The organism is Kribbella sp. NPDC050470 (assembly GCF_044458365.1).
Lineage (GTDB): Bacteria > Actinomycetota > Actinomycetes > Propionibacteriales > Kribbellaceae > Kribbella.
Genome location: NZ_JBITHV010000009.1, coordinates 281803 through 335231 on the forward strand (window position 1 = coordinate 281803; position 53429 = coordinate 335231).

The window sequence follows — 53429 nt, forward strand, 5'->3', positions numbered from 1 at the left end:
ACGACCGGAACGGAGAGCTGACCGATGCTCATCCCCCGCAAGGTCAAGCACCGCAAGCAGCACCACCCGAAGCGCTCCGGCGCTGCCAAGGGTGGCACCACGCTGGCCTTCGGTGACTTCGGCATCCAGGCGCTGGAGAGCCACTACGTCACCAACCGGCAGATCGAGTCCGCGCGTATCGCGATGACCCGGCACATCAAGCGTGGCGGAAAGGTGTGGATCAACATCTACCCCGACCGCCCGCTGACCAAGAAGCCGGCCGAGACCCGGATGGGTTCCGGCAAGGGTTCGCCGGAGTGGTGGATCGCCAACGTGAAGGCCGGTCGCGTGATGTTCGAGCTGTCCGGTGTTCCGGAGGATATCGCTCGCGAGGCCATGCGCCGCGCGATTCACAAGTTGCCGATGAAGTGCCGCTTCATCACCCGAGAGGCAGGTGAGAACTGATGGCTACCCTGACCGCCGCCGAGCTGCGGAACCTGGGCCGGGACGAGCTGCTGACGAAGCTCGGTGAAGCCAAGGAGGAGCTGTTCAACCTCCGGTTCCAGGCTGCCACGGGTCAGCTGGAGTCCCACGGCCGGCTGCGCGCCGTCCGCAAGGACATCGCCCGCATCTACACGGTGCTGACCGAGCGCGCGCTCGGCATCACCGAGGACGTCGACGCCGCCCCGGCGGCCGAGGTCGAGGCTGACGCCGACGAGGCCGTCGCCGACGAGGCGGACGACAGCGAGAAGGCCGGGAGCAAGGCATGACCGAGAACGCGAAGGACGAGACCGTGAGCACGACCACCACCGAGGCGCGAGGCCGCCGGAAGACCCGCGAGGGCCTGGTGCTGAGCGACAAGATGGACAAGACCGTCGTGGTCCAGGTCGAGGACCGGGTCAAGCACCACCTCTACGGCAAGGTCATCCGCCGCACCAGCAAGCTGAAGGCGCATGACGAGCAGAACTCCGCCGGCATCGGCGACCGTGTCCTGCTGATGGAGACCCGGCCGCTGTCGGCGACCAAGCGCTGGCGCGTCGTCGAGGTCCTCGAGAAGGCCAAGTAGTTCCCGGCACGGCGCTTCGGCGCCGACCGGCAACCAATCGAAATCATTCGTTCCGCAAGGCTCACGGACGTGAGAACCAGCGAGACAACCAGGAGATCAACAGATGATCCAGCAGGAGTCGCGACTGAAGGTCGCCGACAACACGGGTGCCAAGGAGATCCTTTGCATCCGCGTGCTCGGTGGCTCCGGTCGGCGCTACGCCGGTGTCGGTGACACGATCGTCGCCACCGTCAAGGACGCGATCCCGGGCGGTGGTGTGAAGAAGGGTGACGTCGTCAAGGCGGTCGTCGTGCGGACCGTGAAGGAGCGCCGGCGTCCGGACGGCTCCTACATCCGCTTCGACGAGAACGCCGCCGTCATCCTGAAGGCCGACGGCGAGCCCCGCGGTACCCGCATCTTCGGGCCGGTCGGCCGGGAGCTGCGCGAGAAGCGCTTCATGAAGATCATCTCGCTCGCTCCGGAGGTGCTCTGAGATGGCGCAGAAGAAGCTGCACGTGAAGAAGGGTGATCTCGTCCGCGTGATCGCCGGCAAGTCCAAGGGCCTCGAGGGCAAGATCATCCAGGTCTTCCCCGACGACGAGAGCATCATCGTCGAGGGCGTCAACCGCGTGAAGAAGCACACCAAGGTGCAGCAGGCCCAGCGCGGCGGCACCACCGGTGGCATCGTCACCCAGGAGGCCCCGATCCACGTGTCCAACGTGGCGCTGCTGGTCGAGGTCGAGAAGGACGGCAAGAAGCAGAAGGTGACCACCCGCGTCGGCTACAACCGCGTCGAGGTGCAGAAGCGCCGTCCCGACGGTTCGACGTACACCGGTTTCCGGAGCGTCCGGATCGCGCGGCGTACCGGCGAGGAGATCTGATGACCACCGCAGTTACCGAGACCAAGGTCCAGCCGCGGCTGAAGACGAAGTACCGCGAGGAGATCGTCGGCAAGCTGCAGGACCAGTTCCAGTTCGAGAACGTCATGCAGGTGCCCGGCCTCACCAAGATCGTGGTGAACATGGGCGTCGGCGAGGCGGCTCGCGACTCGAAGCTGATCGACGGCGCGGTGAAGGACCTGGCCGCGATCACCGGTCAGAAGCCGCAGGTCACCAAGGCCCGCAAGTCGATCGCGCAGTTCAAGCTGCGCGAGGGGATGCCGATCGGCGCCCACGTGACGCTGCGTGGCGACCGGATGTGGGAGTTCCTGGACCGGCTGCTGGCGCTCGCGCTGCCGCGGATCCGTGACTTCCGCGGCCTGTCCGCGAAGCAGTTCGACGGCACCGGGAACTACACCTTCGGCCTGACCGAGCAGGTGATGTTCCACGAGATCAACCAGGACCGCATCGACCGGGTCCGCGGTATGGACATCACCGTGGTGACCACCGCGAAGAACGACGACGAGGGCCGGGCGCTGCTGCGCGCGCTGGGCTTCCCGTTCAAGGAGAACTGACGTGGCGAAGACAGCACTCAAGGTCAAGCAGGCCCGGAAGCCGAAGTTCGCGGTGCGCGGTTACACCCGCTGCCAGCGCTGCGGCCGGCCGAAGGCGGTCTTCCGCAAGTTCGGCCTGTGCCGGATCTGCCTGCGGGAGATGGCGCACCGGGGCGAGCTGCCCGGTGTGACCAAGTCCAGCTGGTGACCGTCTCCACCTCCGATCTTCTCCCTACTCACCATCTAGTCACCGTAGGTCGCCGAGTGGCGAAACCACGGCGGGAAAGAGGCCCCAGGCCATGACGATGACCGACCCGATCGCAGACATGCTGACGCGTCTGCGCAACGCCAACCAGGCGTACCACGAGTCGACCTCGATGCCGTACAGCAAGATCAAGCAGGGCATCGCCGACATCCTCCAGCAGGAGGGCTACATCTCCTCCTACAAGGTGGAGGAGCCCCAGGAGGGCGCCGTCGGCAAGACCCTGATCGTCGACCTCAAGTTCGGTCCCAGCCGGGAGCGCTCCATCGCAGGCGTCCGGCGGATCAGCAAGCCGGGCCTGCGGGTCTACGCGAAGTCGACCAACCTGCCCAAGGTTCTCGGTGGCCTGGGCGTCGCGATCATCTCGACGTCCCAGGGGCTGCTGACGGACCGCCAGGCCAAGAACAAGGGCGTCGGCGGGGAAGTCCTCGCCTACGTCTGGTGACGAAGAACCGGAAGGAGGACCACTCTCATGTCTCGCATCGGTAAGCTCCCGATCTCGGTCCCGTCCGGCGTCGACGTCACGATCGACGGCCAGACGGTCACCGTGAAGGGTCCCAAGGGTCAGCTCTCGCACGTCGTCGCTGAGCCCATCGCGGTCAACCGGGACGAGGACGGCACGATCGCCGTCAGCCGCCCGGACGACCAGCGCAAGAGCAAGGAACTGCACGGCCTGTCCCGCACCCTGATCGCCAACCTGGTGACCGGTGTGACGGAGGGCTACGAGAAGAAGCTCGAGATCGTCGGCGTCGGGTACCGCGTCCTGTCCAAGGGACCGACCCAGCTGGAGTTCTCGCTCGGGTACAGCCACACCATCACGGTGGACGCGCCGGAAGGCATCACGTTCAACGTCGAGGCCCCGACCCGCTTCTCGGTGCAGGGAATCGACAAGCAGTCCGTCGGCGAGGTTGCCGCCAACATCCGCAAGCTGCGCAAGCCCGAGCCGTACAAGGGCAAGGGTGTGCGGTACGCCGGCGAGCAGGTGCGCCGCAAGGTCGGAAAGGCTGGTAAGTAACCATGGCGATCGGACTGCGTCCGCACAAGCACTCCGCGAAGAAGACGGCATCCCGGCTTCGTCGCCAGATCCGGGTCCGGAAGAAGATCAACGGCACGGCCGACCGGCCGCGGCTGGTGGTCACCAAGTCCTCGAAGCACCTGTTCGTCCAGGTCATCGACGACGTGGCCGGCAAGACGCTGGTGTCCGCCTCCACCATGGAGGCCGACCTGCGCGGCGCGGAGGCGAACAAGACCGACAAGGCCAAGACCGTCGGCGGCCTGATCGCCGACCGGGCCAAGGCCGCCGGCATCGACTCGGTCGTCTTCGACCGGGCCGGGAACAAGTACCACGGCCGCATCGCGGCTCTGGCCGACGCCGCCCGTGAGGGCGGCCTCGGGTTCTGACATGGCGACATACAAGGAAGAAGGTAGTTCGAAATGAGCGGAGGCCAGCAGCGTCGCGGAGGCGGCGCCGGTGGTGAGCGCCGTGGTCGCGACGGTGGTCGCGGTCAGGCAGCTGACAAGACCGCCTACATCGAGCGCGTGGTAGCCATCAACCGTGTCGCCAAGGTCGTGAAGGGTGGTCGTCGCTTCAGCTTCACCGCCCTCGTGGTCGTCGGCGACGGTGAAGGCACCGTCGGTGTGGGTTACGGCAAGGCCAAGGAGGTGCCCGCGGCGATCGCCAAGGGTGTCGAGGAGGCCAAGAAGGCGTTCTTCAAGGTGCCGAGGATCCAGGGCACCATCCCGCACCCGGTCCAGGGTGAGAAGGCCGCCGGCGTGGTGCTGCTGCGCCCGGCCGCTCCCGGTACCGGTGTCATCGCGGGTGGCTCGGCGCGCGCCGTGCTGGAGTGCGCCGGGATCCACGACGTGCTGAGCAAGTCGCTGGGTTCGGCGAACGCCATCAACGTGGTGCACGCCACGGTCGAGGCGTTGCGGAGCCTGGAGACCCCGGAGGCCGTGGCCGCGCGTCGTGGCCTGCCGGTCGAGGACGTCGCTCCGGCGGCGCTGCTGAAGGCCCGGGCGGAGGTGTCGTCCTGATGGCACGCCTGAAGGTGACCCAGACCCGTTCCGGCATCGGTGGCAAGCAGAACCAGCGCGACACGCTGCGCACCCTGGGCGTCAAGCGGATCGGCGACACCGCCGTCCACGAAGACCGCCCCGAGGTCCGCGGCATGGTCCGCACGGTTCGCCACCTCATCACCGTCGAGGAGGTCGACTGACATGGCGCTGAAGGTTCACCACCTGCGTCCGGCGCCCGGTGCCAAGACCGCCAAGACCCGCGTGGGTCGTGGTGAGGGCAGCAAGGGCAAGACCGCCGGCCGCGGTACCAAGGGCAGCAAGGCGCGCAACAACATCCCCGAGTACTTCGAGGGTGGCCAGATGCCGCTGCACATGCGGCTGCCGAAGCTGAAGGGTTTCAAGAGCAGGAACCGGGTGGAGTTCCAGGTCGTTAACCTGGACAAGCTCGGACAACTGTTCCCCGAGGGTGGCGAGGTCGGCGTGGCCGACCTGGTCGCCAAGGGCGCGGTCCGTCGCGGTCAGCCGGTGAAGGTGCTGGGTGACGGCGAGCTGACCGTGGCACTGCAGGTTTCGGTGCACAAGTTCTCCAAGTCCGCCCAGGAGAAGATCCAGGCGGCCGGGGGGACCACCACCGAGGTGTGATGTCCAGGGCTCGTGCGAGCCGGCGCTTGATATCGTGCGCTGGAGTTCGGACGAGCCCTGGTTCGTCTCTTGCCAAGCTGCTTTGCTAGGCCCCTGCCCTGACCGGGCAGAGGAAACATGTGTGGGAGGACAGGGTGTTAGGCGCCTTTGCCAACGCGTTCAAGACTCCGGACCTGCGCCGGAAGATCTTTTTCGTGCTCTTCATCATCGTGATCTTCCGGATCGGTTCGGTCGTCCCGACCCCGGGTGTCAACGTCAACTCGCTCGACATCTGCCTGAAGGGCGCTCAGCAGGGTGCGAACGCGAACCTGTACAACCTGATCAACCTGTTCTCCGGCGGCGCGCTGCTGCAGCTCGCGATCTTCGCGCTCGGCATCATGCCGTACATCACCGCCAGCATCATCCTGCAGCTGCTCACCGTGGTGATCCCGCGGCTGGAGTCGCTGAAGAAGGAAGGTCAGGCGGGCCAGGCCAAGATCACCCAGTACACCCGGTTCCTCACGGTCGGCCTGGCGATCCTGCAGGCGACCGCGTTCGTCGCGCTGGCGCGCACCCCCGGCCGGCTCTTCCAGGGCTGCCAGGAGCCGCTGCTGCACGACGACAGCTGGTTCCCGGTGGTCGTGATGGTGCTGACCATGACGGCCGGCACCGGTGTGGTGATGTGGCTGGGCGAGCTGATCACGGACCGTGGTGTCGGTAACGGCATGTCGATCCTGATCTTCACCCAGATCGTCGCCACCTTCCCGTCGCAGCTGTGGACCATCCGCAAGGAGCGCGGTCTGGCCACCTTCATGGTGGTGCTGGCGATCGGGTTGGTGATCATGGCCGCGGTCATCTTCATCGAACAGGCGCAGCGCCGGATTCCGGTGCAGTACGCCAAGCGCATGGTCGGCCGCAAGATGTTCGGCGGCACGTCCACCTACATCCCGCTGAAGGTGAACCAGGCCGGTGTCATCCCGGTCATCTTCGCCTCCAGCCTGATCTACCTGCCGGTACTGGTCAGCCAGTTCCAGCAGGACAAGTCCTGGGCCCAGTGGATCCAGGGCAATCTGGTCAAAGGCGACCACCCGATCTACATGATCTCGTACGTCGCCCTGATCATCTTCTTCACGTACTTCTACGTCTCGATCACCTTCAACCCGAAGGAAGTCGCGGACAACATGAAGAAGTACGGCGGCTTCATCCCCGGAATCCGGGCTGGACGGCCGACCGAGGAGTACCTGGGCTACGTGCTGTCCCGCATCACGCTGCCGGGCGCGATCTATCTCGCGGTGATCTCGATGATCCCGCTGATCGCGCTGGTGCTCCTGAACGCGAACCAGAACTTCCCGTTCGGCGGTACGTCGATCCTGATCATGGTCGGCGTCGGTCTGGACACGGTGAAGCAGATCGAGTCTCAGCTGCAGCAGCGTAACTACGAAGGGTTCTTGCGCTGATGAGAATGTTGCTGATGGGTCCGCCCGGGGCGGGCAAAGGCACGCAGGCAAAGGTGCTTGCGGAACGCCTGAATATCCCGGCCGTGTCCACCGGCGACATCTTCCGTGCGAACGTCAAGGACGAGACGCCGCTCGGGCTCGAGGCGAAGCGCTACATGGACGCCGGTGACTACGTCCCGGACGAGGTCACGAACGCGATGGTGCGGGACCGGCTGTCCGAGGCGGACGCCGGTGACGGCTTCCTCCTGGACGGCTACCCGCGCACCCTGGCCCAGGTCGGCACGCTGGACGACATCCTGGCCGAGCACGGCCACAAGCTGGACGCGGTGGTGGCGCTGATCGCCGACACCGAGGTGCTGGTGGAGCGGATGACGAAGCGGGCCCGGACCGAGGGCCGGTCGGACGACTCCGAGGAGGTCATCCGGCACCGGCAGGACGTCTACACGGCGGAGACCAAGCCGCTGCTGCGCGTCTACGCGCAGCGCGGCCTGCTGGTCGAGGTGGACGGGGTCGGCGAGATCGACGAGGTCAGCGAGCGTGTGCTGGCCGCTCTCAAGACGGTGACCGAGTAGCCGCGAGTGATGTGCTGTGATGTTTAAGGACCGCGGGATCGAGATCAAGACCCGCGAACAGATCCTTTCCATGCGTGCGGCCGGCCTGGTCGTCGGCCGCACGCTGGAACTGCTCCGCGGCGAGGTCCGAGTCGGGATCACCACCGGCGAGCTGGACGCGATCGCCGAGGACCACATCCGGTCCTCCGGCGCGGTCCCGTCGTTCAAGGGCTACCACGGCTTCACCGGCTCGATCTGCGCGTCGGTGAACGACGAGATCGTGCATGGCATCCCAGGTGACCGGGTGCTGGCCGACGGCGACCTGATCTCGATCGACTGCGGCGCGATCGTCGACGGCTGGCACGGCGACGCCGCGATCACGGTCCCGGTCGGCGAGGTGACGCCGGAGCTGCTCGAGCTGGCCCGGATCTGCGAGGAGTCGATGTGGCGCGGGTTCGCGGCCGCCCGGCTCGGCGGCCGTCTGACCGACATCTCGGCCGCGATCGAGCGGCACGTCCGGGCGAGCTCGCCGTACGGGATCGTCGAGGACTTCGTCGGGCACGGGATCGGCTCGGCGATGCACCAGCCGCCGAACGTGCCGAACTTCGGCCGCCCCGGCCGCGGCCCGAAGCTGATCGAGGGGATGGCGCTCGCGGTCGAGCCGATGCTCACGCTCGGCAAGCAGGACAACCACACCCTCGAGGACGACTGGACCGTGGTCACCGACGACGGCAAGGTCGCCGCGCACACCGAGCACACGTTCACGCTGACGCCGCAGGGCCCGTGGGTGCTGACCGCGCTCGACGGCGGCGAGGCGAAGCTGGCCGAGCTCGGCGTCAAGTTCGGCGCCCTGGCCGACTGAACACGGTACGGCGGCGTCCGCTGACTCGCCGTACCGATGGACACCCTGCGTCCACCCGTCGGGGGACGCCAAGGGCCTGCTGCTGAGGCACACTTGAGCTATGCCTCAGTACCAGCCGCACCAGCGTTTCACCGAAGCGGACCGGGACAAGATCGCCGGCCGGCTGCGGGACGCGTTCGCGGACGGCCGGCTGGACCAGCCGGAGTTCAGCTCCCGCCTCGACCGGCTCTACTCCGTGCAGACGTACGGCGAGCTGGAGCCGCTGGTGCGTGATCTGCCGCCGGCGCGGACGTACCAGACGCCCGCGGTGGTGCAGGACAGCAAGCCGGCGCCGGCCCCGGGGGAGTTCCCGGAGCGGAAGAAGCAGGAGGGCCCGAAGGGACTGGCGGCACTGGGCGGCGGCTTCACCCCCGTCGTCGTCGTCAACGTGGTGATCTGGTTCGTGATCGGCGTCGCGAACGGCGGGAACTGGCCGCACTTCTGGCCGGTCTGGCTGCTGATCCCGTGGACCCTGTTCGCCCTGAGCAACCGCGGGAAGCGCCGTTGACAGCGGCCCCGGTCACCCGACGCGTCACCGGCCCGCGGCTGCGGCCGGACTGGGGATGGCAGCTGCGGCAGGGGTCTGCGGTCGTCTACGTGATCTGGTTCGCGGTCGCCGTACCGCTGGCGATCGCCGGGCTGCTGCTGGAACCGCGCTGGGTCGGCTGGATGATGCTGGCCTGGTTCCTGGTGCTGATCGGGTTCACGCTCGGCGTCCGGGTCGCCGACAGCCGGCGGCGGAAGGCCTGGGGCGAGGTCGTCGAGCAGATGGGCTGGCGGCTCAGCGTCGACCGGCCGGAGTTGCGGGAGCGCTGGCCGTTCCCGCCGTTCTCGGCGGACCCGGACGCGGAGGTCTCCGACGTGACCACCGGCCGGCACCGCGGCCGGGAGTTCGCCGCCGGACGGTTCCGGCACAAGGTCGGGCGGCGCGACCTCGGCTTCGACTTCCTTGATCTGCAGGTCGATCGGCCGCTGCCGCCGCTGCAGCTGTTGCCGGCCGCGCTGGCGCCGGTGGCGGCCGCGAGCCTGCTGCCGATCAAACTGACGGTAGACGGGCTGCCAGGGCGGTTCTGCCTGTTCAACGGCCGGGAGGATCACGCCGAGACTGTGCTGCACCCACGGGCTGTCGAGGCGCTGGCCCAGGTGCCGGCGTTCGGCTTCAGCTGCGAGGGACGGCGCTTCGTCGCGATCCTGCCGGCGTACCGCGACTCCGCCACCGCCCTCGCACAGCTGGACGCGGCCTGTGACCTGCTCGACCTGATGCCGGAGCAGATCTGGCGCGAAGGTGAGCAGTGGGCCGCTACGCACCAGCCCTGAGCAGCGGAACGAGAGCAGCCAGATCCTCGTCGCCGTGACCGGTGGCGGCTGCCTTCCGCAGCAGGTCGCCCATCGGGACGAGCAGCGCGGGATCGACGCCTTGGTCGACCGCGGTGTCGACCAAGTTGTCGTAAGCCGCAGCCTGCATCGCCAGGTTGGAACCCGCCGGCCCCTCGGGGCCCTCGTCGAGGTCCTTGGCGATCCGCGGCAGGCTGCCGAGCATCGCCGTCAGCCAGGGCAGCAGAAAGTCCTCGGTGAATCGCACCGCGGAGACCTTCTCGCTGGCGGCCAGGGCCAGTGCATGCTGGGCGCCACCGAATATGCCGTACATCCCGCTGAGCAAGGCGATGTCGTGCAACGCGGCCAGGCCCGGGTCGCTGCCGACGTACTCCGGCCGCGCCATCGCGGCGAGGTCGGCTTCGTGGCGCTCGAAGGCGACCGGGGAGCCGCTGTAGAAGATGAACGCGGCAGGGCCGCCGATCATCGCGGGCACGGCCATGATGCCGCCGCCGAGGTACTCCGCGCCCGCCGCTTCGGCCCAGGCGGCCGTGTCCCGGTCCTGCGCCGGCGTGCCGTTGGTGAGGTTGGCGACGGTCTTGCCGGTCAGGTCGAGGCCGTCGAGGGTACTGCGCACGGTCGCGTCGACGAGCAGGCAGACGACGACGAGCGGGCTGGCGGCGACCGCTTCGGCCGCGGTGGCGGCGCGGGTGGCGCCGAGGGCGTCGAGCTCGGGGGAGCGGCCGGGGGTGCGGTTCCAGACGGTGGTCGGGTGGCCGGCGGCCAGGAAGGCCCGGGCGAGGGCGGTGCCCATCGCGCCGAGGCCGAGAACGGTGACAGGAGTCTTCATGGCGTCAACCCTGGCCGGGCGCTTTAGGATGGACAAGTACCCACTAAATAGTGCGGTACTGACCGAAAGGTAAGTGATGCTTCCGTACACCTGCGGCCTGGACGCCGCCGCGGACGTGATCGGCGGGAAGTGGAAGCCGCGGATCCTGTGGGCGCTGCACCACGGGCCGATGCGGTTCGGCGAGCTGCGCCGGGAGATCGCCGGCGTCACGGAGAAGATGCTGATCCAGCAGTTGCGCGAGCTCGAGTCCCGCGACATCGTCCACCGCGAGGTCTTCCACCAGGTCCCGCCGCGGGTGGAGTACTCGCTGACCGAGCTCGGGCAGTCACTCAACGTGGCGCTGGCGCCGCTGGATGCCTGGGGAGCGGACCATATGGCCGTGCTGGAGGGCTCCCGGGGGCGCTGAGCGGTCTCGATTGGGTTTCGCCTGGGGGAGTGGCGTACACTCTTTCCTTGGCTCTTTGTAGCCTCTGTCTCGTCGTGCCCGCGGCTGCCTGACCTCGTCAGGAGGGCGCTCAGGGACAGGACCATCATTCAGTACGTCGTCTACAGAAGTGCGAGGACATGCCCAAAAAAGAGGGAGTCATCGAACTCGAGGGCACCATCGTGGAGGCCCTGCCGAACGCGATGTTCCGTGTTGAGCTGTCCAACGGGCACAAGGTGCTCGCGCACATCAGCGGCAAGATGAGGCAGCACTACATCCGGATCCTCCCCGAGGACCGGGTCGTCGTGGAGCTGTCGCCGTACGACCTCACCCGGGGTCGCATCGTCTATCGGTACAAGTAAGACCACCACCAACACCTGTCGAAGAAAGAAGCTCGATGAAGGTCAATCCGAGCGTCAAGAAGATCTGCGACAAGTGCAAGGTGATCCGCCGTCACGGCCGGGTCATGGTGATCTGCGAGAACCCGCGGCACAAGCAGCGGCAGGGCTGACCAGCCCCACTCGAGCAGTACACAGCACTTTCGCACCACAGCGCGCACGCTCGTCCAGCTCTGAGCACCACAGCTGGATGCTGCCCCCGGAACAGAGGCCGGGGCCTTGCCGGTGAAGCACTCACCGAGGCGGGCAAGGACGCGGCGCGCCCCCACACCTCTGCCGACGAAAGGAACACCGCCACATGGCACGCCTCGTAGGGGTCGACCTGCCGCGCGACAAGCGCATCGAGGTCGCTCTCACCTACATCTTCGGGGTCGGTCGCACCCGCGCCCTGGAGACGCTGAAGAGCACCGGGATCTCCGGGGACAAGCGCGTCCACGAGCTGGGCGACGAGGAGCTGGTGAAGCTCCGGGACTGGATCGAGGGCAACTACAAGATCGAAGGTGACCTCCGTCGTGAGGTGACCGCGGACATCCGCCGCAAGATCGAGATCGGGTCGTACCAGGGTCGCCGGCACCGCAGCGGCCTGCCGGTGCGTGGTCAGCGCACGCGGACCAACGCCCGCAGCCGCAAGGGTCGTCGCAAGGCGATCGCCGGCAAGAAGAAGAAGTGATGACCCGGATGACCGTCGACCACCCCAGGAGCAACTGACCTATGCCTCCCAAGAGCCGCACCGCGGCCGGCGCGAAGAAGGTGCGCCGCAAGGAGAAGAAGAACGTGGCCGCCGGCCACGCGCACATCAAGAGCACGTTCAACAACACGATCGTGACGATCACCGACCCGACCGGCGCGGTCATCTCGTGGGCTTCCGCGGGCACCGTCGGTTTCAAGGGGTCGCGCAAGTCCACTCCGTTCGCCGCGCAGATGGCCGCCGAGGCCGCCGGGCGCCGGGCGATGGAGCACGGCATGCGCAAGATCGACGTGTTCGTGAAGGGACCCGGCTCCGGCCGTGAGACCGCGATCCGTTCGCTGGGCGCCGTCGGCCTCGAGGTCGGCACCATCCAGGACGTGACCCCGACCGCCCACAACGGCTGCCGCCCGCCCAAGCGGCGCCGGGTCTGACCTTTCGAGAGGAGCGAGAACAACCATGGCCCGTTACACCGGACCTATGACCAAGAAGTCGCGCCGTCTCGGGGTCGACCTCGTCGGTGGCGACAAGGCGTTCGAGCGTCGTCCGTACCCGCCGGGTATGCACGGCCGCGGCCGCCCGAAGGAGAGCGAGTACCTGCTCCAGCTGCGGGAGAAGCAGAAGGCCCGCTACGCGTACGGCGTGCTGGAGAAGCAGTTCCGCCGGTACTACGAGGAGGCCTCGCGGCGCTCCGGCAAGACCGGTGACAACCTGCTGATCATCCTGGAGTCCCGGCTGGACAACGTGGTGTACCGCGCAGGCCTGGCCCGGACCCGGCGGCAGGCCCGTCAGCTCGTCGTGCACGGTCACCTCACCGTGAACGGCGTCAAGGTGAACATCCCGTCGTACCGGGTGGCTGCGCACGACATCATCGATGTCAAGGCGAAGTCGGCCGAGACGACCCCGTTCATCATCGCCCGGGAGACGCACTCCGAGCGCGTCGTCCCGGCCTGGCTCGAGGTGCTGCCCGAGCGGCTGCGCATCCTCGTCCACCAGCTGCCGACCCGGCAGCAGATCGACACCCAGGTCGCCGAGCACCTGATCGTCGAGCTCTACTCGAAGAACTGATCCGTCGCCGGCCGGTGGCCTCCGGGCCGCCGGCCGGCCGGATCCGTTTCTTCACCTTCGCGACCTCAAATAGTGGTCGTCGCGAGCAGACAAGGAACACGAAGTGCTTATTGCCCAGCGCCCCACCCTGACCGAAGAGGTCGTCGACGAGCACCGCTCGCGGTTCGTGATCGAGCCGCTCGAGCCGGGGTTCGGCTACACCCTCGGCAACTCCATCCGCCGTACGCTGCTGTCCTCCATCCCGGGGGCCGCCGTGACCAGCATCAAGGTCGACGGCGTCCTGCACGAGTTCTCCACCGTGGCCGGGGTCAAGGAGGACGCCACGCAGCTGATCCTGAACCTCAAGGACCTGTGCGTCTCCTCCGAGCACGACGAGCCGGTCACCATGTACCTGCGCAAGCAGGGCCCCGGTGACGTCACCGCCGCGGACATCGCGCCGCCGGCCGGTGTCGAGGTGCACAACCCGGACCTGAAGATCGCCACCCTGAACGAGAAGGGCCGGCTCGAGATGGAGCTGGTCGTCGAGCGGGGCCGGGGCTACGTCTCGGCGATCCAGAACAAGTCCGCCGACGCCGAGATCGGCCGGATGCCGGTCGACTCGATCTACTCGCCGGTGCTCAAGGTCACCTACAAGGTCGAGGCGACCCGTGTCGAGCAGCGCACCGACTTCGACCGCCTCGTGGTCGACGTCGAGACCAAGCCGTCGATGCTGCCCCGCGACGCCGTCGCGTCGGCCGGTAAGACGCTGGTCGAGCTGTTCGGCCTGGCCCGCGAGCTGAACGTCGAGGCCGAGGGCATCGACATCGGCCCGTCGCCGGTGGACGAGCAGATGGCGGCCGACCTGGCGCTGCCGGTCGAGGACCTGCAGCTGACCGTCCGGTCGTACAACTGCCTCAAGCGTGAGGGCATCCACACCGTGGGTGAGCTGATCTCGCGCAGCGAGCAGGACCTGCTGGACATCCGCAACTTCGGCTCCAAGTCGATCGACGAGGTCAAGCTGAAGCTGGCCGAGATGGGCCTGTCGCTGAAGGACTCGCCCCCTGGCTTCGACCTGCGTGCGGCCACCGAGGCCTACGGCACCGAGGCCGACGACGAGGACGAGAGCTTCGCCGAGACCGAGCAGTACTGATACCTGCCCCGCCCCACCACCCCGGTCACTGAGTCAACCACCCCCGGGCCGAGCGGCCTGAGATTCCTGGAGTCAAGAGATGCCTACCCCCACCAAGGGTGCCCGGCTGGGCGGCAGCCCGGCGCACGAGAAGCTGATCCTCAGCAACCTCGCGACGTCGCTGTTCGAGCACGGCGCCGTCACCACCACCGCGGCCAAGGCCAAGCGCCTGCAGCCGCTGGCGGAGCAGATGATCACCAAGGCCAAGCGTGGTGACCTGAACTCGCGCCGCCAGGTGATGAAGCGGATCAAGGACAAGAGCGTCGTGCACGTGCTCTTCACCGAGATCGGCGAGCGGTACGCCGACCGTCCGGGCGGCTACACCCGGATCACCAAGCTCGGCCCGCGCAAGGGTGACAACGCGCCGATGGTGAAGATCGAGCTGGTCGAGGCGCTGGCCGACTCGCCGAAGGCGAAGAAGACCGCCAAGAAGGCTCCGGCCAAGAAGGCGGCTGCGGCGGACGAGGCCAAGGTCGAGGACAAGGCCGACGAGAAGGTCGAGGACGAGGCCAAGGTCGAGGACGTCCAGGACGTCGTCGCCGAGGACGCACAGGCCGACGACGTGAAGACCGCCGACGTGCAGGACGCGAAGACCGACGACAAGTGAGTCATCGGCTCTAGCCACTCACAGTGCCCCCTCACCTCACGGTGCGGGGGCACTGTTGCGTTAGATTGCCGTGTGCGTTGGCGGATAGACCTGAGGTACGACGGAACGGCCTTCCACGGCTGGGCCCGCCAGGAGGGTCTCCGGACCGTGCAGGGCGTGCTGGAGGAGACGCTCCGGATCGTCCTGCGGCTGCCCGAGCCGCCGATCGTCACCTGCGCCGGCCGGACGGACACCGGCGTACACGCTCGTGGCCAGGTCGCCCATGTGGACGTCGAAGGCGCTGTAGAGCCCGTGAGGCTCCTCAGAAGCCTGAACGGCGTACTGCCCAAGGATGTGGCTGTTACGGCCGTGACAGCGGCTCCAGAGGGCTTTGACGCCCGATTCTCCGCGCTCGCCCGTCGCTACGTGTACCGGCTGTGTGACGACCCCGCAGGCTGGGATCCGCTACAGCGCGGTCACGTACTGCGAGTGGGCCGCCCACTGGACGTGGACCGGATGAACGCCGCGAGCGCCGGACTGCTGGGGGAGCACGACTTCGCAGCCTTCTGCAAGAAGCGGGAGGGCGCGAGCACAGTCCGTGCGCTGCTGGACTACTCGTGGCAGCGGACAGCTCCCGGCCAACTGGAGGGCACTGTGATCGCAGACGCGTTCTGCCACTCCATGGTGCGGGCTCTGGTCGGTGCGCTGATCCCCGTAGGTGACGGACGGCGTGACGTCGGCTGGCCGGCCGCCGTACTGGCTGGGAAGGTGCGGGACTCGGCTGTCTCCGTTCTGCCTGCGCACGGGCTCACACTGGAGGAAGTGCGCTACCCAGCAGACGACGAGCTGGCCGCGCGGGCGTTGCAAGCCCGTCAGGTCAGGGGAGAGGTGCACCAGCGTGGCTGACCACTACTTCTCGGCAGAGCCGGGCTCGGCGGACGTACGCCGTACCGTCGAAGCACGGATCTGGGGACGCGAGTACACCTTCACCACAGCGACCGGAGTGTTCTCGCGGGACCGCTTGGACATCGGTACGGCGGTTCTGTTGCGCGAGGTGGACCCGCCGACCGGCACGGGCACGTACCTCGACCTGGGGACCGGCTACGGGCCGATCGCCTGTGCGCTGGCCGTCGAAGCGCCGAAGGCGGAGGTCTGGGCGGTCGATGTGAACACGCGAGCGCTGGAGCTGACGGCGGAGAACGCGCAGCGGGCCGGGGTGGGCGACCGCGTGCATGCTGTGCTGCCGGACGCCGTACCTGCGGAGGTGTGGTTCAACCAGATCTGGTCCAACCCGGCGATCCACATCGGCAAACCCGAGCTGCACAAGATGCTGCTGCTCTGGCTGGGCCGCCTTGCCCCCGGCGGCGTGGGATGGTTCGTCGTCGGCAAGAACCTTGGCGGTGACTCCCTCCAGCGCTGGCTGACCGACCAGGGCTACCCCTGCGAGCGAACCGGCAGCGCGAAAGGCTTCCGCGTCCTGCGTGCAACGAACCCGGGTTCATCGCCGTCCTGAGGGTATGGAGGCAGCCTTGGCGGCAGCAGAGGCACGGACGGGCTCGATCGACTTCGAGCTCTGGGTGACCGAGAAGGCGGACGCGTTGCTGCGCTTCGCCTACGTCCTGACCGGCGACAAGAGCCTGGCCGAGGACGCGGTGCAGGACGCCCTGACGACCGCCTGTGCCCGCTGGAGCCGGGTCAGCCGTGCCGACGACCCCGAGGCCTACGTCAAGCGGATGGTGGTCAACGCGCACATCTCCTGGTGGCGCCGCTTCCGCCGCCGCGAGGCGCCGTCCGCCGATCCGGTCCGCACCGGGCCGCCGGCACCGGACCGGGTCGCGGACAGAGCGGAGTCCGACGCCGTCTGGGCGCTGTGCGCGACGCTGCCGGACAAGCAGCGGGCAGCCGTCGTACTGCGCTTCTACGAGGAGCTCTCGTACGCCGAGATCGGTGCGCTGCTGCACTGCGCGGAGGCGACCGCCCGGTCACACGTACACCGGGCACTGGCAGCACTGAAGACCACGCTGAGCAAGGAAGGAGCCGAGGATGCCTGAGCACGAGCACGAGTCTGAGCAGGAGCTCGGCCCCAAGATCGCCGACGCGTTCCAGCACCAGGCCGACCAGGCCGGCGGGCTGCGGGGCAGCGGACTGGCGGCAGAGGCTCGTCGGCGGGTCCGCAAGCGGCGGCAGGGGATGGCGATGGCCGCAGCGGCCGTCGTGGTCGCTGTGTCGATCGGAGGCGTCTGGAACGCCATCGGTGAGCCGTCGCCGATCGCGTCGAGCGCCCAGGACAGCAACAGCAGTGGCAGTGCGGAGCGTGGGACCGTCGGCACCGAGTCGGGTACGCCGAATTTCGTGCCACCGCAGGGGGACGCCGGCTGTCCGGCCGACCACCCGATCCAGCAGCCGAACGGCGCCATCGCCGTACCGCGGGGGACCGGTCTCGACGTGGAAACCCCGGTCTACGGGATGCAGGCGTGCCGCTACCGGCTCACCCCGGGCGGGACGATGCTGCTCGGCCAGCGGGCCTTCAACGCCACGATCGCGCAGCAGGTGGTCGACGCGATCAAGGTGCTGCCCGAGCGGAACCCGGACCTGCCGGTGTTCAAGTGCACGCCGCAGGCCGCGCAGCCGTCGGAGGCCATCGTGCTGCGGTTCGACACGTCCGTCGGCGTACGGGAGATCTGGGTGCAGTACGACGGCTGCGACTCGGCCGGCTTCTTCACCGGATCCCGCACGTTCGGCCTCTACTCCGCACCGCTCAAGCTGTTCATGACGGGCACGGTCCGCCCGACCAGTGGGACCTATCTGGAGGCACTTAAGGACTGGTGAGTCAGTCGACGGCCGGCCCGCGCTCCTGCCTGGGCCGGAACTGCACCAACCGGCCGGCCGCTGCTGCCCCCGGCGCCGCAGCCGCACCCGTTGCCGCGGCCCCACCCGTTGCCGCACCCCCGCCCGGTCCAGCACCCGCGCCCGCGCCGCCGGCTGGTCCAGCGCCACGTCCTAGTCCGGCGCCGGCCTCGGCTGACTTGCCGGCCGGCTCCACCGTCGCAGCAGGCAGCGTTTGCGGCATTCCGGTCGTCCCCTGTCCGGTCTCCGACCCCAGGAACCGCTTCAACTCCGCGATCGTCGCCTGGACCTGCTGCATGGCCTGGTAGGCCTTGAGGCTCGCGAGAAACCCCTGCTCATGCGGCGACAGCGACGGCAGAGGCGGCTCAGAACCCGGGTGGGCTGCGTAGTGGGCCTCGGCGTCCGCCAGGTGCTCGGACAGGTCGGCGATCGCACGTTGCGCGTGCTCCGCGCCGAAGCGAGATGTCTCTTCGGGGGTGGGCCTACCAGGCCTCTCGGGCCCTTCGTACTGCAGCAGCGCGCCGAGCTCAGACCGCAGCGACCGGGTGAGCCGGTGGCGCATCAGGGCCCGGTGAGACTCCGGCATCACGACGCCGAGCCGCTTGTCGATCACCAGGTCGGCCAGCGCGTTGAACCGCTGCGGTCGCGGCGTCTTGTCGATCGTCGTCCAGAACTCGTCGGCCGGAACGTCGGTGAGCACGGACAGCGCCCCGACGCTCTCCCACAGGCAGCGGCTGACCCCTGGGTATCCCCAGTCGACCTGCGCGTCGAGGATGCCGGGCACCTCCCGGTCGAGCCCGGTCTCCCGGATGATCTCGTCGGTGTGGCGCGCCGACATGACCACCGCGCGTGCCTCCTCGAGCGCGGTGTCCTCGGGTGAGGCCAGCTCGACCGCGTCCGGGGACCTGTCGTTGCCGAGGACGCTCGTCTGGTGCTCCGCCTCGTGGACCAGCACGATCATCGCGTACCGCGCGAGCACGGGATCCGCGCCGGCGCGCACCAGCGGCTCCAGCACCGTCGGCCGATCCACGGCGATCGGCCCACCGATCTGCGCGAAGCCCGGGTGTTCGCCGCCGACCTGCTCGTACAACCGGCGATTCCACTGCGACGGCATCCCGGTACGGCGTGCGACGGCCTCGACGACCCTCGCCACCAGCGCGTACTCCGGCGTCCCCGGCGGAATCACCGCACCGAGCCGCCCACTGTAAGGTTCCCCGGCGCTCACCCGCCGATCCTGCCGCCCCACCAGGTCACTCGACGGAGCCTGCCGAGCTTCTGGTCTTGGCCGTCGATAGAATCCGGAGGACTTGATGCTCGTGAGCGGTGAGGGCCGGAGATGTCGGAAACGGGGAACGGGAGCGCGCAGCCGGACCCGCGCTGGTCGTTCGACGACGAGCGCGCGTTCGAGTCGGCGCGTCATCGGATCGGCGCCGTGATCTCGGCGTACAGCGCTCGCATCGGGGCCGCCGAGAATGCCGGTGACGACGCCGAGGCGGACCGCCTGGCGACCGCGTCCGAGGCGTACGAGGAGCTCCGGCGCACGCTGTCGCCCGACGACAAGGCGGAGATCGCGAAGGTCAACGCAGAGTTCCCGGACCTGCTGGCCCGGGTCCGCGCCGGCCTGCTGTGAGCCGGCTCTCGCCGGAGAAGCTGGGGGAGTTCTACCTGCGGAGGATCCGGGGTGGGATCCTCAAGCACGGCCGGTCGATGCCGTGGCGGCAGCCGACCGTGCTGTTCATCGCGGGGCAGCCCGGCGCGGGGAAGACCACCATGCAGGCGGCGGCGATCGAACGCCTCGGCATGAAGAACGCGTACGTCCTCGATCATGACGAGTTGCTCGAGAAGCACCCGAACTACGCGAGTGGAGCTCTCGAGAACGACTACACCGCCTCCGGAATCTACGGCCAGGACGCTGCGATCTGGCGTGGCTGGGCGCTCCAGGACGTCCAGGCACGGCGGATGGACGTCGTTGTGCCGTACCCGGTCTCGGGCCAGTACGACCTCGACCTGATGCGGCAGTTCCAGGAGCAGGGGTATCGAGTCGAGGTCGCGTTCGCTGCGGTCCACGAGGCGCAGAGCCAGCTCGGGATCATGGAGCGCTTCACCGACGGACGGCAGGAAGCCGGGTACGGCCGGTGGATCGGCGCCGAGCAGCACGACCAGATCTACCGGGACATGCTGGGCACTGCCGACGCGATCGAGGCACAGGGCCTCGCAGATGCCGTGCACGTCTACCGGCGGGGTGAGGCCGAGCCGGTCTTCACGAACGAGCGGCAGAACGGCGTCTGGCGCCACCAGCTGGGATCGAGCCGCTGGGCGATCGAGACAGAGCGGAACCGGCCCTGGACCGACCGGGAGGCGAACCACTTCGTCCGCGGGTGGAACCGGCTCGCAGCGCTGGCGGCGCGGCCGGTCAAGGACCATTTCAAGGCGATGCCGCTGATGGCGTCGGGCGAGGGCCGGCGCTTGCTCGGCCGGCTGCAGGAGATGGCCGCGCCGAAGATGGCCGAGCACCAACGGCTCGCAGAACAGCGCTCCGCCGCCGCACGCCAGGCGAACCAACACCCCCAGCAGCAGACGAGCCAGCCTGCACCCCAGCAAGCGCCGCAGCAGGCCCCGCAGCAGCGGGCGGGGCGGCAGGGGCATGACTGGCAGCAGTTCGGTGTTCGGTTGCAGGCCGAGCAGAGCCCGGCGAGTGCCATCCCGCCGCCCAACCCCGCTGCGCAGTCGCAATCGCCGGGCGATGCAGCCGCGCCCACGCATCGCTCCCACCGCGGCCAGGCTGCCCGGACGACGCGGTACGACCAAGGCGCCGGCGACAAGGGTCGTTGACGATATCCGTTCGCCTGCCGTGGGCTCTGCCCTCAAACTGGGGGGATGGGTCACGTGGATGTCGGTGGGGTCGGTTTCGAGTTGCCGGACGGGCGGGTGTTGCTGGACGACATCACGTTCCGGGTCGGGGACGGGGCCAAGGTGGCGCTGGTCGGGGCGAACGGGTCCGGCAAGACCACGCTGACCCGGATCATCGCGGGTGACCTGAAGCCGCACAGCGGGAGCATCGCGCGGTCCGGTGGGCTCGGGGTGATGCGGCAGTTCGTCGGCTCGGTGCGGGACGCCTCGACCGTGCGCGACCTGCTGCTGTCGGTCGCCCCGGAGGCGATCCAGACCGCCGCCGCCAAGCTGGACAAGGCCGAGCTGGCGATGATGGAAGCCGACGACGAGAAGACCCAGCTCAAGTACGCGCAGGCCGTGGCGGACTGGGGCGAGGTCGGCGGGTACGACGCAGAGGTCCTCTGGGACGTCTGTACGACGGCCGCCCTCGGCATTCCGTTCGACCGCTGCCGCTGGCGTGAGGTGAAGACGCTGTCCGGCGGTGAGCAGAAGCGCCTGGTCCTGGAGGCCCTCCTGCGCGGACCGGACGAGGTCCTGATGCTGGACGAGCCGGACAACTACCTCGACGTACCGGGCAAGCGGTGGCTGGAGGAGCAGTTGCGGGCCACCGACAAGACCGTGCTCTACATCAGCCACGACCGCGAGCTGCTGGCGAACACGGCGACCCGGATCGTCACCGTGGAGCTCGGTGCGGCCGGCAACACGGTGTGGACGCACGGCGGTGGCTTCAAGACGTACCACGAGGCCAGACAGCACCGGTTCGAGCGGTTCGAGGAGCTGCGCAAACGCTGGGATGAGGAGCACGCGAAGCTGCGCGCCCAGATGCTGATGTACAAGCAGAAGGCGGCGTACAACTCCGACATGGCTTCGCGCTACCGGGCTGCGCAGACCCGGCTGCGCAAGTTCGAGGAGGCCGGGCCGCCGCAGGCGATCCCGCGCGAGCAGAAGGTCAGCATGCGCCTCACCGGCGGCCGCACCGGCAAGCGTGCGGTCGTGTGCACGGCTGTCGAGCTGACCGGTCTGATGAAGCCCTTCGACCTGGAGGTCTGGTACGGCGAACGCGTCGCCGTACTGGGGTCGAACGGGTCCGGCAAGTCGCACTTCCTCCGGCTGCTCGCGAACGGCGGCTCGGACCCGGACGTGGAGCACCGGCCGGTCGGCGACGTACAGATCTCGCCAGTGACCCACACCGGCAACGCCAAGCTGGGCGCGCGGGTGCGACCGGGGTGGTTCGCGCAGACGCACGAGCACCCGGAGTTGGTCGGCCGGACGCTGCTGGAGATTCTGCACCGGGGTGACGAGCACCGGGAGGGCATGGGGCGCGAGCTCGCCTCGCGGAAGCTGGACCGGTACGAGCTGGCGCATGCCGCGGAGCAGACCTTCGACAGCCTCTCAGGCGGTCAGCAGGCCCGCTTCCAGATCCTCCTGCTCGAGCTGTCCGGTGCAACGCTGCTGCTGCTCGACGAGCCGACCGACAACCTTGACGTCGAGTCGGCCGAGGCGCTGGAGGAAGGTCTCGACTCGTTCGACGGCACGGTCCTCGCAGTGACCCACGACCGCTGGTTCGCCCGCGGCTTCGACCGCTACCTGGTCTTCGGCGCCGACGGCTCGGTCTACGAGTCCAACGAACCCGTCTGGGACGAAGGCCGCGTCGAAAGGGCCCGCTGACCCTTACAGTTCTCCCACACCAACGAGGGGGGAACTCGTGATGCCAGCAGACCTGGCCAAGGCCTGGCGCAGCGCGGCCGTGCCCAGCTGGGTCTACCGCTGGCTGATGCCGGTTGCGTGGGTCGCTGCAACCACGCTGTCGCTGGCGACGACCGAGGACGTGCCGTGCACGGAGGATCCCAGTATCTGCGCGCCGGACGTGGCGTTCGCGCTCACCTTGGTGCCGGCCTTCGCCTCGCTGGTCCTGTGGTGGTGGCAGCCCCGCGTCGCCGCGGTGGCGGGGCTGGTGTTCTTCGCGGCCCAGGTCTGGTACGACGGCGGCGCGGTGATGGCCGAGTGGGCGCTGTTCGCGTGCGCCTGCGCCGCATTGCTGGTCTGGTTCGCCGTCAGTCGTCGCAAGCAGCTCGCACTGACTGCTGGCCTGCCCAGGCGGCCGGTGACGGTGCCCGCAGCTCAGCGGCTGGCTCTGTCGGGGCGACTCGTTGTCGCGGTGCTGCTGGTGGCGGTCGGCGCAGCTGGTCTCGGGGTCATGCGGTGGCAGGACCAGCAGGAGCAGGTGCATCTCGAGCGGGCCGTGGACCAGATGGCTGTCGCAGGCGAGAGCTATGACGGCGAGCTGGAGCTCAAGCTGCCGGACGGCAACCGGCGGTTCGTCTTCCCGCTGGACGACTACGAGCCAGGGACCCGAATCCCCGTGCTGATCGATCCGGCGGACGACGAGTGGGTCCGGCTGCGCGTCGAGCCCGCGGACTACACGGACAGGTACGCGGTGGCCGGGGGCGCGTGGTTGCTCGCGCTTCTCCTTGCCTACCGCGACATCCGCCGCCGCCAAGCCAGGCGTCGCCGGCCCTGGACCGCCCCCGGTCTCCCAGTCCGCATCACACCGGACGCCTCGACGGACTACGTGATCACCTCCACTGACGGCACCGCCGTACTGGCGTTCCTGTCGGCCGAACTCGACGACGAGGCAGCGGACGACCGCCTGTTCGTGGCGATCGATCAGCTCGATGACCAGAAGGCGGACGCGCCGGCGTCCGTTCGGCAGCAATGGCTGCACACGGTCCAGCGCTACCAAGGCGAGGCCTTGCTGGTCGGGGAGCTCGCCGAAGGTAGTTGGCCGACTGTGCTGCTCGGTGACATCGCGCTGCGCCCGACGGCACCGTTGCGAGCGCCACGCCGCACTCCGTGGAGGGTCGAGGCCGCCGCGAGCCTGCCTGCCTCGGTGAACGTTGACCCGACGAACGTGCACGCCGAGTTCAGGCTCGTCGACCCCGCGCGGGAGCTGCCGCCGTTGCCGTGGGCGGTGCCTAGTGGGCGGGTGGAGTGGTGGTACTGGCCGGCGTTGGTTGGGGCATGGGTGGGTGGGCCGGTCGCGGTTGCCTGGTTCGTGAGCGTTGATGACTGGCTCCCGGCGATCGGTGCGGTGGTCGGGGCCCTGACGCTGATCGGGTTTCTGGGCGACAACCTGTTCGATCGCGTCAGGGTGTCGGCCGACGAGGTGCGGTTCCGGCGTGGCTGGTCCGAGCGGGTCGTGGACTGGCGAACCGTCGAGTCGGTCGAGGTCCACAGCACCTGGGTCACGCTGAGGTCCGGCCGCGACACCCACCAGCTCACTCGACTCGAACGTCCCGCTGACGTAGCCGCAGTCCTTGAGGCGCTGCGGCTCAGAGCGCGGACCGGACTACCGGCCACACCGGCCCGGCGCCGACTCAACCCGCAGGCATTGGTCGACGCACTCTTCGTCGCGGCGTGCGTGGGCGTCGCCGTTCTGGTGCGGCTTGGCTAAGGGCTGACGCACCAGCCGTCGCGGTAGGCCGCCCAGTTGTCTGCAGTGGCAGTGAAGTCGACGTACATGGCGAGGCCGAAGTTCTGGCGGTTCGACGTGCCCAGACCGAGCCGCGCGCCCCGGACGGCTGCGGCGACCGTCTCCGCGTGCCCCCAGTGCGACGGGTTGCTCTCCCAGTACGCCGGGAGGCCCATGAGGAGGTCCGTCGACGCGGGCGTCGCCTCCAGCGCCAGCTTGGTCTGCTGGGCGACATAGCCGCCGTACAAGGACTCCAAGGGCATCGCGGTGTCGTAGGACATGACCGCGATCTGCTCGACGCGGCGGGCGACCTCGGCGAAGTAGTCCTGCGACCACCACTTGCCCTCGCCCGTGATCGCCAGTGGGAGTGCGTTGACGCGCCACAGCGGCTCCAGCTGAGCAGCAGCGACGGACAGCGGTACGCCGCGCTTCGCCGTCAGCACATGCGTCTCGTCCAGTACGGCGAGGAAGCCGGCCGACCCGGAGTGCACCGGCTCGAAGTCGAAGTGGATGCCCTGAAACCCCTGGTCGAGTACGGCGGCCGACGACGCCACCACGCGCGCCCGCACCGCCGGGTCGTCCAGGTCCATGCCCGGGTTCTTCCCCGGCTGCACGATGTCCCCCAGCCATGCCTGCACGCGTACGGCGGGAGCCGCGGCCTTCATCGCCGTCGTGAACCACCGCGCCCGCGGCGACACCTTGGCCAGCGGCAATGTGCCGTCATGCTCCAGCGGACCGGCGTGCACGTACAGGTCCCGGATCCCGGTGCCCTCGAGCTGACGGGCCAGAGCGATCACGTCGGCGTCGGTCTTCCGCCCGTCCATCCAGGCGTGCCCCAGCCACAGTGCGTCGTTGTTGCGCGTCCGGGCCTCGGCTGCCGGCTCGCCGGCGTACTGGATCCGCAGTGACACCGCGAACGCGCCGAGCGGCACCGGTACGAGCAGCACGAGGATCAGGACGACGACTAGCACGACCCGGCGCCGGCGCGACCAGGTCTTCCAGCGCCGCCTCACGGACGCAGGCCGTCGAACACCAGCGCGAGCATCCGGTCACGGACCTCAGGCTCGAGCCCGACCGCGGTCGCACCGCGGGATGCGCCGATCAGCAGCGCGTAGACCTCGGCCAGCCCGGCGTCACGCCGCACGGCGCCGGTCTCCTGGGCCCGGGTGAGCAGCGTGCCGAAGGCCTCGCGCAACCCCGCGCCCGCCTTCCGGGCATCCGCGCCGCCCAGCGAGCCGGCCGCGGTGAGTGCCTCGGCGATCGCCAGCTTGGACGCGGACTCCGACACCACCTGGGTGAAGAACCCGAAGAACGCCTCGCCCGGATGGTTGCTGGCGGCAAGTTCGAGCGCGGTGTCGCGCAGCCGCGCCAGCCGCAGGGTGAGCACTGCCTCGAGCAGCTCGGTCTTGGTCGGGAAGTGCCGGAACACGGTCGCGATCCCGACCCCGGCCAGTTTCGCCACGTCGTCGGTGGACGCGTTCGGCGACCGGCCGAACACCTCGTCCGCCGCGGTCATGATCCTGGCCCGGTTGTCTCGCGCGTCTGCTCGCACTCTGCTCCCCTCTCGCCCTTCAGCCTAGGAGACGCCGCCGCCCGCCGATGGGTTGTAACCGAAGTTGGTACTCCGTATATTCGGAGTCGCTACTCCGTTTACTCGATGAGAGGCACGCTGCGCATGACTCCCGAAGAGGTCTTCCTGAAACTCGTCCACGGTGTCGCCGACCGCGACTTCGACGCCCTCCCGGCGCTGTACGCCGAGCAGACCGACGTCCGGCACCCGATGAACCCGTACGGCGACCGGCCGCTGCTCAGCCGGGACGCGTTGAGCGAGCACTTCGGGGTGAACGCGCCGCGGGTGGCCGAGTCGATCCGGTTCCGGCCGGACAACATCCGGGTGCACCGGACCGCCGACCCGGAGGTGATCGTCGCCGAGTTCGAGTACGCCGGGACCGTGCTGGCGACCGGTGAGCCGTTCCGGGCGCCCGCGATCTTCGTACTGCGGGTCCGCGACGGGCTGATCGTGGAGTCCCGCGACTACATCGACCACGTGGCGATGGCCCGGGCTCGCGGCCAGGTCGATCAACTTGTCGCGAAACTGCAGGAACCGGCCGGCGCCCCTGCCGCGTCGTAGTCGGCAGAGGCGCCGGGTGGCCCCGGACCGAGGCATCAAGCCCGCCTGGGGCCATCTCCAATCCGGACCGGCATCGCGGTCAGCGCCCTCGCGGCGACGACCAGGCCGGCGGCGGCCAGCACGATGTCCTTCAGCACGTACTGCGCCTCCAGTGTCGGGGTGCCCGGGAACAGGTCGCCGAAGAACAGCACCAGCGGCGACATGATCCCGACCAGCGAGAACCCGAGCACCAGCAGCCCGGTGCGCAGGAACTTCCCGGTGACCAGGGTCAGCCCGATGAAGCACTCCAGCAGCGCAGTCAGCAGCACGGCGTTCCGTCCCTCGATGATGCCGAGGGTCAGCGTGTCGATGGTCCGCATCACCAATGCCTCCGCAGGGCTGGCGCCCGGGAAGAACTTCAGCAGCCCGAACCCGAGGAAGATGAGCCCAAGGCTGACCCGCAGGATGTCGACGCTGCGCTGCCCGAGCCAGTCGGCGATCTTGTTTCCCTTGTAGAGCAAGGCGTTCATGGTGGTCTCTCCCTGTCACAGTCGATGTCCACCACAGCGTCGCCGTCGGGGCGTGCCTACCGCGTCGGGCAGTTGACGGCAGTTCGCGTACGCCAGTCGCGGTACGACTCAGGGAGACCCTGAGGCCGCCGGGAGTACGTCACTCGAGCCTGCGGCCGTCCAGTTTGAGTCGTCGGACGGTCGTCTCGGGAAAGCGCCCCCGGTCCTGCACGTCCGGGTACGCCGTGACCGTCACCGCCTGCTTCTCGATCCGAAGCACCTCGCGGACCAGCACTTCCCGCAACTCCGCTGCGACCTCCTGGTGCCCGGCGCTGTCGATCAGGTTGTTGAGCTCGTACGGGTCAGCGGTCAGGTCGTACAACGCCTTCTCCGCATAGCGATCCGCCGCCGGCTCGTCCCCGATCTCCGGCGCGTGGACGTAGTACTTCCACCGATCCGTGCGTGCGGCGCGGCCGACCTCGGACTCGCTCACCTGGATCAGCACCGGCTCGTTCCCCGTCCGCTGCCGCAGGGGAACGCCGTCCAGATGATCGGGCAACTCGATTCCGGCCGCGTCGAGCACGGTCGGTACTACGTCGACCGTGCTGACGGGTACTCCGACGCGAGTACCTCCGCGGTAGCCGGGACCCTCGACGACCAGCGGGACCCGGACCGATCCGTCATGCGGCGACCGCTTGTACTCGCTGTTGCGGGTCTTGAAATGCGATCCGTGGTCCGAGGTGTAGACCACCAGGGTGTCGTCCAGCAGGTCCAGGCTGACCAGTGCGTCGCGGAGTCTGCCGAGGCACTCGTCGACCCGCTTGATCTGGCCGTAGTACCCAGCTGCGTGCTGGTGCGCCGTACCGGGAAGAGAGGCGAGGTCCGGTGGTAGCCAGGCACCGTTGTATGTGTCCCGGTAGACCTCGGGGGCCGGGTAGTCGTCGTGCTCGTTCTGGTGGTGCGGCTCGATGAGCGAGAGGAAGAGCATAAAGGGGCGGTCGTCGGCCGAGGCTCTGGTGACGTACCGGATTGCTGCGTCCGTGAGGGCGTCGGGGCGGTAGCCGGGCAGGCGGACGGGCTCGCCATCCCGGTCGTACACGACGGTCCGGTACGCGTCTGAGGTGAACTCGAGCAGATTCGAAGCGAGCCAGAAGTCGTAGCCGCCCTGCTCCTCGACCGGCACGGGCTCCTGTGTTCCGAGGTGCCACTTGCCGATGTAGCCGGTTTGGTAGCCGGCCGCGCCGAACAGCCGGCCCAGCGTGGGTGCGTCGGTCGGCAGCGGCACGTTGTTGCGGTAGACGCCGGCGTTGGTCGGGTACATGCCCGTCTGCAGGGCCGCGCGGGCCGGTGCGCAGACGGGGTTGGTCGTGCAGGCTGTGTCGAACGACGTGCCGTGCCGGGCCATCAGGTCGAGGTTCGGGGTGATGCCCAGCGGGCTCCCGACGGTGTCCCAGCGCTGCTGGTCGGTGAAGTAGACGATCACATTAGGGCGCATCAGAGTCCTCACTTGAGGCCGGAGAGCGCGATGCCCTCGACCAGGAATTTCTGGGTGATCACGAAGAAGATCGCGGTCGGGACGAACAGCAGCAGCGCGCCGGCCGCGGTCAGGTTCCACTGGGTGAAGTACTCCTGGTTGAACAGCGTCAGCCCGATCGGCAGCGTGCGCATCTCGGTCCGGCTGGTGGCGATCAACGGCCAGAGGAACTCGTTCCACTGGAAGACGAAGGTGAACAGGCCGAGCACCGCGAGCGCGGGCTTGCACTGCGGCAGGATCACCCGCAGGTAGATCCGGAACTCGCCGGCGCCGTCCACCCGGGCCGCCTCGATCAGCTCGTCCGGCAGCGGCCGGATGAACTGCCGCATCAAGAAGATGCCGTAGGCATCCATCAGGAACGGCACGATCAGGCCCTGGTAGCTGTCGATCCAGCCGAGGTTCGCGAAGATCGCGTAGATCGGCAGCATCCGGACGAAGAACGGCACCATCAGCGTGGACAGCACCGCGACGAACGCGATCCGCTTGCCCGGGAAGTCCATCTTCGCGAACACGTACCCGACCAGCGGGTCGAAGACCAGGTGCGCGACCGTGATCGCCCCGGCCATCACGAAGCTGTTCACGAAGAACCGCCCGAACGGCGCGGCCTCGAACAACCGGGTGAAGTTCTGCCACTGCAGGTCGGCCGGCCACAGCACCGGGTCCCCGGACTGCACCTCGGCGTCGCTCTGCAGCGCCAGCACGATCATGTAGAGCAGCGGCAGCACCGTGACCAGGCCGAGCACGACCAGTACGACGTACGCCGCCAGCCGGTCGCCGGGGAAGAGTCGTTCACGCATGGGACCGGTCCCCGATCCGCAACTGCAGCAGCGACAACACCAGGACGACGAGCAGCAGCAGGACGGACAGTGCGGACGCGTAGCCGAAGTCGTTGTCGTTGAACGCGACGATGAACAGCCGGTGGGCGTAGAGCGAGGTCGCGTTCCCGGGACCGCCGCCGGTGACTATGTACGGCAGAGCAAACTGCTGCAATGTACTGATCAATCCGATGATCGAAACGAATAACGTTGTCGGGGCGAGCAGCGGCAGCGTGATCGCGAAGAACCGGCGCCACGGCCCGGCCCCGTCGATCCGCGCGGCCTCGTAGTACAAGGTCGGGATCCCTTGCAGGCCGGCCAGGAACAGCACCATCGTGTACCCCGCACCTGACCAGACCGTGATGCCGACGATCGTCGCCAGCGGGTGGGTGCTCAGCCAGGTCTGCCCGGGCAGGCCGGCGGACTCGAGCACCCGGTTGAGGATCCCGACCTGCGGATCGAGGACGTTGCGCCACAGCAGGCCGACGATCGACACCGACGTCAGGTAGGGGATCAGGATCACCGAGCGGAACAGCGTGCGGCCGGGCATCGCCTGGTTCAGGATCACGGCCAGTCCGAGGCCCACCGCCGTGCCGACGATCAGGGTGCCGGCGGCGTACAGCAACGTGATCAGGAACGAGTGCACCACCTCGGGGTCGCTCAGCGCTCGGCTGAAGTTGCCCAGGCCAACGAACGTCACGCCGTCGGCGTCGTACAGGCCGGTGAGCAGCTGGTTGCCGATCGGGAGGAAGAACAGCAGGGTGAAGAACAGCACCGCCGGAGTCAGGAACAGCCACGCGGTCGCCGCCTGCCGCCGACGGGTCACAGGGCGGCCCCGGCCTGCTTGCGGAATTCGGCCAGCGTCTGCTCGACCGGCGCCTGCTGGATGATCATCTGCTGGTAGGCCTTCTTCCACAGCTCGGCGATCTGCGCGGCCTTCCCGCTGGCGGACAGCTGGACGTCCTGCTTCGCCACCACGGCGAGCGCCTTGGCGATCGTCGCCAGGTTCGGATCCGCGGCGACGGCCGGGTCGGCGGCCCAGCTCTTCCGCGGCATCGACATCCCGGACTCCTTGGTGGCGGCCAGTTCGGTCTTCACCGCGGTCAGCTTGGTCAGCAACTCCCACGACAGCTTCGGGTCCCGTGCCTTGGTCGGGATCATCAGGCCGGCGCCGGCCATCGACGAGGCCTGGACCGCACCGGTCAGCGGTACGGCGAGGCCGAGGTCGATGTCCGGGCTGCCCTGCCGGATCGGGCCGATGTCCCACGGCCCGGACACGAACATCGCGGCCCGCTTGGCGGAGAACAGCTTCTGCGGACCGGAGTAGTCCGTCGTCGCCACCGGCGCTGGGGAGACGTTGTGGGTGTAGATCAGGTCCTGCATGAACTGCATCGCGGTCCGGGCGCCGTCGGCAGGCATCATGAACTGCTTGCCGGCGACCTGGCTGAAGTCCACTTCCTGCTGGCTGTAGAACGGACCCGCGTAGCTGGCGTCGGCGTTGAGCGCCGTACCGCTGGTCTTGTCCTTGGTGGTGGACTTGGCGAGGTCGAGGAACTCGTCCCACGTCGTCGGCGCCTTGTCGACCATCGCCTTGTTGTAGAAGACCAGGCCGTTGGCGGTCAGGTGCAGCGGGATCGAGTACGTCTGGCCCTCGTACTGCCGGGCGACGACGGCCTGGTCGATGAAGTCGCCGGGGAAGCCGAACGCCTGGTCCGCCTTGGCGAACTCGTCCAGCGCCAGCACGTTGCCGGCCAGCCCGTACTGCGTCCCGGTCCCGGCGGACACCTCCTCGACCAGGTCCGGCACGTTCCCGGACCGGAAGTCGGCGGTCAGCTTCGTGGTCAGGTCCGGCCATTGGAACTTCTGCCAGTTCATCTGCAGGTCGTGGTCCTTGCCGAACTGGTCGATCACCTCCTTGTAGGCCTGGTAGCCGTGCCCGGCGTTCCAGTAGATGGTGAACGTCCGGGCGTCCTGCGTCTTCGCCCCCGGCGTGGCCGGGGCGCAGGCCGTGCCGACCGCGCCGAGGACGGTGGCGCCGAGCCCGAGCTGGAGGAACGAGCGGCGGTCGATTGAGGGCATGACGAACCTTTCGAAGGTGCTGGTACGGCGGGTGCGTGGAAGGCGTGGTGCTACGCGGATTCGCGGTGGTTCAGGACCCAGGGCATGGACAGCTCCCGGGCCGGCAGCGTGGGATCGTCGATGCGCGCGAACAGCGCCTCGACCATCTCGGTGAAGTCGAGCTGGTACATGCCGACACTGGTCAGCGGCGGCAGCGAGTACGTCGCCTCGCGGGTGTTGCCCGTCCCGATCACGGCCAGGTCGTCCGGCACCTTCACGCCGCGGTCCACGGCTGCCTGCAGGGCGGCGAACCCACCACGGTCGGACTCGGAGACGATCGCGTCCGGTGGCTTCGGTGCATCGAGCAACTCGCGTACGACGACGACCGCGTCCTCCCGTGATGCCGCGCCGACCCGGACCAGGGCCGGGTCGACCTCGAGACCGTGGGCGTGCAGGGCGTCGACGTACCCGAGGTAGCGGTCGTCCTCTGCGCCGGTGTGGGAGAGGAAGGCGATCCGCTCCCGCCCGGCGTCGAGGAGGTAGGTGGTCGCTTCGGCCAGCGCCTTGCGGACGTTGTTGCGGATGACATCGACCCCGGGCATCCGGAGGTTGTCGCTGAACGCCATCAGCGCCCGGGTGGACCGGCGGGCCGCGGTGAGGTCCAGGTCGTCACTCAGGCCCGGGGTGAAGATCGCGCCGTCGATGTGGCCGCGGGTGATGACTCGGAGCGACTGGGCTGCGCGGTCGAGGCGCCGTACCGGGACGCCGATGACGGAGTAGCCGCGCCCGGCCGCGATGTCCTCACACTGCATCGTCAACCGATCCAGCCAGGGCCCGACCGGCGGCGCGTACACCAGTGCGATCAACTCCGACCGCTGCCGCCGAAGGCTCCGGGCCGCGGTGTTCCCCTTGTAACCCAACCGCCGAGCCGCCTCCTCGACCCGCGTCCGAGTCGCCTCCGGCAACGGCGTGGTCCGATCCGCCCGCCCGCTCAACACGTACGAGCAGGTAGCCACCGAGACTCCAGCGGCCTCAGCCACATCCCGAAGCGTCGTCCGCCCTTCCCTGCTCATGGTGAAAGCATTAACCTGACCAGAGAGAGGGTCAATACCCCTAAGTTGGTTAATTCTATAGACATTAACCAAACTGTGGGTAGCGGGACGTCCTGGCTGTCGTAGAGTCGCGTGGAGCGCCGGGAACATATGGACAGGTAGTGCACCGGCGAGACGCCGTACACACCGACCCCGGCCGCGCTCAACCGCACTACCGGCGGCCCGGCACTACCTGTTGAAATGCACGCCCTCCCGTTCGCCGCCACTGCAGGGGATGTAGAGAACCGTCGGGTGGCTTCGTCTCTGGGGTAAATGCGGCGGGTTGGCCGCGCCGAGGGACGTACCGGAAGGGAACGGTTATGCGAAGGCTCGTTGTGCAGCAGTGGGTTACGGTCGACAACGTTGTGGCGGAGGAGGATGGGGGGCTCAGCTTCGTGGCGGGGGAGCCGTTTGATGACTCGGTGACCGATGACCCGTTCCAGAACAACCTGATGGGCTTCATCGACTCGGTCGACACGATGATTCTGGGTGCCAACACGTACAACCAGACCAAGGACTACTGGCCGAACGCCGACGACCAAGGCGAGTACGGCCGGAAGCTCAACAGCCTCGCCAAGGTCGTCGCCTCGTCGACGCTGGACGACGCCCCGTGGGGCGACTTTCCGGCCGCGACGGTGACGCGAGACCCCGCTGCGACCGTCCGCGAGCTCAAGGAGCAGAGCGGCAAGGACATCTGGCTGTGGGGCAGCTTGCAGCTGATGCATTCCTTGCTGGCCGCGGGCCTGGTCGACGAGGTCCGGATGCTGGTCTGCCCGGCGTCCCGCGGCAAGGGAACGCGACTCTTCGAGGACCGGCAAGACCTGAAGGTCGTCGAGGCCACCGCGTTCGACAACGGCGTGGCACTTCTGCGCTACGAGGTCAAGAAGTAGGCGGGAGCCCTGGGTGGCGGCCGTCGGTGTCGGCGAAGTTGTAGTGCTGGGCGAGTTCGGCTGAGCGGACTGCTTGCCCGGTCAGGCGGCTGACGTCGGGGTCGGCGGCGAGGGCTGCCACGCCTCGGCCTACGAATTGAGGGGACTCCGAGTCGGAGAGGTCGAAATGTTCGGCGGCTCGGAGGACCGACTCGGTGCGGACCAGGCCTGGGTGGAGGGACACCGCCGTCACGCCGTGGTCGCGGAGGTCGTGGGCCATGCAGGCGACCATGTGGTCGGTTGCAGCCTTCGCAGCGCCGTACGCGACGCCGCCGTCGGTCTTCTCGGCGGCGTCGGACGAGACGTTGAGGATCAGGCCCGAGTGCTGGGCGACCATCGTCGGTACGGCGGCCACGGTGGTGACGTAGTGCGCGCGTACGCCGGCCTGGAACATCGCGTCCCAGCGTTCGATCGGCGCGGTCCAGAAGCCGGCCTCGAGCCAGAACTCCGTGCCGTCCCAGAAGTACTCGTAGCCGCCCCACACGTTGTTCACCAGTACGTCGAGCCGCCCGGCGTCGGCCACCACCTGCGCCACGGCCCGCCGCGTCTGCTCGTCGTCGCGGTGATCGCAGACGATCGCCACCCCGCGCCCACCCAGCGCCGTCACTTCGTCCGCGGCGTCCCGAAGGTTCCCGTCGAGCCCCGTCCCCGCCGCCTGACCGACCTCGGTCCGTCCAGTCACATAGACCGTCGCCCCCGCCTCCCCCAGTCCGAGCGCGATCCCCTTCCCCACCCCCCGACTAGCCCCCGTAACCAGCGCAACCTTCCCCGCGAGCATCCCCATCCCCCGAAGCTAACCCGCCGCCGGACTTAACGCACCCGAAGGGATATCCGGCGCTGTTGTGCCTTCTCCGTTGGTGTGAAAGGGGAGAAGCCACAACACGGAGGGATATCCGTCCCTGCGGTGCATCGAACACGAACGGCCCCTCCCGGGAAGGGGAGGGGCCGTTGGGGTTTGGGTCAGCGATCGCCCATGGGGACGTACTGGGTGCCGCGTTCGCCGGTGTAGATCTGCTTGGGGCGGGCGATCTTCTGGTCGCCGTCGTTCAGCATCTCCAGCCACTGGGCCAGCCAGCCCGAGGTGCGAGGGATGGCGAACAGGACGGTGAACATCTCCGGCGGGAACTGCAGGGCCTCGTAGATCAGGCCGGAGTAGAAGTCGACGTTCGGGTAGAGCTTGCGGGAGACGAAGTACTCGTCCTCCAGCGCGATCTTCTCCAGCTCGACGGCGATCTTCAGCAGCGGGTTGATCCCGGTCACCTCGAAGACGTCGTCGGCCGCCTTCTTGATGATCTTGGCGCGCGGGTCGTAGTTCTTGTAGACCCGGTGGCCGAAGCCCATCAGCCGCTCTTCGCCGTTCTTGACGCCCTCGATGAACGACGGGACGTTCTCGACCCCGCCGATCCGGCGCAGCATCTTCAGCACCGCCTCGTTGGCGCCGCCGTGCAGCGGGCCGTAGAGCGCGCCGATGCCGCCGGCGACGGCGGTGTACGGGTCGACCTGGGTGGAGCCGATCGCCCGGACCGCGTTGGTGGAGGCGTTCTGCTCGTGGTCGGCGTGCAGGATGAACAGGATCTCCAGCGCGCGCACCAGCCGGTCGTCGGCGGCGTACTTGGGCTCGCTCATCTTGAACAGCATGGACAGGAAGTTCGCCGTGTAGCTGAGCTCGTTGTCCGGGTACACGTACGGCTTGCCCTGCGCGTGCCGGAAGGCAAACGCGCCCAGCGTCGGCATCTTCGCGATCAGCCGCCGGATCTGCAGCGCCCGGGACTCCTCGTCGAAGATGTTGCGGGACTCGGGGTAGAAGGTGGACAGCCCGCCGACCGAGGCCAGCAGCATGCCCATCGGGTGGGCGTCGTACCGGAAGCCCTGCATGAAGGTCTTCAGGTTCTCGTGCACGAACGTGTGATACGTCACGTCGTGCGCCCAGGCCTCGTACTCCGCCTTGTTCGGCAGCTTGCCGTTCACCAGGAGATAGGCCACCTCGAGGTAGTTCGACTGCTCGGCGAGTTGCTCGATCGGGTAGCCGCGATACTCCAGGATGCCCTTGTCGCCGTCGATGAAGGTGACGGAGGAGCGGCAGGAGGCGGTGTTGACGAAGCCGGGGTCGTAGGTGGCCAGGCCCCCGTCGCCGTCGGTTGCGCTGATCTGCTTGAGATCCGCGGCACGGATGGTGCCATCGGTGATGGCAAGGTCGAAGTCCTTGCCGGTCCGGTTGTCCCGGACGGTGAGCGACTGTTCGGTCACAATGCCCTCTTCGGAAGCTGGCGTCATCGCCTGGATGAATGAGGGTAAGTCTTCCGGCGGGACGCGGGTCGGACTGCAATCTTCACCGCTAAACTAGTGCGGTCGGGGATTCCTTCCAAGCCGGGGTCCCCGGTGGGCTTGCGCTCGCTTTGACCCGGAGCCGACACCGCCGGTATTCTGGGCTGCTGTTGTGCGTTCCAGGTCCCAGCCCGTCGGCGGACCGCTCGCCGACGTACCAGTTTTGTCAACCTCTGAGAAACGAAGGTCAACGACCGTGCGCACGTACAGCCCGAAGCCTGCTGACGTCACCCGCGAGTGGCACGTGATCGACGCCACCGACGTCACGCTCGGTCGGCTCGCCGTCCAGATCGCCACCCTGCTGCGCGGCAAGCACAAGCCGACGTTCGCGCCGCACGTGGACGGTGGCGACTTCGTCGTCGTCGTCAACGCCTCCAAGGTCGCCCTGTCCGGCACCAAGCGGACGGACAAGCTGGCCTACCGCCACTCGGGTCACCCGGGTGGTCTGACGGCCACGCCGATCGGCGAGATCCTCGACAAGGACCCTCGCAAGGCCGTCGAGAAGGCTGTCTGGGGCATGCTGCCGAAGAACCGCCTGAGCCGGAAGCTGCTCACCAAGCTGAAGGTGTACGCCGGTCCGGAGCACCCGCACTCCGCCCAGCAGCCGAAGCCGTTCGAGATCACCCAGATCGCCCAGTAAGCGATCGACGAGCCAGGTAAACGAGGATTTTCAGCGTGAGCGACATCACCACCGAGACCGAAGAGTTCGACCCCGAGGTCCCCATCGACAGCGAGGGCCCGGTCGCCTACACCTCCGAGACGAGCCCGACTCCGGAGCAGCGCGCCGAGTCGGGTCGGGTCGCGGTGATCAACCCGGCCGGCGCCACCGGCCGCCGCAAGGAGGCTGTCGCCCGCGTGCGGATCGTGCCGGGCAGCGGCAACTGGAAGATCAACGGCAAGCCGCTCGACGTGTACTTCCCGAACAAGGTGCACCAGCAGCACGTGAACGAGCCGTTCGTCGTCGCGGGCCTGGAGGGCTCGTACGACGTGATCGCCCGGATCAACGGCGGCGGCATCACCGGCCAGGCCGGTGCGCTGCAGCTGGGCGTGGCCCGGTGCCTGAACGAGGCCGACCAGGAGGCGAACCGCCCCGGTCTGAAGAAGGCCGGTCTGCTCACCCGCGACGCGCGGATCAAGGAGCGGAAGAAGGCCGGTCTCAAGAAGGCCCGCAAGGCGCCGCAGTACAGCAAGCGCTGATCATCTGATGGGTCGTTTGTTCGGCACGGACGGAGTCCGTGGCCTGGCGAACGTGGACCTGACCGCGGAGCTGGCGCTCGACCTCTCGGTCGCGGCAGCTCACGTACTCGGCGAGGCCGGTGCCTTCGAAGGGCACCGGCCGCGCGCCGTTGTGGGGCGGGATCCACGGGCCAGTGGTGAGTTCCTGGAAGCCGCCGTGGTGGCCGGTCTGGCCAGCGCCGGCGTCGACGTGGTCCGGCTCGGCGTACTGCCGACCCCGGCCGTGGCATACCTGACCGGCTCGACCGGCGCCGACCTCGGCGTGATGCTGTCCGCAAGCCACAACCCGATGCCGGACAACGGCATCAAGTTCCTGGCTCGCGGCGGGATCAAGCTGGACGACGCGATCGAGGACGCGATCGAGGCCCGGATGGGCGAGGAGTGGCAGCGCCCGACCGGTGCGGACGTCGGCCGCGTCTCCGACGACGGGCAGGGTTTCGAGACCTACGTCTCGCACCTGGTCCGCTCGGCCCCGAACCGGTTCGACGGTCTCAAGGTCGTGATCGACTGCGCCAACGGCGCCGCCTCGCAGACCGCGCCGGAGGCCCTACGCCGGCTCGGCGCCGAGGTGATCACGTACGCCGCCGCCCCCGACGGACTGAACATCAACCTGGACTGCGGTTCCACCCACCTGGAGGGCCTGCAGCGCGAGGTGCTCGGCCACCGCGCCGACCTCGGCATCGCCCTGGACGGTGACGCGGACCGCTGCCTGGCCGTCGACGCGAACGGCGAACTGGTCGACGGCGACCAGATACTCGCCGTTCTGGCGCTGGCGATGCGTGACAGCGGCCGGCTGTCCAACGACACCGTGGTCGCCACCGTGATGAGCAACCTCGGCTTCGTCCAGGCGATGGTCCGGGAGCGGATCGCGGTCGAGCAGACCAAGGTCGGCGACCGGTACGTGCTGGAGGCAATGAAGGCCGGCGGGCACAAGCTCGGCGGTGAACAGTCCGGGCACGTGATCCTGTCCGACCACGCCACCACCGGCGACGGCACGCTGACCGCGGTCATGCTGCTCGCCCGGCTCGCCCAGACCGGCAAGACGCTGAGCGACCTGGCCGGCGTGATGACGCGGCTCCCGCAGGTGCTCGTCAACGTCAAGGACGTCGACAAGTCCCGCGCCGGCACCGACCCGGCGGTCCAGGCCGCAGTGGCCGAGGCCACCACCCGCCTGGGCGACAGCGGCCGAGTCCTCCTGCGTCCCTCGGGCACGGAGCCCTTGGTCCGGGTGATGGTCGAGGCGGAGTCGTCCGACGCCGCCCACGAGATCGCCCACTCGCTCGCAGAAGTCGTGGCGACGTCGTTGAAGCTCTGAACCTGGGACACCATCCGGGGACCTCGGACATCTGACCAGATGTCCGAGGTCCCCGTTTGCTGTCCGAGCGCTCAGGCAGCTGCAGGCAGTCTGAGCCCGGTTCGTTTGGACCAGTGGCGGCCGGAGCGGAGATGGGTCACGAAGGCGCGTTGCAACATGGTGTGCTGCGGGATCCGGGCGAGATCCTCCGGCCCGAGCGCGCCCTCCGGCGGTTGCACATGCAGGCCCAGCCGCATCATCTCTCGGTCGTCCTCGAACGGGTCGGCTGCGGGCAGTTGGGGGAGCAGCCTGAACCGGCGCTGGAACCGCAGGATGTTCGACTCCGGCTCGAGGTACTCGCCGAGCTGTGGGTCGAGTAGCCAGGACGTGCACGAGAAGTGCGAGACGGGCTCTTCGGGATACCAGTCGGCGAAGTACCGTTCGGCGGCCGTGATCGACTCCTCCGACGCGGCGGCGTCGAGCGGGCCGATCGGGGGCACGTGGATCATCAGGCCGTACCCGGACGGTCCGTCGCCGAGCTCGAGCCGCGCCCGGGTGAACGAGTGGCGGCCGATCTGCACATCGGTTCCGGTGAACCGCAGCGGCGGTCCCCACAGCGGGAACAGCCCGACGCCGGCCTGACCGGTCACGTCCCGGTGGGTCCCCAGCACGCCGCCCAGCGCCGAAGCAGACGCCCTGCTGATCGACTCCGGCACCCCACGCCGGGCATGGAGTTCGAGCAGTCGTGGCAGCCCGGCCAGCAACGCCCAGGCGGCCACGAACGATCCGACCGGCGACTCCGACATTGCAGGCCAGGCCCGGAACCCGCTCCCCGGGATCGCCTCGTCGGTCCGCTGCTCGAGGTCGGCCAGCATCGCACCCAGCACCGCCCACCAGCCGGCGTCGCGCGACCGATCAGGCCGAGCTGCGAGCATGTCGTCGCGGTCCTGCTCCGACACCCCGCAGAACTCGAGCAGCTCTACAGCCCGGTCGTCATCGGGCAGCGTCACGTCCGCCGCGGACTGCCTACCTTTCAGCCAACCGATTGCCGTCTCCGAAAGCCCCAGCACGTCCTCGTCCTCCCAGCAGGCCGACACGTTCAAGGGCGATCACACCACGGGCCGCACGGCCCGTGCACGACTCAGCTGACGGAAATGTCCACGGATGGGCGGAGTTTGGCGGCCTCCGCGAGGGCTGCGTGGGTGGGGTTGTCGAGGAAGCTTTTGAGCAAGGTGGCGTCGGCCGGGGCGCTCAGGCCGGGAAGGGCGATCTGCTCGTAGGCGGCCTGGAAGCGCGGGCCCCAGCGGCGGGTGCCGAGGCGGGCGGTGCGGGAGCAGTTGTCGACCATGTAGGCAACGTCGCGGGCGTGCATGTAGGGCAGCAGCGAGTCGACCGCCTCGATGATCGACTCGTTGACGATCTCCGACCACGGGTGGCCGCGATCGGCGAACTCGTCGACCTGGGCGACCATCGTGGCCACGAACAGCCCGGCGGTCAGCGGGTCGATGGCGACGGTCGCCGTACCGCGGCGGGCGTGCACCTCCGCGGCGTGGGACCACATCGGGCTGCCGCCGATCCGGGTCATCGGCCGGGTCGCGAGCCGGCCCTCGGCCAGGATGACGCTGCGCAACTCGGTCCCGTCGGCGACCTCGTCGTAGATCTCGGCGACGAGCTCGCGAGCCGGTCCGTAGGCCGCGGTGTAGGCCCGGTCGAACACGTCCCGGTCCGCCTCGGTCAGCGCGGATCGGACTGCGGGCAGACCGGCCTCGGAGATCGTGCGCGCGATCGGCCCGGTGATCGCCTCGGTGGAACGCTCGTACGCCGTCACCGGATCTGCCCCCTCGATCCGGAAGTGGCGGTACAGCGCCTCAACCAGACCGTGGACGGCGCCGAGCAGGATCGCGCGCTCGCCGACGATGTCGGACTTGTACTCGTTCTCCAGCGTGGTCAGGAAGGTGTACGGCGAACCGAGGCCGACCGACCACGCCAGCGCACGGTCCGTCGCGTGCCCGTCCGGGTCGGCGTGGACGGCGATGCTCGCGTTGATCCCGGCGCAGTTGACGGTCGCCCCCTGCTCGTAGAGCCGCCGTACCGAGTCGCCCATGCCCTTGGGGCACACCGCGATCACCGGGTGCCCGGCGGGGAAGTCGCCGCCGATCGCCTTCAGGTGACCGAGCAGGAAGCCGTGCGACAGGCCTATCGTTGCGCCGGGCTTGAGGACGGCGAAGATCTGCTCGTGGTGCGCGGCCAGCGCCGCGTCGGCGATCAGCAGGATCAGCAGGTCGGAGTCGGCGGCAACGGCCAGCCAGTCGCCGAGGGTGCCGTTCTGCTCGGTGAAGCCGTGTTTGCGGGCATCCTCGGTCGACGACGAGCCCGGCCGCAGCCCGACGGACACGGTCAGGTCGGTCCCGGCCAGCGAGTCGCGCAGGTTGAGCGCCTGGGCGCGGCCCTGCGGACCCCAGCCGAGGACGCCGATCCGCCGGACGCCGTGCAGTGCCTCGGGCAGCAGCGGGAACAGGTCCCGGCCGCCGCGCAGGATGGTCTCCGTTCCGCCCGGAACGGTCATGGTCTCGGTGCGAAAGACCGACGAGGTGAAGGTGCTCATGCCTGTCAGTCAAGGCGGTCTGAGAGCATTGCGGCAAGCGCAACATCTGCACCGGGTCGTTGCAGGAAGTGAAAGATGGAGCATCGCGAACTGGAGTTGTTCCTGCATCTGGCGCGCACTCTGAACTACGGGCGCACCAGTCTGGAGTGTCACGTCAGCGCGGCCACGCTGACCCGGACCATCCAGCGGCTGGAGGCGCGGGCGGGTGCGCGACTGCTCGACCGCGGGCCGCGGGGCGTCGTACTGACCCCGGAGGGCCAGCGCTTCACGTCGTACGCCGAGCACGCTTTGGAGCTCTGGGAGGACTACAGGACTGGGGCTGACGAGGCGGCTGAGCTGGCCGGTGAGCTTCGGATCTTTGCGACCGTGACTGCCTGCCAGGCGCTCCTGCCCGACCTGCTGGCGCCTTTGCGGGAAGCGCATCCGCAGATCCGGCTCGACATCCGCACCGGCGATGCGGCGGCCGCGCTGGCCCGGCTCGACGAAGGCGAGGTGGACGCGGCGGTCGCGGGCATCCCGAAGCGGCTGCCGCAGACGATGGTGACTCGGACGGTCGCGGTCACCGACCTCGTCCTGGTCACCACGGATCCCACGGCAGACGGCCCGTTCGTCGTACCGGCCCGTGGCCTGGTGCGCGAGGCCGCCTTCCGCTGGTTCCGACGTCGAGGCATCAAGCCGGCGATCGCGGCCGAGCCGGATGGGCATGAAGCCCTACTTGCGTTGGTGGCACTGGGTTGTGGCACCGGCATCGTGCCTCGCCTGGTCCTCGAGTCCTCGCCCTCGGCCGGCCGCCTGATCGAGCTCCCCGCCGACCTCGAGCCGCTCACGATCGGCCTTTGCGCCCGCCGGGCCGACCTCCGCAAACCGCTGATCGCGGCCCTCTGGGGACTGACCTGAAGTACGCGCGGAGAAGCCGGATCTCCTCCGCGCGCACTGCTTCAGGACTCCAGACCGACGGCCTTCAACGGATTCGGCCAGGCTTGGAGGGCGGCACGCAACGTCGGGTCCTGGACGGTTGCCAGGGCTTCGGCGTACGCGTCGGTGATGACGTCGGCGATCTGCACCGGCGTCCCAAGAGACGCAGACCGTACGGCGGCCTCCACCATCGCGACGCTGACGACGTTCGAGTGCACCTCGGACTGCGGGACAGTCGACTCCCGGACCGCGTCGACGAACTCGGCCAGTGAGCCCGCGATCTGCTCGGGTTCGTCCAGCAATGCGGCCGGCAACGCCTCACCGGACTCCAGTTCGGCGACCGGTGGGTTGTCGCCGTCCCAGGTCGCCGTACCGCCGGCTGCGCTGGCTCGCCAGCCGCCGTTCCACGACGTCTCCAGGCCGGGCGCGCACCAGCTTCCGGTGAAGGCGAAACGGGTGCCGTCGGCAAACTTGAAGATCGCCGATGCCGCGGCGCTCCCGTCGAACCAGCTCCAGTCCGGGTTGTAGGACTCGCAGTACACCGAGACCGGTTCGGAGCCGATCAGCTTGCGGGAGAGGTCGAACTGGTGAATCGCCATGTCGACAAGCAGCGGCTCTGCCATCCGCTCCCGGAAGCCGCTGAAGTGCGGGGCCTTGAAGAACTCGCACGACAGCGACCCGATCCGGCCGAGCTCGGCGATCTGCCGGCCGAAGGCGTTGCCGGCCCGGAAGTAGCGCCGGGACTGCGACACCATCAACAGCTTGCCGCTCACCTCGGACGCGGCGACCATCCCCAGGCACTCGCGGACGGTCTCGGCCAGCGGCTTCTCGCACAGCACCGGAAGCCCACGCAGCAAGGCCTCCACGCTCACCTTGGGATGCGCGACCGGCACCGTGACGTCGATGACCGCATCCGCCCGGTCGGCCAGTTCGCCCAGCGACGCGGCCACCGGTACGGCGCCGTACCCGTGCTCGTCGGCCGCCTTCCGGGCCACGTCGACGTCGAGGTCGACCAGACCGACGAGGTCGACATCAGGATTGTCGGCAATCGTCCGGAGCCAGGCCCGGCCCATGCCGCCGGCGCCGACCTGAAGGAGGCGCAGGGGTTCAGGCATCGGCAGGTTCCTCGATCGGGCCGGTGTAGCCGTGACCGTTGAAGAAGTCCTCGGTCTCGTAGCGAAGGAGCGTCGGCACCTTCCGCTCCGGCAGGTCGGTGTTCACCCAGGCGACGCCGTTCGCGATCACCTTGCGGACGTCCTTGTGGTGGTAGACCGGGTAGTCCTGGTCGCCCGGCGAGAAGTAGAAGATCTTGCCGTGGCCGCGGCGGAACGTGCAGCCGGACCTGAACACCTCGCCGCCGCTGAACGACGAGACGAAGACCAGTTCGTCCGGCACCGGGATGTCGAAGAACTCGCCGTACATCTCCTGCTGCTCGATGATGATCGGGTGCGGCACGCCCTGCGCGATCGGGTGCGTCGGGTTCACCGTCCAGACCAGCTCGCGGTCCCGCTCACTGCGCCAGCGCAGCGTGCACGACGTCCCCATCAGCTTGCCGAAGATCTTCGACCAGTGCCCGGAGTGCAGTACGACGAGGCCCATCCCCGACAGCACGTGCTGGTAGACCCGCTCGACCAGCGCGTCGTCGACCTCACCGTGGGCCGCGTGCCCCCACCACACCAGGACGTCGGTCCGCGCCAGCACCTCCTCGGTCAGGCCGTGCTCGGGCTCGTCGAGGGTCGTCGTGGAGACCGACGCCTCGGCGCCGAGGTTGTCGCTGATCCCGGCGGCGATGGTCGAGTGCATGCCGTCGGGGTAGATCTCGGCGACGTGCGGCTCGACCTGCTCGTGCCGGTTCTCGCCCCAGACGAGTACGCGAATCGTCATAGTTACCTGTCCTTAGAGAGTTATTTGACGGCTCCGCCGATGGCGCCGGCGGCGATGTACTTCTGCGCGGCGACCAGCAGCACGATGGCCGGGATCGCCGAGAGCACCGCGGTCGCCATCACCGCGTTCCAGTTCTGCACCTGGGTGCCGAGGTACTGGTAGATCCCGAGCGTCACCGGCCGCACGCCGCCCTTGGTGGTCAGCGTCAGCGCGAACAGGAAGTCGCTCCAGGAGAAGAGGAAACTGAACAGTCCCGCGGTGATCAGCGAGTTCTTGCTGATCGGCAGCACGATCGCCACGAACGCGCGGAACAGCCCGGCGCCGTCCACCCGCGCGGCCTCCACCAGCGACGGCGGCAGCGAGAGCATGAACGAGCGCAGGATCAGGATCGCGAACGGGATCCCGCTGCTGCAGTTGGCCACGATCAGGCCCGGGATCGAGTTCAGCAGCCCGAGCCGCTCGTACGCCGTGTAGAGCGCGTTGGCGATCACGATGCCCGGGATCATCTGCGAGATCAGGATCGCCAGCAGCCCGACCGACACCCAGCGGGACCGGAACTGCGAGAGCGCATACGCGCACGGGGTCGCGATCGCCAGGCTGAGCACCACGGTGCCGGCCGCGATGATCATGCTGGTGACCAGGTTGCCGCCCTGCTCGCTGAGCGCCCGCCGGTAGCCGGCGAACGTCGGGTCCAGCGGCAGGAAGCCGGCGGTCAGGGTGTTGCCGGACTGCTGCAGGGACGCGTTCACCATCCAGTAGACGGGGAACAGCATGACGCACAGGATCAGTACGCCGATCACGGTGTGGACACCGCGACGGACGGTCGAGTCGGTCATCGTCGTACCCCTTCCTACTCGTCGACGGCGCGCCGGGTGCTGCGCAGGTAGAAGATCGCGAACAGGAACGAGATCGCGATCAGGATGTTGCTCAGGGCCGCGCCCTCGCCGAACTTGAAGTCGATGAACGACCGCTCGTACGACTGGGTCGCCAGCGTCTGGGTGGCGTTGGCCGGACCGCCGCCGGTGAGGCCGAGGATGATGTCCAGCACCTTGATCGTGTAGACCACGCCGAGCATCAGCAGCACGCTCGCCACCGCCCGCAGGTTCGGCCAGGTGATGTACCAGAACGCCCGCCAGCCGGTGGCGCCGTCCAGCTGTCCCGCCTCGTACAGCTCGTCCGGGATCTCGCTCAGGCCGGAGTACAGCAGCGTCACGTTGAACGGGATGCCGATCCAGATGTTCACCCCGATCACCGCGATCAGCGCGACCGACGGCGAGTTCAGCCACGGCACCGGGCTGTCGATGATGCCGAGCCCGGTCAGCGTGCGGTTCAGGATGCCGCTGTCCTGCTCGAGGATCGACCGCCAGGTCGCGCTGGACACGATCAGCGGCAGCAACCACGGCAGCAGGAGCAATGAGCGCAGTACGCCGCTGAGCGGGAAGCGCCGGTGGAAGAACAGCGCCAGCCCGAGCCCGATGACGAACTGGAACGCGATCGACCCGATGGTGAACAGTGCCGTGTTGACCATCGCCTGCGAGAACAGGTTGTCGGTCACCACCGTGGTGTAGTTCTTCAGCCCCACCCACGGCGCGTCCCCGGTGAAGAAGGTCCGCAGGCCGTAGTCCTGCAGGCTCATCATGAGGTTCTTCACCACCGGGTAGCCGAACAGCGCCACCATCGCCAGCGCGGCCGGCAGCACGAACAGGACCTTGGTCAGGTCCTCACCCCGGTGGCGCCGGCCCCGGAGCCTGCGAACAGGCTCCGGGCCGGACGTCTGCGTCGTACGCGTCAAGGTCGCGTGCGCCATCGCGATCAGCCGCCGGAGGCCTGCTTGAAGGCGTCCTGCGCCGAGGCCTTACCGGTCAGCGCCAGCTGGATGGCCTGGTAGATCACCTTGGCGGCCTCCGGCCACTTGTCGCCCAGCTTGCCGGTCCGGGACCGGGCGGTCTTGACCTGCTCGGTGAAGGCCTTCATCGACGGCACTTCCTTGACGTACTGGTCGAGCAGCGCGGTCTTGGTCGGGATGGTGAACCGGGCCTTCGCCCAGGCCAGCTCGTTCTCGTCCGAGTTCAGGCACTTCACGAAGTCGGCGGCCTTCTGCTGCTTGGCCTGGTCCTTGTTCAGCGGGACGGTCCAGGCCTCGCCACCGAGCGGGGCGACCGGGGTCTGATCCGGCTTGTTCAGCGGGAACGTGACCACCTCCCACTTCACGTTCGGGGTCTTCTCCAGCGACGGGATCTGCCACGGCCCGTTCACCATCATCGCGGCCTTGCCCGCCACGAACTGGTCCTTCACGTCGCCCTGGGTCCAGTTGATCACGCTCTTCGACGCCGACCCCGACTGGACGAGATCCACCCACAACTGCAGGGCTTCGGAGACCTGCGGGCTGGTCAGGTCGGTCTCGTCGCCGCCGTTGGTCCACATCGCCGGCAGGAACTGCCACGAACCCTCGTACGTCGCGTTGGCGTTGAAGGCCATGCCGTAACGGCCGGGCTTGGTCAGCTTCTTGGCCGCGGCCTTCAGCTCGTCCCAGGTCTTCGGGGGCTGGACGCCGGCCTCCTGCAGCATCTGCGTGTTGTAGAACAGCGCGATCGTGTTCGTCACCGGCGCCAGTCCGTAGAGCTTGCCGTCGTACGACGTCGCGTCGACCATGCCCTGAATGACTCCGTCCCCAGTCAGGCCCATGTCGTTCAGCGGCGCCAGTGCACCGGTCGCGGCGATCTGCTGCACGTCCGGGTTGTCCAGCATCAGGACGTCCGGCAGCGTCTTCGACGACGCCTGCTGCAGCACCTTCTGGATCAAGGTGTCACCAGGCACCGTCTCCCGCTGAATGGTGATGCCGAGCTTGCTCGCGCACGCATCGAGGCCCTTCTGGACCAGCGACTTGTCCGGGTCGTTGTTGTAGTAGTCCAGAATCGTGAGGCTCTTGACGGTGTCGCCGGACGAGGCCGAGGACTGGTCGCCGCCGTTGTCACCACAGGCGGCCAGCACGAGCGACAGGGCCGTCGCACCCGCCAGCGCAGCGGTGATCCGCTGACTGATCATGACTTGCGCTCCTTCGGAGGGGATGGTCGGAGGCCACTCCGGATGCGTTGATCAAAACGCTTAACCGCAGGCCGCCGATTGTGGGCCGTTCACTTGTGGGATTTTCGGTAAACCGCTTAACTGAGGTGTCCAAGGACTATGTTCCTTGGGTCACACCGGTGTCAATAGCTCAGAGGGGACCGAGTCGAATGGTGACCATGAAGGACGTCGCCCAGCGCGCCGGTGTGTCGATCGCGACCGTGTCCTTCCTGCTGAACGACACCAAGCCGGTGACGGCGGCCACCCGGGAGCGGATCGAGAAGGCGATGGCCGACCTCGGCTACCGCCGCAACGTGGTCGCCCGGGCGCTGGCCAGCCGGCGGACGCACATCATCGCGATGGCGTACCCGGCGCTGGACCACAAGTTCGGCTTCTCGGCCGCGGAGTTCTTCACCAGTGCCGCCGACGCGGCGCGCGAGCAGGACTACCACCTGGTCCTCTGGCCGGTCGGCAACGACGGCACCGAGCTGACCGAGCTGCTCGGCCAGGGCCTGGTCGACGGCGTCGTGCTGATGGAGGTCCAGCTGGACGATCCCCGCGTCACGGTCCTGCAGGAGGCGGGGATGCCGTTCGCGCTGATCGGGCGGACCAGCACGCTCGAAGGGCTGTCCCACGTCGACATCGACTTCGACCGGACCGTCGAGGATGCGGTCGAGTACCTCTACGGCCTCGGGCACCGGCGGCTGACGCTGATCTCGGGCAACCTCAACGACCCGCTGTTCAGCACCTACGGCCCGTACGTCCGATCCGAAGCGGCGTATCGCCGGGTCGCCGCGGAGTACGGCCTGGAGACCGTCGTACTGGAAAGCTCCGGTTCCACGATGGCCGGCCAGGAGGCGATGGCTCGCCTGATGCGCGACCATCCGGACACGACCGCCGTACTGATCGTCAACGAGTTCGCCGCGCTCGGCGCGGTCGCCGGCCTGCACCGCCTCGGGCGCCGGGTCCCGGAGGACATCTCGGTGCTGCCGTTGCTGATGGCGCCCGAGATGGCTGCCCTCACCAACCCCGAGCTCACCATCATGCGCACCCCCGGCCCCGAGCTCGGCCACCTCGGCACCGAAGCCCTCATCCGCCAGCTGGAAGGCGCCGACCCCCTGCCGCCTCAGCTGGTCCCCGCCAAGCTCCACCCCGGCGCCACGACGGCCCCACCGCCCAGCTAGGCCGCCGCTCGGCGCTCGCTACACAGCGTCTCCACACCTCTCTCCTCCTATGTCTTTTCAGGTCCTGCCTCGCGCCCGAGGCGACTACGTAACGTCAGTTAGTAGTTTGCCCTTGACCCGCTGTGGTGGTGTGGGTAACTTTCGCGTCGCGGGGGAGCGCCTGTAATTCAATAACCTGTAGGGGGTCTGTCATGTCCGCCTTGCGCCGATCGAGCCTCGCCGGCCTGGCCTTCGCAACCGCGATGGCCGGGGTCGGAGTCTCCACCGCCGCCAGCGCTCCACCACCCGACCCGATCGGGAACGACCAGGCCGCCCAGCTCGGCCGCACCATCCAGCGGATGTCGCTGGAGGAGAAGGTCGGGCAGATGTTCGTGCTGTTCGCCTACGGGCCGAACGCCAACCAGCCCGACGCCCGCAACACCAGCCTGTACGGCGTCGCCACGCCGGCCGAGGTGGTCGCCAAGTACAAGCCGGGCGGCTGGATCTACTTCAACGCCCGCGGCAACGTGGTGAACCCGACGCAACTGGCGACCTACTCGAACCAGCTCCAGCAGACCGCCACCAGCGTGGGACTGCGGGTCCCGCTGACGATCGCGACCGACCAGGAGCAGGGCGTCGTGGTCCGGATCGGCCCGCCGGCCACCCAGTTCGGCGGCAACATGGCGCACGGCGCGACCCGGAACACCGCCGACGCGCGGACCGCCGCCGGCATCACCGGCCGCGAGCTGAAGGCGATGGGCATCCGGCAGGACTACGCCCCGGTCGCCGACGTGAACGTGAACGCGCTCAACCCGGTGATCGGCGTCCGCTCGTTCTCCAGCGACCCGACACTGGTCTCGGACATGACCGTCGCGCAGGTGCAGGGCTATCAGCGCGACGCCGGCATCATGGCGACCGCGAAGCACTTCCCGGGCCACGGGGACACCCGCGACGACAGCCACAACTCGCTGCCGACGATCAACCACACCCTGGAGGAATGGAACACGATCGACGCGCCGCCGTTCAAGGCCGCGATCAAGGCCGGCATCGACTCGATCATGACCGCGCACATCGTGGTCCCGGCGCTCGACCCGTCCGGCGACCCGGCGACGCTCAGCAAGCCGATCCTGACCGGCGTCCTGCGCGAGCAGCTCGGGTTCAAGGGCCTGATCATCACCGACGCGCTCGAGATGGCCGCCGTCCGCCAGCAGTACGGCGACGCCGAGGTCGCGGTCCGCGCGATCGAGGCCGGCGCGGACCAGCTGCTGCTGCCGCCGGCGCCGGACCTGCAGTTCAACGCGGTCCTCGACGCGGTCCGTTCGGGCCGGATCAGCGAGAAGCGGATCGACGAGAGCATGCTGCGGATCCTGCTGATGAAGCTGAAGAACGGCGTCCTGTTCGACCCGTATGTCGACCCAGCCCAGATCCCGGCCAAGGTCGGCACTCCGGCCAGCCTGGCGACGGCGCAGACGATCGTCGACAAGAGCGTCACGCTGGTCAAGAACGACGCGAACGCCGTACCGCTCAGCTCCGACCCGCGGAAGATCCTGGTCACCGGGTGGGGCGTGAGCACGACACAGTCGCTGGCCAACAGCCTTGCCACACGTGGAGCCACGACAACGGTCGCGCAGACCGGCGCGGCGCCGTCGGACGCGGCGATCGCGGATGCCGTGGCCAAGGCTCAGCAGAACGACGTCACCGTCGTACTGACGATGAAGGCCTGGGACACCACGGTCACGGACAAGCTGGCCAAGCAGCAGAAGCTGGTGAAGGACCTGCTCGCCACTGGCAAGACGGTGATCGTGGTCGCCGTACGCGATCCCTACGACATCGCGTACTTCGACGCGGCGCCGACGTACCTGGCCACCTACGGGTACGCAGCGGTGTCGATGGAGTCGCTCGCCAAGGCGCTGTACGGCGAGATCAAGCCGACCGGCAAGCTGCCCGTCGACATCCCGGTCGCCGGTGACCCGGCGACGCCGCTCTACCCCTTCGGCCACGGACTGACCTGGTGACGATGGAGTTCACCCGCCGCCAAACCCTCGGCCTCGCCGCAGCCGCGGTCGCCGGCACGACTGTTGCCGGCACCGCGACCGCGCACGCGGGCAGCGACCGCTGGGTCCGCGAGACGTTGCGCCGGATGACACTGGAGCAGAAGGTCGGCCAGCTGTTCGTCTGCTACGCCTACGGGCCGACAGCGGACACGGTCGACCCGCGCAACACCAGCCTGTACGGCGTCGCCACGCCGGCCGAGGTGGTCCGCAAGTACCACCTCGGCGGGGTGATCTACTTCGCCTGGACGGACTCGACCAAGGACCCGCAGCAGATCGCCCGGCTCTCCAACGGCCTGCAGAGCGCGTCGATCGGCAGCACCGGGATCCCGCTGCAGATCAGCACCGACCAGGAGTACGGTGTGGTGTTCCGCGTCGGACCGCCCGCGACACAGTTCCCGGGCGCGATGGCGCTGGGCGCGACGCGGTCCGGGCAGTTCGCCCGGCTGGCGGCCGGGATCGGCGGCCGGGAGTTGCGTGCGGTCGGTGTCACCACCGACTTCGCGCCGGTCGCCGACGTCAACGTGAACCCGCTGAACCCGGTGATCGGGGTCCGCTCGTTCTCGTCCGACCCCGGGCTGGTCGCCGAGCTCACCGCCGAACAGGTGAAGGGCTACCAGCGCGACGGCCGGATCGTGTCGACCGCGAAGCACTTCCCCGGTCACGGTGACACCCGGGACGACAGCCACACCTCGCTGCCGACGATCAACCACACCGTCGAGGAGTGGAACACGATCGACGCGCCGCCGTTCCGGGCCGCGATCCGGGCCGGGATCGACTCGATCATGACCGCGCACATCGTGGTTCCGTCGCTGGACGCGTCCGGCGACCCGGCCACGCTGAGCCGGCCGATCCTGACCGGGATCCTGCGCGAGCAACTGCGCTTCGACGGCGTCGTGATCACCGACTCGCTCGGCATGAAGGGCGTCCGGGACAAGTACGGCGACGCGGAGATTCCACTGCGGGCGCTCGAGGCCGGTGTCGACCAGCTGCTGATGCCGGTCAACCCCGAGCTGGCGTTCAACTCGGTGATCGGCGCCGTCCACGCCGGCCGGATCAGCGAGGAGCGGATCGACCAGAGTGTCGAGCGAATCCTGAAGCTCAAGCTGAAGACCGGAGTCGTGGATCGCCCGTATGTCGATCTGGCGCAGGTCGCGAAGGTGGTCGGCACGCCGTCGAACTACGCCGCCGCGCAGCGGATCGCCGACCGCAGCACGACGCTGCTGAAGAACGACGCGGGCATGGTGCCGCTGTCACCGGCGCCGCGGAAGATCCTGGTCGCCGGATACAGCCCGACGGCCCTCGGGACTGCGCTCCAGGGCCGCGGCGCGACGGTGACCGTCAAGGACACCGGCTCGACGCCGACCGATGCCCGGATCGACGAGGCGGTGGCGGCGTCCGCGGCTGCCGACCTCACCGTCGTACTGACGATGAAGGCCTGGGACACCACCGTCACCGACAAGCAGGCCAAGCAGCAGAAGCTCGTCAACACGCTGCTCGCGACCGGGCGGCCGGTGATCGTGGTCGCCGTACGGGATCCGTACGACGTCGCGTACTTCCCCACGGCCAAAACCACGCTGGCCACCTACGGGTACGCGGCGGCGTCGATGGAGGCGCTGGCCAAGGTCCTGTACGGCGAGCTCGCGCCGACCGGGAAGCTTCCGGTCGCGATCCCGGCGCAGCCTGACCCGGAGCAGACCCTGCACCCGTTCGGGCACGGGCTCACCTTCGACCCGCGCGACACCCGGCTGACCGTTGCCTCGTACAACATTCATGCCGGCGCCGGGTCGGACAACGTGTTCGACCTGGACCGGACCGCGCAGGCGCTGAAGGCGCTCGACGCCGACGTGATCGGCCTGCAGGAGGTCGACGTGCACTGGGGTGCGCGCAGCGAGTGGCTGGACACCCTGGCCGAGCTCGCGACCAAGCTCGGGATGTTCTCCGGATTCGCGCCGATCTACGACCTCGACCCGCCCGCGGCCGGCCAGCCACGCCGGCAGTACGGCGTCGGCGTCCTGTCCCGCTTCCCGCTGGTCCGGATCGAGAACCACCCGATCACCCGGCTCTCGACGCAGGACCCGAACCCGGTGCCGGCCCTGGCGCCCGGCTTCCTGGAGGCCGAGCTCGACGTCCGCGGCCGCCGGGTGCACGTGTACTCCACGCACCTGGACTACCGCGCCGACCCGTCGGTCCGGCAGGCCCAGGTCGCCGACACGATGAAGATCCTGGCGCGCGACCGGCGGAAGGACCTGCAGATCCTGACCGGTGACCTCAACGCCGAGGCAGACGCTCCCGAGCTCGCCGGGCTGTGGACACGCCTGACCGACTGCTGGACGGCGGCCGCCTCGACGGCCGGCGGCCCCAGCACCTACCCGGCGGTCGATCCGGTGAAGCGGATCGACTTCGTCACCGTCGGCGCGGGGCTCCGCGTCCGGCACGCCGTCGTACCCCCCGAACAAGCGGCCAGTGACCACCGCCCCGTGGTGGCCGACCTGTTGTTCCGCCCGTAATGCCTTTGCCTGAAGGAGAAGACCGATGAAGCGCCGCAGTTTGCTCGCGGGCGCCGGTGCCCTGGCCGCCGCCCCCATGATCGACGTACCGGCGGCCCAGGCCGGCCCGACGCCCACCAGGCGCAAGACGATGACGGGTGCGGAGGTGCTCGCCGCCGACGGCTGGCGCGCGCTGGCCGGCCAGAAGGTCGGCGTGATCAGCAACCCGACCGGCATCCTGCCCGACCTCAGTCACATCGTCGACACGATGCACGCCTCGGGGCAGGTTAACGTGGTCGCGGTCTTCGGCCCCGAGCACGGCTTCCGCGGGTCCGCGCAGGCCGGCGGGTCCGAGGGCGACCACGTCGACCCGCGCACCGGGATCATGGTCTACGACGCGTACGGCGCGACCGCGACCAAGCTCGCCGACCTCTACACCAAGTCCGGCGTGGAGACGGTCGTCTTCGACATTCAGGACGTCGGCGCCCGGTTCTACACCTACATCTGGACCATGTACGAGGCGATGATCGCGGCCACCCGGACCGGCGCGAAGTTCGTCGTGCTGGACCGGCCGAACCCGGTCGGCGGGTACGCGCGCGGCCCGATGCTCAAGCCCGGGTTCACCTCCGGCGTGGGCAAGGAGGAGATCATCCAGCAGCACGGGATGACCGTGGGCGAGCTGGCCCAGCTGTTCAACGCCGAGTACCTGCCGCTGGACGCCGACGGCAAGCGGCTGACGGAGCTCCAGGTCATCCAGGTGAAGAACTGGAAGCGGGACCAGCTGTACGACGACACCGGTCTGACCTGGGTGATGCCGAGCCCGAACATGCCGACCCCGGACACCGCGCTGCTCTACCCGGGCATGTGCCTGTTCGAGGCGACCAACATGTCCGAGGGGCGCGGTACGACGCGGCCGTTCGAGCTGATCGGGGCGCCGTACATCGACTACAAGTGGGCCCAGGAGCTGCAGAAGAAGGACATCCCCGGGGTCGCCTTCCGGGAGGCGTATTTCACGCCGTTCATCTCGAAGAACGCCAACGTGCTGTGCGGCGGCGTCCAGGTGCTGATCACCGACCCGCACAAGGTGGAGGCGATCACCGCCGCGACCCACATGATCGTGGAGGCGCGCAAGCTCTACCCCGGCTTCGCCTGGCGGACCGAGAACCCGCCCGGCCGCTGGATCGACCTGCTGACCGGGTCGGACCGGTTCCGGACCATGCTGACCGCGGGCGCCTCGGCCGAGGAGATCGTGGCGGCCTGGCAGCCCGAGACCGATGCGTGGACCGCGCGGCGGGAGCAGTACCTGCTCTACAAGGGAGCACACCGGTGAGACGTGTCCTCGGAATCGCGGTAGTCTCCACCGTGATGCTCGCCCTGACCACCCCGGCGG

65 protein-coding genes (2 of these 65 only partly in view) are annotated in these 53429 nt (G+C 68.6%); 46 read left to right on the forward strand and 19 right to left on the reverse strand.

What is annotated here, in order from left to right:
* The 19 genes from rpsC to ACIBGM_RS28230 form a co-directional block, all read left to right on the forward strand.
* On the forward strand, positions 1-21 hold the 3' end of the coding sequence (gene rpsC / locus ACIBGM_RS28140) for a 30S ribosomal protein S3 (RefSeq protein ID WP_360527738.1). 819 nt of this gene lie to the left of the window's left edge; only the last 21 of its 840 coding nucleotides appear in the window; its start codon lies beyond the left edge, outside the window; its stop codon occupies positions 19-21.
* A gap of 3 nt (positions 22-24) precedes the next feature.
* The gene (gene rplP, locus ACIBGM_RS28145) at positions 25-444 is read left to right on the forward strand and encodes a 50S ribosomal protein L16 (RefSeq protein WP_132216203.1); all 420 of its coding nucleotides are present in this window, start codon (positions 25-27) and stop codon (positions 442-444) included.
* Positions 444-749, forward strand: a complete 306-nt coding sequence (rpmC, locus tag ACIBGM_RS28150; RefSeq protein WP_396387216.1) for a 50S ribosomal protein L29 — start codon at positions 444-446, stop codon at positions 747-749. Before rplP ends, rpmC begins: the two co-directional genes overlap by 1 nt.
* Complete coding sequence (gene rpsQ, locus ACIBGM_RS28155) at positions 746-1045, forward strand: 30S ribosomal protein S17 (RefSeq protein ID WP_396387217.1); 300 nt, start codon at positions 746-748, stop codon at positions 1043-1045. Before rpmC ends, rpsQ begins: the two co-directional genes overlap by 4 nt.
* A 103-nt stretch (positions 1046-1148) precedes the next feature.
* Positions 1149-1517, forward strand: a complete 369-nt coding sequence (gene rplN, locus ACIBGM_RS28160; protein ID WP_012923677.1) for a 50S ribosomal protein L14 — start codon at positions 1149-1151, stop codon at positions 1515-1517.
* 1 nt (position 1518) lies between these two features.
* Positions 1519-1905: a 50S ribosomal protein L24 gene (gene rplX / locus ACIBGM_RS28165; RefSeq protein ID WP_360527747.1), complete on the forward strand. Its 387-nt coding sequence runs from the start codon at positions 1519-1521 to the stop codon at positions 1903-1905.
* Positions 1905-2477 (forward strand): 50S ribosomal protein L5, encoded by a 573-nt coding sequence (rplE, locus tag ACIBGM_RS28170; protein WP_396387218.1) that lies wholly within the window; start codon positions 1905-1907, stop codon positions 2475-2477. The genes rplX and rplE overlap by 1 nt, the downstream gene beginning before the upstream one ends.
* Position 2478: 1 nt before the next feature.
* Positions 2479-2664, forward strand: coding sequence for a type Z 30S ribosomal protein S14 (locus tag ACIBGM_RS28175; protein ID WP_012923674.1), 186 nt, complete (start codon positions 2479-2481; stop codon positions 2662-2664).
* A 91-nt stretch (positions 2665-2755) separates the two neighbouring features.
* Positions 2756-3163 (forward strand): 30S ribosomal protein S8, encoded by a 408-nt coding sequence (gene rpsH, locus ACIBGM_RS28180; protein ID WP_360527753.1) that lies wholly within the window; start codon positions 2756-2758, stop codon positions 3161-3163.
* Positions 3164-3190: 27 nt separating this feature from the next.
* Positions 3191-3733, forward strand: coding sequence for a 50S ribosomal protein L6 (gene rplF, locus ACIBGM_RS28185; RefSeq protein WP_360527756.1), 543 nt, complete (start codon positions 3191-3193; stop codon positions 3731-3733).
* 2 nt (positions 3734-3735) lie between these two features.
* Complete coding sequence (rplR, locus tag ACIBGM_RS28190; RefSeq protein ID WP_132318727.1) at positions 3736-4119, forward strand: 50S ribosomal protein L18; 384 nt, start codon at positions 3736-3738, stop codon at positions 4117-4119.
* A gap of 33 nt (positions 4120-4152) precedes the next feature.
* Positions 4153-4752, forward strand: coding sequence for a 30S ribosomal protein S5 (gene rpsE / locus ACIBGM_RS28195; protein WP_360527759.1), 600 nt, complete (start codon positions 4153-4155; stop codon positions 4750-4752).
* On the forward strand, positions 4752-4934 hold the full coding sequence (gene rpmD / locus ACIBGM_RS28200) for a 50S ribosomal protein L30 (RefSeq protein ID WP_360527762.1): 183 nt from the start codon (positions 4752-4754) through the stop codon (positions 4932-4934). The genes rpsE and rpmD overlap by 1 nt, the downstream gene beginning before the upstream one ends.
* A gap of 1 nt (position 4935) precedes the next feature.
* The gene (gene rplO / locus ACIBGM_RS28205) at positions 4936-5376 is read left to right on the forward strand and encodes a 50S ribosomal protein L15 (RefSeq protein ID WP_360527766.1); all 441 of its coding nucleotides are present in this window, start codon (positions 4936-4938) and stop codon (positions 5374-5376) included.
* Between the two features lie 134 nt (positions 5377-5510).
* A complete protein-coding gene (gene secY / locus ACIBGM_RS28210; RefSeq protein ID WP_360527769.1) occupies positions 5511-6812 on the forward strand; it encodes a preprotein translocase subunit SecY in 1302 nt (433 codons plus the stop codon).
* Positions 6812-7384 (forward strand): adenylate kinase, encoded by a 573-nt coding sequence (locus ACIBGM_RS28215; RefSeq protein ID WP_360527773.1) that lies wholly within the window; start codon positions 6812-6814, stop codon positions 7382-7384. The genes secY and ACIBGM_RS28215 overlap by 1 nt, the downstream gene beginning before the upstream one ends.
* A gap of 19 nt (positions 7385-7403) precedes the next feature.
* On the forward strand, positions 7404-8225 hold the full coding sequence (gene map / locus ACIBGM_RS28220; RefSeq protein WP_396387219.1) for a type I methionyl aminopeptidase: 822 nt from the start codon (positions 7404-7406) through the stop codon (positions 8223-8225).
* Between the two features lie 100 nt (positions 8226-8325).
* Positions 8326-8772 (forward strand): DUF1707 domain-containing protein, encoded by a 447-nt coding sequence (locus tag ACIBGM_RS28225; RefSeq protein ID WP_396387220.1) that lies wholly within the window; start codon positions 8326-8328, stop codon positions 8770-8772.
* The gene (locus ACIBGM_RS28230; protein ID WP_396387221.1) at positions 8769-9581 is read left to right on the forward strand and encodes a hypothetical protein; all 813 of its coding nucleotides are present in this window, start codon (positions 8769-8771) and stop codon (positions 9579-9581) included. The genes ACIBGM_RS28225 and ACIBGM_RS28230 overlap by 4 nt, the downstream gene beginning before the upstream one ends.
* Here ACIBGM_RS28230 and ACIBGM_RS28235 read toward each other — a convergent pair.
* Positions 9565-10428, reverse strand: a complete 864-nt coding sequence (locus ACIBGM_RS28235; RefSeq protein ID WP_396387222.1) for an NAD(P)-binding domain-containing protein — start codon at positions 10426-10428, stop codon at positions 9565-9567. The genes ACIBGM_RS28230 and ACIBGM_RS28235 overlap by 17 nt on opposite strands.
* Before the next feature lie 76 nt (positions 10429-10504).
* On the opposite strand from ACIBGM_RS28235, the gene ACIBGM_RS28240 reads away from it, so the two are divergent.
* The 12 genes from ACIBGM_RS28240 to ACIBGM_RS28295 all read left to right on the forward strand — a co-directional run bounded on the left by ACIBGM_RS28240 (position 10505) and on the right by ACIBGM_RS28295 (position 17586).
* Complete coding sequence (locus ACIBGM_RS28240) at positions 10505-10834, forward strand: helix-turn-helix domain-containing protein (protein ID WP_360527788.1); 330 nt, start codon at positions 10505-10507, stop codon at positions 10832-10834.
* Between the two features lie 158 nt (positions 10835-10992).
* The gene (infA, locus tag ACIBGM_RS28245; RefSeq protein WP_012923661.1) at positions 10993-11214 is read left to right on the forward strand and encodes a translation initiation factor IF-1; all 222 of its coding nucleotides are present in this window, start codon (positions 10993-10995) and stop codon (positions 11212-11214) included.
* Positions 11215-11249: 35 nt separating this feature from the next.
* On the forward strand, positions 11250-11363 hold the full coding sequence (gene rpmJ / locus ACIBGM_RS28250) for a 50S ribosomal protein L36 (RefSeq protein ID WP_008361054.1): 114 nt from the start codon (positions 11250-11252) through the stop codon (positions 11361-11363).
* 185 nt (positions 11364-11548) lie between these two features.
* Positions 11549-11920 carry a 30S ribosomal protein S13 gene (gene rpsM / locus ACIBGM_RS28255; RefSeq protein ID WP_360527791.1) on the forward strand — a complete coding sequence of 124 codons (372 nt, stop codon included), beginning with the start codon at positions 11549-11551 and terminating at the stop codon, positions 11918-11920.
* A 41-nt stretch (positions 11921-11961) separates the two neighbouring features.
* The gene (rpsK, locus tag ACIBGM_RS28260; protein WP_012923659.1) at positions 11962-12369 is read left to right on the forward strand and encodes a 30S ribosomal protein S11; all 408 of its coding nucleotides are present in this window, start codon (positions 11962-11964) and stop codon (positions 12367-12369) included.
* 25 nt (positions 12370-12394) lie between these two features.
* The gene (gene rpsD / locus ACIBGM_RS28265; RefSeq protein ID WP_396387223.1) at positions 12395-13003 is read left to right on the forward strand and encodes a 30S ribosomal protein S4; all 609 of its coding nucleotides are present in this window, start codon (positions 12395-12397) and stop codon (positions 13001-13003) included.
* 103 nt (positions 13004-13106) lie between these two features.
* Positions 13107-14132, forward strand: coding sequence for a DNA-directed RNA polymerase subunit alpha (locus tag ACIBGM_RS28270; RefSeq protein ID WP_360535690.1), 1026 nt, complete (start codon positions 13107-13109; stop codon positions 14130-14132).
* 79 nt (positions 14133-14211) lie between these two features.
* Entirely contained in the window at positions 14212-14778 is a 567-nt protein-coding gene (rplQ, locus tag ACIBGM_RS28275; RefSeq protein ID WP_360535692.1) for a 50S ribosomal protein L17, read from the forward strand.
* 72 nt (positions 14779-14850) lie between these two features.
* A complete protein-coding gene (truA, locus tag ACIBGM_RS28280) occupies positions 14851-15663 on the forward strand; it encodes a tRNA pseudouridine(38-40) synthase TruA (protein WP_396387224.1) in 813 nt (270 codons plus the stop codon).
* Positions 15656-16270, forward strand: a complete 615-nt coding sequence (locus ACIBGM_RS28285) for a class I SAM-dependent methyltransferase (RefSeq protein WP_396387225.1) — start codon at positions 15656-15658, stop codon at positions 16268-16270. The genes truA and ACIBGM_RS28285 overlap by 8 nt, the downstream gene beginning before the upstream one ends.
* 16 nt (positions 16271-16286) lie before the next feature.
* Positions 16287-16808: a SigE family RNA polymerase sigma factor gene (locus ACIBGM_RS28290; protein WP_360535698.1), complete on the forward strand. Its 522-nt coding sequence runs from the start codon at positions 16287-16289 to the stop codon at positions 16806-16808.
* Positions 16801-17586, forward strand: a complete 786-nt coding sequence (locus ACIBGM_RS28295; protein WP_360535700.1) for a hypothetical protein — start codon at positions 16801-16803, stop codon at positions 17584-17586. Before ACIBGM_RS28290 ends, ACIBGM_RS28295 begins: the two co-directional genes overlap by 8 nt.
* 1 nt (position 17587) lies before the next feature.
* Here the strand turns inward: ACIBGM_RS28295 and ACIBGM_RS28300 are convergent, their stop codons facing one another.
* Entirely contained in the window at positions 17588-18829 is a 1242-nt protein-coding gene (locus ACIBGM_RS28300; RefSeq protein ID WP_360535702.1) for a hypothetical protein, read from the reverse strand.
* Positions 18830-18940: 111 nt separating this feature from the next.
* Here ACIBGM_RS28300 and ACIBGM_RS28305 point away from each other — a divergent pair, with 111 nt between their 5' ends.
* From ACIBGM_RS28305 to ACIBGM_RS28320, 4 genes are read left to right on the forward strand one after another with little or no spacing between them, the layout of a single operon-like run.
* The gene (locus ACIBGM_RS28305) at positions 18941-19234 is read left to right on the forward strand and encodes a hypothetical protein (protein ID WP_360535704.1); all 294 of its coding nucleotides are present in this window, start codon (positions 18941-18943) and stop codon (positions 19232-19234) included.
* Entirely contained in the window at positions 19231-20436 is a 1206-nt protein-coding gene (locus ACIBGM_RS28310; RefSeq protein WP_396387226.1) for a zeta toxin family protein, read from the forward strand. Before ACIBGM_RS28305 ends, ACIBGM_RS28310 begins: the two co-directional genes overlap by 4 nt.
* Positions 20437-20481: 45 nt before the next feature.
* Entirely contained in the window at positions 20482-22164 is a 1683-nt protein-coding gene (locus ACIBGM_RS28315; protein WP_396387227.1) for an ABC-F family ATP-binding cassette domain-containing protein, read from the forward strand.
* Positions 22165-22204: 40 nt separating this feature from the next.
* Positions 22205-23950 (forward strand): hypothetical protein, encoded by a 1746-nt coding sequence (locus ACIBGM_RS28320; protein ID WP_396387228.1) that lies wholly within the window; start codon positions 22205-22207, stop codon positions 23948-23950.
* Here ACIBGM_RS28320 and ACIBGM_RS28325 read toward each other — a convergent pair.
* Both ACIBGM_RS28325 and ACIBGM_RS28330 read right to left on the reverse strand, forming a co-directional pair.
* A complete protein-coding gene (locus ACIBGM_RS28325; protein WP_360535710.1) occupies positions 23947-24981 on the reverse strand; it encodes a hypothetical protein in 1035 nt (344 codons plus the stop codon). The two genes, ACIBGM_RS28320 and ACIBGM_RS28325, sit on opposite strands and share 4 nt — an antisense overlap.
* Positions 24978-25520 carry a TetR/AcrR family transcriptional regulator gene (locus ACIBGM_RS28330; protein WP_360535712.1) on the reverse strand — a complete coding sequence of 181 codons (543 nt, stop codon included), beginning with the start codon at positions 25518-25520 and terminating at the stop codon, positions 24978-24980. Before ACIBGM_RS28330 ends, ACIBGM_RS28325 begins: the two co-directional genes overlap by 4 nt.
* Before the next feature lie 123 nt (positions 25521-25643).
* Between ACIBGM_RS28330 and ACIBGM_RS28335 the strand changes: the two genes are divergently transcribed.
* Positions 25644-26099: a nuclear transport factor 2 family protein gene (locus tag ACIBGM_RS28335; protein WP_396387229.1), complete on the forward strand. Its 456-nt coding sequence runs from the start codon at positions 25644-25646 to the stop codon at positions 26097-26099.
* Positions 26100-26134: 35 nt separating this feature from the next.
* Here the strand turns inward: ACIBGM_RS28335 and ACIBGM_RS28340 are convergent, their stop codons facing one another.
* From ACIBGM_RS28340 to ACIBGM_RS28365, 6 genes are all read right to left on the reverse strand, one after another.
* Positions 26135-26608 (reverse strand): DoxX family protein, encoded by a 474-nt coding sequence (locus tag ACIBGM_RS28340; RefSeq protein ID WP_360535716.1) that lies wholly within the window; start codon positions 26606-26608, stop codon positions 26135-26137.
* 139 nt (positions 26609-26747) lie between these two features.
* Complete coding sequence (locus ACIBGM_RS28345; RefSeq protein WP_360535718.1) at positions 26748-28082, reverse strand: sulfatase-like hydrolase/transferase; 1335 nt, start codon at positions 28080-28082, stop codon at positions 26748-26750.
* Between the two features lie 8 nt (positions 28083-28090).
* Positions 28091-28918, reverse strand: a complete 828-nt coding sequence (locus ACIBGM_RS28350; protein WP_360535720.1) for a carbohydrate ABC transporter permease — start codon at positions 28916-28918, stop codon at positions 28091-28093.
* The gene (locus tag ACIBGM_RS28355; RefSeq protein ID WP_396387230.1) at positions 28911-29762 is read right to left on the reverse strand and encodes a carbohydrate ABC transporter permease; all 852 of its coding nucleotides are present in this window, start codon (positions 29760-29762) and stop codon (positions 28911-28913) included. The genes ACIBGM_RS28350 and ACIBGM_RS28355 overlap by 8 nt, the downstream gene beginning before the upstream one ends.
* A complete protein-coding gene (locus ACIBGM_RS28360) occupies positions 29759-31015 on the reverse strand; it encodes an extracellular solute-binding protein (RefSeq protein WP_360535724.1) in 1257 nt (418 codons plus the stop codon). Before ACIBGM_RS28360 ends, ACIBGM_RS28355 begins: the two co-directional genes overlap by 4 nt.
* A gap of 50 nt (positions 31016-31065) precedes the next feature.
* Positions 31066-32067, reverse strand: coding sequence for a LacI family DNA-binding transcriptional regulator (locus ACIBGM_RS28365; RefSeq protein WP_396387231.1), 1002 nt, complete (start codon positions 32065-32067; stop codon positions 31066-31068).
* A 338-nt stretch (positions 32068-32405) separates the two neighbouring features.
* On the opposite strand from ACIBGM_RS28365, the gene ACIBGM_RS28370 reads away from it, so the two are divergent.
* A complete protein-coding gene (locus ACIBGM_RS28370; RefSeq protein ID WP_360535728.1) occupies positions 32406-32975 on the forward strand; it encodes a dihydrofolate reductase family protein in 570 nt (189 codons plus the stop codon).
* Here ACIBGM_RS28370 and ACIBGM_RS28375 read toward each other — a convergent pair.
* The gene (locus ACIBGM_RS28375; RefSeq protein ID WP_360535730.1) at positions 32965-33798 is read right to left on the reverse strand and encodes an SDR family NAD(P)-dependent oxidoreductase; all 834 of its coding nucleotides are present in this window, start codon (positions 33796-33798) and stop codon (positions 32965-32967) included. The two genes, ACIBGM_RS28370 and ACIBGM_RS28375, sit on opposite strands and share 11 nt — an antisense overlap.
* 176 nt (positions 33799-33974) lie before the next feature.
* Positions 33975-35261, reverse strand: a complete 1287-nt coding sequence (locus ACIBGM_RS28380) for a citrate synthase (RefSeq protein ID WP_360535732.1) — start codon at positions 35259-35261, stop codon at positions 33975-33977.
* 274 nt (positions 35262-35535) lie between these two features.
* Between ACIBGM_RS28380 and rplM the strand changes: the two genes are divergently transcribed.
* From rplM to glmM, 3 genes are read left to right on the forward strand one after another with little or no spacing between them, the layout of a single operon-like run.
* Positions 35536-35979, forward strand: coding sequence for a 50S ribosomal protein L13 (gene rplM / locus ACIBGM_RS28385; RefSeq protein WP_360535734.1), 444 nt, complete (start codon positions 35536-35538; stop codon positions 35977-35979).
* A 35-nt stretch (positions 35980-36014) separates the two neighbouring features.
* Entirely contained in the window at positions 36015-36536 is a 522-nt protein-coding gene (gene rpsI, locus ACIBGM_RS28390) for a 30S ribosomal protein S9 (RefSeq protein ID WP_396387232.1), read from the forward strand.
* 7 nt (positions 36537-36543) lie between these two features.
* Positions 36544-37890: a phosphoglucosamine mutase gene (gene glmM / locus ACIBGM_RS28395; RefSeq protein WP_396387233.1), complete on the forward strand. Its 1347-nt coding sequence runs from the start codon at positions 36544-36546 to the stop codon at positions 37888-37890.
* A 71-nt stretch (positions 37891-37961) separates the two neighbouring features.
* On the opposite strand, the gene ACIBGM_RS28400 is transcribed toward glmM, so the two are convergent.
* On the reverse strand, positions 37962-38939 hold the full coding sequence (locus ACIBGM_RS28400; protein WP_396387234.1) for an acyltransferase domain-containing protein: 978 nt from the start codon (positions 38937-38939) through the stop codon (positions 37962-37964).
* 71 nt (positions 38940-39010) lie between these two features.
* Complete coding sequence (locus ACIBGM_RS28405) at positions 39011-40474, reverse strand: ketol-acid reductoisomerase (RefSeq protein WP_396387235.1); 1464 nt, start codon at positions 40472-40474, stop codon at positions 39011-39013.
* A gap of 75 nt (positions 40475-40549) precedes the next feature.
* On the opposite strand from ACIBGM_RS28405, the gene ilvY reads away from it, so the two are divergent.
* Positions 40550-41371, forward strand: coding sequence for an HTH-type transcriptional activator IlvY (gene ilvY / locus ACIBGM_RS28410; RefSeq protein WP_396387236.1), 822 nt, complete (start codon positions 40550-40552; stop codon positions 41369-41371).
* Positions 41372-41412: 41 nt separating this feature from the next.
* On the opposite strand, the gene ACIBGM_RS28415 is transcribed toward ilvY, so the two are convergent.
* From ACIBGM_RS28415 to ACIBGM_RS28435, 5 genes are read right to left on the reverse strand one after another with little or no spacing between them, the layout of a single operon-like run.
* Positions 41413-42504 (reverse strand): Gfo/Idh/MocA family protein, encoded by a 1092-nt coding sequence (locus ACIBGM_RS28415; RefSeq protein ID WP_396387237.1) that lies wholly within the window; start codon positions 42502-42504, stop codon positions 41413-41415.
* On the reverse strand, positions 42497-43273 hold the full coding sequence (locus ACIBGM_RS28420) for a ThuA domain-containing protein (protein ID WP_396387238.1): 777 nt from the start codon (positions 43271-43273) through the stop codon (positions 42497-42499). Before ACIBGM_RS28420 ends, ACIBGM_RS28415 begins: the two co-directional genes overlap by 8 nt.
* A 20-nt stretch (positions 43274-43293) precedes the next feature.
* Entirely contained in the window at positions 43294-44109 is an 816-nt protein-coding gene (locus ACIBGM_RS28425) for a carbohydrate ABC transporter permease (protein WP_360535748.1), read from the reverse strand.
* A gap of 14 nt (positions 44110-44123) precedes the next feature.
* Positions 44124-45080: a sugar ABC transporter permease gene (locus ACIBGM_RS28430; protein WP_360535750.1), complete on the reverse strand. Its 957-nt coding sequence runs from the start codon at positions 45078-45080 to the stop codon at positions 44124-44126.
* Between the two features lie 5 nt (positions 45081-45085).
* Complete coding sequence (locus ACIBGM_RS28435) at positions 45086-46318, reverse strand: ABC transporter substrate-binding protein (protein WP_360535752.1); 1233 nt, start codon at positions 46316-46318, stop codon at positions 45086-45088.
* Between the two features lie 197 nt (positions 46319-46515).
* Here ACIBGM_RS28435 and ACIBGM_RS28440 point away from each other — a divergent pair, with 197 nt between their 5' ends.
* The 5 genes from ACIBGM_RS28440 to ACIBGM_RS28460 all read left to right on the forward strand — a co-directional run.
* The gene (locus ACIBGM_RS28440) at positions 46516-47520 is read left to right on the forward strand and encodes a LacI family DNA-binding transcriptional regulator (protein ID WP_360535754.1); all 1005 of its coding nucleotides are present in this window, start codon (positions 46516-46518) and stop codon (positions 47518-47520) included.
* Positions 47521-47711: 191 nt separating this feature from the next.
* Entirely contained in the window at positions 47712-49514 is a 1803-nt protein-coding gene (locus tag ACIBGM_RS28445; protein WP_360535756.1) for a glycoside hydrolase family 3 protein, read from the forward strand.
* Between the two features lie 2 nt (positions 49515-49516).
* Entirely contained in the window at positions 49517-52060 is a 2544-nt protein-coding gene (locus tag ACIBGM_RS28450; RefSeq protein WP_360535770.1) for a glycoside hydrolase family 3 N-terminal domain-containing protein, read from the forward strand.
* 25 nt (positions 52061-52085) lie between these two features.
* The gene (locus tag ACIBGM_RS28455) at positions 52086-53369 is read left to right on the forward strand and encodes a DUF1343 domain-containing protein (RefSeq protein WP_360535758.1); all 1284 of its coding nucleotides are present in this window, start codon (positions 52086-52088) and stop codon (positions 53367-53369) included.
* Positions 53366-53429 carry the beginning of a serine hydrolase gene (locus tag ACIBGM_RS28460; RefSeq protein ID WP_360535760.1) on the forward strand. 1661 nt of this gene lie beyond the right edge of the window, so 64 of the gene's 1725 nt are visible here — the first part of the coding sequence; it begins with the start codon at positions 53366-53368; its stop codon lies beyond the right edge, outside the window. The genes ACIBGM_RS28455 and ACIBGM_RS28460 overlap by 4 nt, the downstream gene beginning before the upstream one ends.

What these genes read in the sequence shown, in the direction of transcription:
- ACIBGM_RS28215 (WP_360527773.1), top strand. Translation starts at nt 6,812, where the DNA reads ATGAGAATGTTGCTGATGGGTCCGCCCGGGGCGGGCAAAGGCACGCAG.
- ACIBGM_RS28235 (WP_396387222.1), bottom strand. Translation starts at nt 10,428, where the DNA reads ATGAAGACTCCTGTCACCGTTCTCGGCCTCGGCGCGATGGGCACCGCC.
- rpmJ (WP_008361054.1), top strand. Translation starts at nt 11,250, where the DNA reads ATGAAGGTCAATCCGAGCGTCAAGAAGATCTGCGACAAGTGCAAGGTG.
- ACIBGM_RS28370 (WP_360535728.1), top strand. Translation starts at nt 32,406, where the DNA reads ATGCGAAGGCTCGTTGTGCAGCAGTGGGTTACGGTCGACAACGTTGTG.
- ACIBGM_RS28340 (WP_360535716.1), bottom strand. Translation starts at nt 26,608, where the DNA reads ATGAACGCCTTGCTCTACAAGGGAAACAAGATCGCCGACTGGCTCGGG.
- ACIBGM_RS28225 (WP_396387220.1), top strand. Translation starts at nt 8,326, where the DNA reads ATGCCTCAGTACCAGCCGCACCAGCGTTTCACCGAAGCGGACCGGGAC.
- ACIBGM_RS28450 (WP_360535770.1), top strand. Translation starts at nt 49,517, where the DNA reads ATGGAGTTCACCCGCCGCCAAACCCTCGGCCTCGCCGCAGCCGCGGTC.
- ACIBGM_RS28405 (WP_396387235.1), bottom strand. Translation starts at nt 40,474, where the DNA reads ATGAGCACCTTCACCTCGTCGGTCTTTCGCACCGAGACCATGACCGTT.
- rpmD (WP_360527762.1), top strand. Translation starts at nt 4,752, where the DNA reads ATGGCACGCCTGAAGGTGACCCAGACCCGTTCCGGCATCGGTGGCAAG.
- rplQ (WP_360535692.1), top strand. Translation starts at nt 14,212, where the DNA reads ATGCCTACCCCCACCAAGGGTGCCCGGCTGGGCGGCAGCCCGGCGCAC.
- ACIBGM_RS28415 (WP_396387237.1), bottom strand. Translation starts at nt 42,504, where the DNA reads ATGCCTGAACCCCTGCGCCTCCTTCAGGTCGGCGCCGGCGGCATGGGC.
- ACIBGM_RS28350 (WP_360535720.1), bottom strand. Translation starts at nt 28,918, where the DNA reads ATGCGTGAACGACTCTTCCCCGGCGACCGGCTGGCGGCGTACGTCGTA.
- ACIBGM_RS28445 (WP_360535756.1), top strand. Translation starts at nt 47,712, where the DNA reads ATGTCCGCCTTGCGCCGATCGAGCCTCGCCGGCCTGGCCTTCGCAACC.
- rplE (WP_396387218.1), top strand. Translation starts at nt 1,905, where the DNA reads ATGACCACCGCAGTTACCGAGACCAAGGTCCAGCCGCGGCTGAAGACG.
- rpmC (WP_396387216.1), top strand. Translation starts at nt 444, where the DNA reads ATGGCTACCCTGACCGCCGCCGAGCTGCGGAACCTGGGCCGGGACGAG.
- ACIBGM_RS28360 (WP_360535724.1), bottom strand. Translation starts at nt 31,015, where the DNA reads ATGCCCTCAATCGACCGCCGCTCGTTCCTCCAGCTCGGGCTCGGCGCC.
- ACIBGM_RS28365 (WP_396387231.1), bottom strand. Translation starts at nt 32,067, where the DNA reads ATGAGCAGGGAAGGGCGGACGACGCTTCGGGATGTGGCTGAGGCCGCT.
- ACIBGM_RS28305 (WP_360535704.1), top strand. Translation starts at nt 18,941, where the DNA reads ATGTCGGAAACGGGGAACGGGAGCGCGCAGCCGGACCCGCGCTGGTCG.
- ilvY (WP_396387236.1), top strand. Translation starts at nt 40,550, where the DNA reads ATGGAGCATCGCGAACTGGAGTTGTTCCTGCATCTGGCGCGCACTCTG.
- map (WP_396387219.1), top strand. Translation starts at nt 7,404, where the DNA reads ATGTTTAAGGACCGCGGGATCGAGATCAAGACCCGCGAACAGATCCTT.
- rpsM (WP_360527791.1), top strand. Translation starts at nt 11,549, where the DNA reads ATGGCACGCCTCGTAGGGGTCGACCTGCCGCGCGACAAGCGCATCGAG.
- ACIBGM_RS28240 (WP_360527788.1), top strand. Translation starts at nt 10,505, where the DNA reads ATGCTTCCGTACACCTGCGGCCTGGACGCCGCCGCGGACGTGATCGGC.
- rpsH (WP_360527753.1), top strand. Translation starts at nt 2,756, where the DNA reads ATGACGATGACCGACCCGATCGCAGACATGCTGACGCGTCTGCGCAAC.
- ACIBGM_RS28335 (WP_396387229.1), top strand. Translation starts at nt 25,644, where the DNA reads ATGACTCCCGAAGAGGTCTTCCTGAAACTCGTCCACGGTGTCGCCGAC.
- glmM (WP_396387233.1), top strand. Translation starts at nt 36,544, where the DNA reads ATGGGTCGTTTGTTCGGCACGGACGGAGTCCGTGGCCTGGCGAACGTG.
- ACIBGM_RS28375 (WP_360535730.1), bottom strand. Translation starts at nt 33,798, where the DNA reads ATGGGGATGCTCGCGGGGAAGGTTGCGCTGGTTACGGGGGCTAGTCGG.
- ACIBGM_RS28455 (WP_360535758.1), top strand. Translation starts at nt 52,086, where the DNA reads ATGAAGCGCCGCAGTTTGCTCGCGGGCGCCGGTGCCCTGGCCGCCGCC.
- rplR (WP_132318727.1), top strand. Translation starts at nt 3,736, where the DNA reads ATGGCGATCGGACTGCGTCCGCACAAGCACTCCGCGAAGAAGACGGCA.
- rpsD (WP_396387223.1), top strand. Translation starts at nt 12,395, where the DNA reads ATGGCCCGTTACACCGGACCTATGACCAAGAAGTCGCGCCGTCTCGGG.
- ACIBGM_RS28440 (WP_360535754.1), top strand. Translation starts at nt 46,516, where the DNA reads ATGAAGGACGTCGCCCAGCGCGCCGGTGTGTCGATCGCGACCGTGTCC.
- rplN (WP_012923677.1), top strand. Translation starts at nt 1,149, where the DNA reads ATGATCCAGCAGGAGTCGCGACTGAAGGTCGCCGACAACACGGGTGCC.
- ACIBGM_RS28435 (WP_360535752.1), bottom strand. Translation starts at nt 46,318, where the DNA reads ATGATCAGTCAGCGGATCACCGCTGCGCTGGCGGGTGCGACGGCCCTG.
- rplF (WP_360527756.1), top strand. Translation starts at nt 3,191, where the DNA reads ATGTCTCGCATCGGTAAGCTCCCGATCTCGGTCCCGTCCGGCGTCGAC.
- ACIBGM_RS28425 (WP_360535748.1), bottom strand. Translation starts at nt 44,109, where the DNA reads ATGACCGACTCGACCGTCCGTCGCGGTGTCCACACCGTGATCGGCGTA.
- ACIBGM_RS28345 (WP_360535718.1), bottom strand. Translation starts at nt 28,082, where the DNA reads ATGCGCCCTAATGTGATCGTCTACTTCACCGACCAGCAGCGCTGGGAC.
- rplX (WP_360527747.1), top strand. Translation starts at nt 1,519, where the DNA reads ATGGCGCAGAAGAAGCTGCACGTGAAGAAGGGTGATCTCGTCCGCGTG.
- rplO (WP_360527766.1), top strand. Translation starts at nt 4,936, where the DNA reads ATGGCGCTGAAGGTTCACCACCTGCGTCCGGCGCCCGGTGCCAAGACC.
- infA (WP_012923661.1), top strand. Translation starts at nt 10,993, where the DNA reads ATGCCCAAAAAAGAGGGAGTCATCGAACTCGAGGGCACCATCGTGGAG.
- ACIBGM_RS28430 (WP_360535750.1), bottom strand. Translation starts at nt 45,080, where the DNA reads ATGGCGCACGCGACCTTGACGCGTACGACGCAGACGTCCGGCCCGGAG.
- ACIBGM_RS28320 (WP_396387228.1), top strand. Translation starts at nt 22,205, where the DNA reads ATGCCAGCAGACCTGGCCAAGGCCTGGCGCAGCGCGGCCGTGCCCAGC.
- ACIBGM_RS28420 (WP_396387238.1), bottom strand. Translation starts at nt 43,273, where the DNA reads ATGACGATTCGCGTACTCGTCTGGGGCGAGAACCGGCACGAGCAGGTC.
- rpsE (WP_360527759.1), top strand. Translation starts at nt 4,153, where the DNA reads ATGAGCGGAGGCCAGCAGCGTCGCGGAGGCGGCGCCGGTGGTGAGCGC.
- ACIBGM_RS28315 (WP_396387227.1), top strand. Translation starts at nt 20,482, where the DNA reads ATGGGTCACGTGGATGTCGGTGGGGTCGGTTTCGAGTTGCCGGACGGG.
- rpsQ (WP_396387217.1), top strand. Translation starts at nt 746, where the DNA reads ATGACCGAGAACGCGAAGGACGAGACCGTGAGCACGACCACCACCGAG.
- rpsK (WP_012923659.1), top strand. Translation starts at nt 11,962, where the DNA reads ATGCCTCCCAAGAGCCGCACCGCGGCCGGCGCGAAGAAGGTGCGCCGC.
- rplP (WP_132216203.1), top strand. Translation starts at nt 25, where the DNA reads ATGCTCATCCCCCGCAAGGTCAAGCACCGCAAGCAGCACCACCCGAAG.
- ACIBGM_RS28295 (WP_360535700.1), top strand. Translation starts at nt 16,801, where the DNA reads ATGCCTGAGCACGAGCACGAGTCTGAGCAGGAGCTCGGCCCCAAGATC.